The organism is Streptomyces sp. NPDC050617, assembly GCF_040654795.1.
In the GTDB taxonomy this organism is placed as follows: domain Bacteria; phylum Actinomycetota; class Actinomycetes; order Streptomycetales; family Streptomycetaceae; genus Streptomyces.
Genome location: NZ_JBFAIS010000002.1, coordinates 341,974 through 399,644 on the forward strand (window position 1 = coordinate 341,974; position 57,671 = coordinate 399,644).

Annotated in this window: 47 protein-coding genes, 2 tRNA genes and 1 pseudogene (2 of these 50 only partly in view); 29 read left to right on the forward strand and 21 right to left on the reverse strand. The window is 68.9% G+C overall.

All coding sequences use genetic code 11. The features are described 5' to 3' along the window. Positions 1 to 277: the final stretch of an alanine racemase gene (locus AB0I49_RS04085; RefSeq protein WP_363225247.1), read on the forward strand. 755 nt of this gene lie to the left of the window's left edge; only the last 277 of its 1,032 coding nucleotides appear in the window; its start codon lies off the left edge, out of view; its stop codon occupies positions 275 to 277. Positions 278 to 373: 96 nt separating this feature from the next. On the opposite strand, the gene AB0I49_RS04090 is transcribed toward AB0I49_RS04085, so the two are convergent. Both AB0I49_RS04090 and AB0I49_RS04095 read right to left on the reverse strand, forming a co-directional pair. Further along, complete coding sequence (locus AB0I49_RS04090; RefSeq protein WP_363225248.1) at positions 374 to 1,888, reverse strand: glycosyltransferase 87 family protein; 1,515 nt, start codon at positions 1,886 to 1,888, stop codon at positions 374 to 376. A gap of 110 nt (positions 1,889 to 1,998) precedes the next feature. Further along, positions 1,999 to 4,656, reverse strand: a complete 2,658-nt coding sequence (locus AB0I49_RS04095; RefSeq protein WP_363225249.1) for a transglycosylase domain-containing protein — start codon at positions 4,654 to 4,656, stop codon at positions 1,999 to 2,001. A gap of 357 nt (positions 4,657 to 5,013) precedes the next feature. Here AB0I49_RS04095 and AB0I49_RS04100 point away from each other — a divergent pair, with 357 nt between their 5' ends. The 3 genes from AB0I49_RS04100 to AB0I49_RS04110 all read left to right on the forward strand — a co-directional run bounded on the left by AB0I49_RS04100 (position 5,014) and on the right by AB0I49_RS04110 (position 8,200). Continuing rightward, positions 5,014 to 5,688, forward strand: coding sequence for a PadR family transcriptional regulator (locus AB0I49_RS04100; RefSeq protein WP_363225250.1), 675 nt, complete (start codon positions 5,014 to 5,016; stop codon positions 5,686 to 5,688). A 49-nt stretch (positions 5,689 to 5,737) separates the two neighbouring features. Then, positions 5,738 to 6,820 (forward strand): inositol-3-phosphate synthase, encoded by a 1,083-nt coding sequence (locus AB0I49_RS04105; protein ID WP_363225251.1) that lies wholly within the window; start codon positions 5,738 to 5,740, stop codon positions 6,818 to 6,820. Positions 6,821 to 6,919: 99 nt separating this feature from the next. Continuing rightward, positions 6,920 to 8,200: an MFS transporter gene (locus AB0I49_RS04110; protein ID WP_363225252.1), complete on the forward strand. Its 1,281-nt coding sequence runs from the start codon at positions 6,920 to 6,922 to the stop codon at positions 8,198 to 8,200. A gap of 116 nt (positions 8,201 to 8,316) precedes the next feature. Here AB0I49_RS04110 and AB0I49_RS04115 read toward each other — a convergent pair whose 3' ends face one another. Then, on the reverse strand, positions 8,317 to 9,792 hold the full coding sequence (locus AB0I49_RS04115) for a CCA tRNA nucleotidyltransferase (RefSeq protein WP_363225253.1): 1,476 nt from the start codon (positions 9,790 to 9,792) through the stop codon (positions 8,317 to 8,319). Positions 9,793 to 9,962: 170 nt separating this feature from the next. Between AB0I49_RS04115 and AB0I49_RS04120 the strand changes: the two genes are divergently transcribed. The 7 genes from AB0I49_RS04120 (at position 9,963) to trxA (ending at position 19,676) form a co-directional block, all read left to right on the forward strand. After that, positions 9,963 to 12,263 carry a DUF6049 family protein gene (locus tag AB0I49_RS04120; protein ID WP_363225255.1) on the forward strand — a complete coding sequence of 767 codons (2,301 nt, stop codon included), beginning with the start codon at positions 9,963 to 9,965 and terminating at the stop codon, positions 12,261 to 12,263. Positions 12,264 to 12,308: 45 nt separating this feature from the next. Next, positions 12,309 to 14,702 (forward strand): murein biosynthesis integral membrane protein MurJ, encoded by a 2,394-nt coding sequence (murJ, locus tag AB0I49_RS04125; RefSeq protein WP_363225256.1) that lies wholly within the window; start codon positions 12,309 to 12,311, stop codon positions 14,700 to 14,702. A gap of 109 nt (positions 14,703 to 14,811) precedes the next feature. After that, the gene (locus AB0I49_RS04130) at positions 14,812 to 16,542 is read left to right on the forward strand and encodes a protein kinase family protein (RefSeq protein WP_363225257.1); all 1,731 of its coding nucleotides are present in this window, start codon (positions 14,812 to 14,814) and stop codon (positions 16,540 to 16,542) included. 35 nt (positions 16,543 to 16,577) lie between these two features. Then, positions 16,578 to 17,267, forward strand: coding sequence for an RNA polymerase sigma factor SigM (gene sigM, locus AB0I49_RS04135; protein WP_363225258.1), 690 nt, complete (start codon positions 16,578 to 16,580; stop codon positions 17,265 to 17,267). Then, a complete protein-coding gene (locus tag AB0I49_RS04140) occupies positions 17,264 to 18,214 on the forward strand; it encodes a hypothetical protein (RefSeq protein ID WP_363225259.1) in 951 nt (316 codons plus the stop codon). The genes sigM and AB0I49_RS04140 overlap by 4 nt, the downstream gene beginning before the upstream one ends. A 114-nt stretch (positions 18,215 to 18,328) precedes the next feature. Beyond that, complete coding sequence (gene trxB, locus AB0I49_RS04145) at positions 18,329 to 19,297, forward strand: thioredoxin-disulfide reductase (RefSeq protein WP_363225261.1); 969 nt, start codon at positions 18,329 to 18,331, stop codon at positions 19,295 to 19,297. A 49-nt stretch (positions 19,298 to 19,346) separates the two neighbouring features. After that, the gene (gene trxA / locus AB0I49_RS04150; protein WP_030882180.1) at positions 19,347 to 19,676 is read left to right on the forward strand and encodes a thioredoxin; all 330 of its coding nucleotides are present in this window, start codon (positions 19,347 to 19,349) and stop codon (positions 19,674 to 19,676) included. An 85-nt stretch (positions 19,677 to 19,761) separates the two neighbouring features. On the opposite strand, the gene AB0I49_RS04155 is transcribed toward trxA, so the two are convergent. From AB0I49_RS04155 to rpmH, 9 genes and pseudogenes are all read right to left on the reverse strand, one after another. Continuing rightward, positions 19,762 to 20,379: a GNAT family N-acetyltransferase gene (locus AB0I49_RS04155; RefSeq protein ID WP_363225262.1), complete on the reverse strand. Its 618-nt coding sequence runs from the start codon at positions 20,377 to 20,379 to the stop codon at positions 19,762 to 19,764. Between the two features lie 301 nt (positions 20,380 to 20,680). Then, complete coding sequence (locus AB0I49_RS04160) at positions 20,681 to 21,781, reverse strand: ParB/RepB/Spo0J family partition protein (protein ID WP_363225264.1); 1,101 nt, start codon at positions 21,779 to 21,781, stop codon at positions 20,681 to 20,683. Continuing rightward, positions 21,774 to 22,892, reverse strand: coding sequence for a ParA family protein (locus tag AB0I49_RS04165; protein ID WP_363225438.1), 1,119 nt, complete (start codon positions 22,890 to 22,892; stop codon positions 21,774 to 21,776). Before AB0I49_RS04165 ends, AB0I49_RS04160 begins: the two co-directional genes overlap by 8 nt. Before the next feature lie 253 nt (positions 22,893 to 23,145). Beyond that, positions 23,146 to 23,862 (reverse strand): 16S rRNA (guanine(527)-N(7))-methyltransferase RsmG, encoded by a 717-nt coding sequence (rsmG, locus tag AB0I49_RS04170; RefSeq protein WP_363225265.1) that lies wholly within the window; start codon positions 23,860 to 23,862, stop codon positions 23,146 to 23,148. A 120-nt stretch (positions 23,863 to 23,982) separates the two neighbouring features. Continuing rightward, positions 23,983 to 24,504: a R3H domain-containing nucleic acid-binding protein gene (locus tag AB0I49_RS04175; protein ID WP_363225266.1), complete on the reverse strand. Its 522-nt coding sequence runs from the start codon at positions 24,502 to 24,504 to the stop codon at positions 23,983 to 23,985. A gap of 12 nt (positions 24,505 to 24,516) precedes the next feature. After that, entirely contained in the window at positions 24,517 to 25,677 is a 1,161-nt protein-coding gene (yidC, locus tag AB0I49_RS04180; RefSeq protein WP_363225267.1) for a membrane protein insertase YidC, read from the reverse strand. Positions 25,678 to 25,680: 3 nt separating this feature from the next. Further along, the gene (yidD, locus tag AB0I49_RS04185; protein WP_030882169.1) at positions 25,681 to 25,995 is read right to left on the reverse strand and encodes a membrane protein insertion efficiency factor YidD; all 315 of its coding nucleotides are present in this window, start codon (positions 25,993 to 25,995) and stop codon (positions 25,681 to 25,683) included. Positions 25,996 to 26,057: 62 nt separating this feature from the next. Further along, a pseudogene (gene rnpA / locus AB0I49_RS04190) lies at positions 26,058 to 26,426 on the reverse strand (ribonuclease P protein component); the annotation flags it as partial. Between the two features lie 18 nt (positions 26,427 to 26,444). Beyond that, a complete protein-coding gene (gene rpmH / locus AB0I49_RS04195; protein WP_003949374.1) occupies positions 26,445 to 26,582 on the reverse strand; it encodes a 50S ribosomal protein L34 in 138 nt (45 codons plus the stop codon). A gap of 423 nt (positions 26,583 to 27,005) precedes the next feature. Here rpmH and dnaA point away from each other — a divergent pair, with 423 nt between their 5' ends. The 9 genes from dnaA to AB0I49_RS04240 all read left to right on the forward strand — a co-directional run bounded on the left by dnaA (position 27,006) and on the right by AB0I49_RS04240 (position 39,675). Next, a complete protein-coding gene (gene dnaA, locus AB0I49_RS04200) occupies positions 27,006 to 28,934 on the forward strand; it encodes a chromosomal replication initiator protein DnaA (protein ID WP_363225268.1) in 1,929 nt (642 codons plus the stop codon). A gap of 860 nt (positions 28,935 to 29,794) precedes the next feature. Beyond that, the gene (gene dnaN / locus AB0I49_RS04205) at positions 29,795 to 30,925 is read left to right on the forward strand and encodes a DNA polymerase III subunit beta (protein WP_363225269.1); all 1,131 of its coding nucleotides are present in this window, start codon (positions 29,795 to 29,797) and stop codon (positions 30,923 to 30,925) included. Positions 30,926 to 31,095: 170 nt separating this feature from the next. Continuing rightward, positions 31,096 to 31,974, forward strand: coding sequence for a phosphogluconate dehydrogenase (NAD(+)-dependent, decarboxylating) (gene gnd, locus AB0I49_RS04210; RefSeq protein ID WP_030882162.1), 879 nt, complete (start codon positions 31,096 to 31,098; stop codon positions 31,972 to 31,974). 47 nt (positions 31,975 to 32,021) lie between these two features. Next, positions 32,022 to 33,164, forward strand: coding sequence for a DNA replication/repair protein RecF (recF, locus tag AB0I49_RS04215; protein ID WP_363225270.1), 1,143 nt, complete (start codon positions 32,022 to 32,024; stop codon positions 33,162 to 33,164). Further along, positions 33,161 to 33,766 (forward strand): DciA family protein, encoded by a 606-nt coding sequence (locus tag AB0I49_RS04220; RefSeq protein WP_363225272.1) that lies wholly within the window; start codon positions 33,161 to 33,163, stop codon positions 33,764 to 33,766. Before recF ends, AB0I49_RS04220 begins: the two co-directional genes overlap by 4 nt. 287 nt (positions 33,767 to 34,053) lie before the next feature. Beyond that, positions 34,054 to 36,099, forward strand: coding sequence for a DNA topoisomerase (ATP-hydrolyzing) subunit B (gene gyrB, locus AB0I49_RS04225; protein ID WP_363225273.1), 2,046 nt, complete (start codon positions 34,054 to 34,056; stop codon positions 36,097 to 36,099). A 72-nt stretch (positions 36,100 to 36,171) separates the two neighbouring features. Next, a complete protein-coding gene (gyrA, locus tag AB0I49_RS04230) occupies positions 36,172 to 38,793 on the forward strand; it encodes a DNA gyrase subunit A (protein ID WP_363225274.1) in 2,622 nt (873 codons plus the stop codon). A 123-nt stretch (positions 38,794 to 38,916) separates the two neighbouring features. Further along, on the forward strand, positions 38,917 to 39,519 hold the full coding sequence (locus AB0I49_RS04235) for a DUF3566 domain-containing protein (protein ID WP_363225275.1): 603 nt from the start codon (positions 38,917 to 38,919) through the stop codon (positions 39,517 to 39,519). An 82-nt stretch (positions 39,520 to 39,601) separates the two neighbouring features. Next, positions 39,602 to 39,675, forward strand: a tRNA-Ile gene (locus tag AB0I49_RS04240). Between the two features lie 148 nt (positions 39,676 to 39,823). Here AB0I49_RS04240 and AB0I49_RS04245 read toward each other — a convergent pair. The 3 genes from AB0I49_RS04245 to AB0I49_RS04255 all read right to left on the reverse strand — a co-directional run bounded on the left by AB0I49_RS04245 (position 39,824) and on the right by AB0I49_RS04255 (position 41,385). After that, positions 39,824 to 40,219: a peptidase inhibitor family I36 protein gene (locus AB0I49_RS04245; protein ID WP_363225276.1), complete on the reverse strand. Its 396-nt coding sequence runs from the start codon at positions 40,217 to 40,219 to the stop codon at positions 39,824 to 39,826. 249 nt (positions 40,220 to 40,468) lie between these two features. Beyond that, on the reverse strand, positions 40,469 to 40,843 hold the full coding sequence (locus AB0I49_RS04250; RefSeq protein ID WP_363225277.1) for a transcriptional regulator: 375 nt from the start codon (positions 40,841 to 40,843) through the stop codon (positions 40,469 to 40,471). Then, the gene (locus tag AB0I49_RS04255; RefSeq protein WP_363225278.1) at positions 40,840 to 41,385 is read right to left on the reverse strand and encodes a hypothetical protein; all 546 of its coding nucleotides are present in this window, start codon (positions 41,383 to 41,385) and stop codon (positions 40,840 to 40,842) included. The genes AB0I49_RS04250 and AB0I49_RS04255 overlap by 4 nt, the downstream gene beginning before the upstream one ends. 355 nt (positions 41,386 to 41,740) lie before the next feature. On the opposite strand from AB0I49_RS04255, the gene AB0I49_RS04260 reads away from it, so the two are divergent. Continuing rightward, a complete protein-coding gene (locus AB0I49_RS04260) occupies positions 41,741 to 41,875 on the forward strand; it encodes a DLW-39 family protein (RefSeq protein WP_003958712.1) in 135 nt (44 codons plus the stop codon). Between the two features lie 132 nt (positions 41,876 to 42,007). Here the strand turns inward: AB0I49_RS04260 and AB0I49_RS04265 are convergent, their stop codons facing one another. Beyond that, complete coding sequence (locus AB0I49_RS04265; protein WP_363225279.1) at positions 42,008 to 43,213, reverse strand: serine/threonine-protein kinase; 1,206 nt, start codon at positions 43,211 to 43,213, stop codon at positions 42,008 to 42,010. 55 nt (positions 43,214 to 43,268) lie between these two features. Beyond that, positions 43,269 to 43,814 (reverse strand): DNA-binding protein, encoded by a 546-nt coding sequence (locus AB0I49_RS04270; RefSeq protein ID WP_363225280.1) that lies wholly within the window; start codon positions 43,812 to 43,814, stop codon positions 43,269 to 43,271. Between the two features lie 118 nt (positions 43,815 to 43,932). On the opposite strand from AB0I49_RS04270, the gene AB0I49_RS04275 reads away from it, so the two are divergent. The 4 genes from AB0I49_RS04275 (at position 43,933) to AB0I49_RS04290 (ending at position 48,920) form a co-directional block, all read left to right on the forward strand. Continuing rightward, positions 43,933 to 44,005 (forward strand) — tRNA-Ala (locus AB0I49_RS04275). A 245-nt stretch (positions 44,006 to 44,250) separates the two neighbouring features. Continuing rightward, positions 44,251 to 45,159 (forward strand): DNA-processing protein DprA, encoded by a 909-nt coding sequence (locus tag AB0I49_RS04280; RefSeq protein ID WP_363225281.1) that lies wholly within the window; start codon positions 44,251 to 44,253, stop codon positions 45,157 to 45,159. 651 nt (positions 45,160 to 45,810) lie between these two features. After that, complete coding sequence (locus AB0I49_RS04285; protein WP_363225282.1) at positions 45,811 to 46,815, forward strand: hypothetical protein; 1,005 nt, start codon at positions 45,811 to 45,813, stop codon at positions 46,813 to 46,815. A 425-nt stretch (positions 46,816 to 47,240) separates the two neighbouring features. Continuing rightward, positions 47,241 to 48,920 carry a GAF domain-containing protein gene (locus AB0I49_RS04290; protein WP_363225283.1) on the forward strand — a complete coding sequence of 560 codons (1,680 nt, stop codon included), beginning with the start codon at positions 47,241 to 47,243 and terminating at the stop codon, positions 48,918 to 48,920. Positions 48,921 to 48,948: 28 nt separating this feature from the next. Here the strand turns inward: AB0I49_RS04290 and AB0I49_RS04295 are convergent, their stop codons facing one another. Both AB0I49_RS04295 and AB0I49_RS04300 read right to left on the reverse strand, forming a co-directional pair. Continuing rightward, positions 48,949 to 49,797 carry a class II aldolase/adducin family protein gene (locus AB0I49_RS04295; RefSeq protein WP_363225284.1) on the reverse strand — a complete coding sequence of 283 codons (849 nt, stop codon included), beginning with the start codon at positions 49,795 to 49,797 and terminating at the stop codon, positions 48,949 to 48,951. Between the two features lie 165 nt (positions 49,798 to 49,962). Next, entirely contained in the window at positions 49,963 to 51,333 is a 1,371-nt protein-coding gene (locus AB0I49_RS04300) for a cellulose binding domain-containing protein (RefSeq protein ID WP_363225285.1), read from the reverse strand. A gap of 510 nt (positions 51,334 to 51,843) precedes the next feature. On the opposite strand from AB0I49_RS04300, the gene AB0I49_RS04305 reads away from it, so the two are divergent. Continuing rightward, on the forward strand, positions 51,844 to 53,145 hold the full coding sequence (locus tag AB0I49_RS04305) for a glycosyltransferase family 2 protein (protein ID WP_363225286.1): 1,302 nt from the start codon (positions 51,844 to 51,846) through the stop codon (positions 53,143 to 53,145). Between the two features lie 217 nt (positions 53,146 to 53,362). Beyond that, positions 53,363 to 53,548: a hypothetical protein gene (locus AB0I49_RS04310; protein ID WP_363225287.1), complete on the forward strand. Its 186-nt coding sequence runs from the start codon at positions 53,363 to 53,365 to the stop codon at positions 53,546 to 53,548. A gap of 292 nt (positions 53,549 to 53,840) precedes the next feature. Here AB0I49_RS04310 and AB0I49_RS04315 read toward each other — a convergent pair whose 3' ends face one another. Next, entirely contained in the window at positions 53,841 to 55,526 is a 1,686-nt protein-coding gene (locus AB0I49_RS04315) for an FAD-dependent oxidoreductase (RefSeq protein WP_363225288.1), read from the reverse strand. A 50-nt stretch (positions 55,527 to 55,576) separates the two neighbouring features. On the opposite strand from AB0I49_RS04315, the gene AB0I49_RS04320 reads away from it, so the two are divergent. After that, positions 55,577 to 56,299 carry a TetR/AcrR family transcriptional regulator gene (locus AB0I49_RS04320; RefSeq protein ID WP_363225289.1) on the forward strand — a complete coding sequence of 241 codons (723 nt, stop codon included), beginning with the start codon at positions 55,577 to 55,579 and terminating at the stop codon, positions 56,297 to 56,299. 32 nt (positions 56,300 to 56,331) lie between these two features. Here the strand turns inward: AB0I49_RS04320 and AB0I49_RS04325 are convergent, their stop codons facing one another. Continuing rightward, positions 56,332 to 56,898, reverse strand: a complete 567-nt coding sequence (locus tag AB0I49_RS04325; RefSeq protein ID WP_363225290.1) for a hypothetical protein — start codon at positions 56,896 to 56,898, stop codon at positions 56,332 to 56,334. 329 nt (positions 56,899 to 57,227) lie between these two features. Here AB0I49_RS04325 and AB0I49_RS04330 point away from each other — a divergent pair, with 329 nt between their 5' ends. Beyond that, positions 57,228 to 57,671: the start of a DUF4190 domain-containing protein gene (locus AB0I49_RS04330; RefSeq protein WP_363225291.1), read on the forward strand. It continues 741 nt past the right edge of the window; 444 of the gene's 1,185 nt are visible here — the first part of the coding sequence; its start codon is at positions 57,228 to 57,230; its stop codon lies beyond the right edge, outside the window.

Below are 57,671 nucleotides of genomic sequence, written 5' to 3' on the forward strand. Positions count from 1 at the left end.
CGGCACCTCGCACGGCGTCGGCCTTGAGGCGCCGAAGGCGATGCACGGCATGATGCCGCGCGCCAAGGGGGTCGCGCGGGCGGGCCTGGCGACCATGAACCGCAATCTCTCGCCCTTCGTCTGGGCGGGCAAGCAGCGCTGGTTCGCGGAGCCGCCGCACATGCAGGTGTCCATCCTCTTCGTCCCCGGCGATGTCGCGGCCCCGCAGGTCGGCGACGAGTTGGTGGCCCATCTGCGGCACACCACCACCCAGTTCGACCGGCTCGTCGACCGCTGACCGCACCGCGAAAGGGGCCCGAAGCCGCAGCCACGCGCCGCGTCCTCGGGCCCCTTTCGCGTTCACGCCCCGTGCGCCGTCCGCACGGGCGGGCCCTCACTCGATGGGGGAAACCTGCCCGGAATCCGCCCGTCCGGTGCCCCATCGCACGTAGGGACCCTCGAACCGCGCGGGCTCGTGGGGACGGGCCGCGTTGCCGAGCACGAACACATCGGGGGCCTCGTCCAGGACGCCCCCCGACGGGTCGTCCGATCCGTCCCGCCGCACCACGTCCCGCTCCGGCAGCAGCACGTCGCGGACCACCACCGCGCACAGGTACAGCGTCCCCAGCAGATGCAGCACCACCGCCAGCTGGTACCCCTCCACCGGCAGCCCCTGGTGCTTGTCCCCGCCGCTCGTGTACGCCAGGTACATCCAGATCGCCACGAAATACAGGACCTCGCAGCCCTGCCAGATCAGGAAGTCCCGCCACTTCGGGCGGGCCAGGGCGGCGAGCGGGATCAGCCACAGCACGTACTGCGGCGAGTAGACCTTGTTGGTGACCACGAACAGCGCCACGACGAGGAACGCGAGCTGGGCCAGGCGCGGCCTGCGCGGCGCGTACAGGCCGAGCGCCCCTATCGCGAGGCAGCCGATGACCATCAGCAGCGTCCCGTACGTATTGGCGTTCTCCAGCGTGTCGCCGGTGCGCTGCGAGATGAGCAGCCAGATGGACCCGAAGTCGACGGGCCGGTCCTGGCTGAAGGTGTAGAACTGCGCCCAGCCCTCGCGGATGTGGAAGCCGGACGCGTCGTGCGTGAGCATCACCGGCAGGTTCACCACCAGCCACGCCACCACCGCGCCGGCCGCCGCCCGCCCGAAGTCCCGCCAGCGGCCCGCCCGCCAGCACAGGATGAACAGCGGTCCGAGCACCAGCAGCGGATAGAGCTTCGCGGCGGTCGCCAGGCCGATCAGGACGCCGGCGGCGAGCGAACGGCCGCGGGACCACTTCAGCATCGCGGCGGCCAGCAGGGCCGCCGCGAACAGGTCCCAGTTTACGGTGGCGGTCAGCGCCAGGGCCGGTGAGAGGGCCACCAGGAGGGCGTCCCAGGGGCGGCGGCGGTGCGTACGGGCCACACAGATCACCACGACGGCGGCGCAGACCATCAGCATGCCCGCGTTGACGAGCCAGTACAGCTGCTCGCGGTGCTGCGTCGTGCCGCCGCCCGGCGTCAGCCAGGAGGCGACCTCCATGAACAGCCCCGTCAGGACCGGGTACTCCAGATACGGCATGCCGCCGGAGACCGCGTCGGGGACGCGGTCGAAGTAGGGGACGACGCCCATGTCGAAGCCGCGCCCGTTGAAGAGGTGCGGGATATCGGAGTAGCAGGCGTGCGTGTACTGCGAGGTCGCGCCGTAGAACCAGCCGGAGTCGTAGCACGGCAGCTTCTGCACCATGCCGAGCGCGAACATCCCGATGGCCACCAGCGTGATGATCCGCACCGCGGTCCACCAGCCTCCGCCGGACACCGCGCGACGGCCGGCCGGGCCGCCGATGACCTCGCTGCCCGCGGCGGCCACCGTGTCCTCGGCGGTGGGGCGTACGGGCTGGTCCTCTCGCGCGCTCGTCATGCGGGCCATCCTGCCGTACGGGCCTGTGGACAGCGGCGAGGGCCGCCACGCGCGCTGCGTGACGGCCCTCATCGGTCATGGCTGCCGGAACGGCGGCCGGGGGCGGGAGGCTACTCGTAGGTCCCGTCCCAGATGCTGCCCGGTTTGGACGGCGTGATCGTCGGACTGGGACCACCGGTGGGATGACCGCCGGGCCCCGATGTATCGCCGTCGCCGTCACCGTCGCCCTTGCACTTCCAGTCGAGCGGACCGCAGGTATGGGTCGGCGCCGACGGCGTGTGGCTGGGCGTGTGGGTCGGCGCCGTCGGCGTCTGCGTCGGGGTGTGCGACGGAGTCGGGCTGGCGCCGTCACCGAAGATCTTCTTGCCGATCGGCTGCGGCTTGTCGAAGTCCTCGGCCTCCTTGCCCTTGAGCGCCTTGTTCATGTAGTCGGCCCAGATCTCCGCGGGGTACGAGGCGCCGTGGATCGTCTTCTCACCGCCCACGCCGCGCATGGACAGGAACTCCTGCTGCTTCGCGTTGGGGTCGACGCGGAACATGCCGATGGCCGTGGACAGCTGCGGGGTGTAGCCCGCGAACCAGGCCGAGCGGTTCTCATCGGTCGTACCGGTCTTGCCCGCCGCCGGCCGGCCTCCCGAGAGCTTCGCCGAGGTACCGGTGCCGTGCTCGACCACGTTCCGCAGCACATCGGTGACGTTGTTCGCGATGTTGGCGTCGAACGCCTGCTTCGTTTCGTCCTCGTGCTCGTACACGGCCGTGCCGTCCTTCTCGACCTTCTCGACCGAGTACGGATCGGCCTGCTTGCCCTTGGCCGCGAAGGTCCCGTACGCGCCGGCCAGCCGGATCGCGCTCGGCGCCGACGTGCCGAGGGAGAAGGTGGGGGAGAGCGAGGCCATCTGGCTCTTGGCGAGCCCCGCCTTGATCGCCTCCTGCTGGACGACGTCGGTGCCCACGTCCATGCCGAGCTGGATGTACGGCGTGTTCACCGAGAACTGCATCGCGGTTCTGAGACTGATGGGCCCCCTGTTCTCACCGGCGTCGTTCTTCTGGTGCCACTCCGAGCCGTCCTTGTCGTGCCAGACCTGGCCGTTGAAGTCGCGGAGCGTCACCTCGTTGTCGCCGTCGTACATGCTCTCCGGCGAGACCGGGGTGCGATCGTCGTCGCCCTGGTCCGCGGAGAGGCCCGGATTGCGCTTGCCGTGCTCCATGGCCGCCGCCAGAACGAACGGCTTGAAGGTCGAACCGACCTGGACGCCGGTTTCGTCGGCGTTGTTGGTGAAGTGCTTCAGCGCGCTCTCACCGCCGTAGATCGCGATGATCTTGCCTGAGCCCGGCTCCACCGACGCCCCGCCGAACTGCACGTGCTCGTCGACCTTGCGTTCCTTCGGCTTGATGTTCGCCTTCCGGACCGCCTCGACGGACGCCGCCAGCGTATCCACCTTGTCCTTCTGGAACGTCGTGTGGATCTGATAACCGCCCTTGTCCAGCTGGGCCTTGGTGATCTTGCCCTTGCTGTGCGCGACGATGTAGGCGTCGGCGAGGTCCGTGAGATAGCCGATCTGACCGGCCCGGTTCGTCGCCGGCTTCGGCTTCTGCGGCTTCGGGAAGCCCTTCGCCAGCCACTTCTGGCGTTCCTCGGGCTTCATCCGCTTGGTCTCGACCTCGCGCTTGAGCGCGAACTGCCAGCGTTCCGTGGCCCGCTTGGTGTTCTTCTCGGGTGTCGCCGCCGGCCCCTGGCCGCCCCACGGGTCGTACAGGTTCGGGCCGTTCAGCGTCGCGGCGAGAAACGCGCTCTCGGTCGGCGACAGGTCGGAGCAGTCCTTGTTGTAGTACGCGCGCGCCGCGGCCTGGATGCCGTACGCGCCGCGCCCGTAGTAGGCGGTGTTCAGGTACCCGGCGAGGATGTCGTCCTTGCTCGTCTTGATCCCCACCTTGATGGAGATCAGCAGCTCGGTGGCCTTGCGCTGGAGCGTCTGCTCCTGGTTCAGGAACGTGTTCTTCACGAACTGCTGGGTGATGGTCGATCCGCTCTGCGTCTCGCCGCCCTGCGCCATCTTCACGACCGCGCGCGCGATGCCCATCGGGTCGACGCCCGCGTCGGTCTCGAACGAGGCGTTCTCCGCGGCGATCACGGCGTTCTGCATCGAGTGGGGGATCTGCGAGAGCGGCACGATCTGCCGGTTGAGCTCACCGCCGCCCGCGACCACCATCGTCTTGCCGTCGGCCCAGTAGTAGACGTTCTTCTGGACCTTCGACGCGGCCTGCGCCGTCGGGATGTCCACCATCAGCAGCGCTATGCCCACCGCGCCCACCATGAGGCCCATGAAGCCCAGGCACGTGGCCGTGACCAGCTTCCAGGACGGCACCCAACGCCTGAATCCGTATTTGCCCGCGCGCGGGTAGTCGATGAAGCGCTTCTTGACGGGCCCGCTGTCGCCGCCGCGACCGCGCCCCCGGCCGCCGCCGGCCGCGCCACCGCCCCGCCGGCCGCCGCCGCGACCGGAACCGCCGGCGCCCGCGGACTCCGAACCCGATCGTCTGCGGCCGCCGCCGCGCTGTGCCGCGCGCCGGGCGGCGGCGCGCCCGCCGTATGCAGGAGCGTCGCCGCTCGATGCACCGGCCGACGCGTTGCTCGATACGGCGTCGGAACCGGTGGAAGTGTTGCGTGGTGGTGCGGCGCGACGGCCGGACGACTGTCCGGCCCCGCGCCGAGCCGCGGCTCGTCCGCCGCCTTGCGGCTGCGGCGGCTTGCGACGGTGCTCGCTCATGGAACGACTACTCCTCGGGCAGGCGCGATCGCCTGAAAGCGGCAGGTGGCTTCCGGTCCCCCAGAAGTGCGGGCCGGCCCCCTTGAGCGGCCGGGCGCACTGCATTCAGCACGATGACGCCCCACGGCGTCACTTGGTTCCCGGTGTTTTGCATGGCGCACAGACTACGCACGGCCAAAACCCTCCCACTGCGGATCTTCAATCCAATTCCGGCAGCGGGTCACCTGTGAATCCATGATGTGACCTCGTTCACCGTGATCCCCCTTGTCGCACGCGCATGGCCGTTCTATCGTCTGGATGTATCGAGTCGATACATCAGCTCGGCATAAAGGACTCGGCGGACCAGGGAGGCGACGGATGAGCAGACGCTCCGGCATCCTCGAGTTCGCCGTCCTCGGCCTGCTCCGCGAGTCCCCTATGCACGGCTATGAACTGCGGAAGCGCCTCAACACCTCGCTCGGGGTGTTCCGCGCGTTCAGCTACGGCAGCCTCTACCCGTGCCTCAAGACCCTGGTCGCCAACGGATGGTTGATCGAGGAGCCCGGCAGCGCCATGGAGGACGCCCTCGCGGCGTCGCTCGCCGGCCGCCGGGCCAAGATCGTCTACCGCTTGACGGCCCAAGGCAAAGAGCACTTCGAGGAGTTGCTCGGGCAGTCCGGCCCGGACGCATGGGAGGACGAGCACTTCGCCGCCCGCTTCGCCTTCTTCGGACAGACCTCACGGGACGTCAGGATGCGGGTGCTGGAAGGCCGCCGCAGCCGCCTGGAGGAACGCCTGGAGAAGATGCGCGCCTCACTGGCCCGCAGCCGCGAGCGGCTGGACGGCTACACCCTCGAACTCCAGCGCCACGGCATGGAATCGGTGGAGCGCGAGGTCCGCTGGCTGAACGAATTGATCGAGAGCGAGCGGACCGGGCGCGACCAGCGCTCCGGCTCCGGCCGCTCCGAACAGGGCACATCAGGAGATCCGGGCGGCCTGCCCCGGCATCGGGGTGGTTCCCGGCCGGACCCGTCCGACGACACCGCAAAGTAGGCCCAGCAGACCGCTGGGCTTCGTCGAGTACTAACAGGGAGCAACCGGAATGGGTTCGGTTCGCGTAGCCATCGTCGGCGTGGGCAACTGCGCCGCCTCGCTGGTCCAGGGCGTCGAGTACTACAAGGACGCCGACCCGAAGAGCCGCGTGCCGGGTCTGATGCACGTGCAGTTCGGCGACTACCACGTCTCGGACATCGAGTTCGTCGCGGCCTTCGACGTCGACGCCAAGAAGGTCGGCCTCGACCTCTCGGACGCCATCGGCGCCAGCGAGAACAACACCATCAAGATCTGCGACGTGCCGCCCTCCGGCGTCACCGTGCAGCGCGGCCACACCCACGACGGTCTGGGCAAGTACTACCGCCAGACCATCGAGGAGTCCGAGGCGGCCCCCGTCGACGTCGTCCAGGTCCTCAAGGACCAGCAGGTCGACGTCCTCGTCTGCTACCTCCCCGTCGGCTCCGAGGACGCCGCGAAGTACTACGCCCAGTGCGCCATCGACGCCAAGGTCGCCTTCGTCAACGCCCTCCCGGTCTTCATCGCCGGCACCAAGGAGTGGGCGGACAAGTTCACCGAGGCGGGCGTCGCGATCGTCGGCGACGACATCAAGTCGCAGGTCGGCGCCACCATCACGCACCGCGTGATGGCCAAGCTCTTCGAGGACCGGGGCGTCATCCTGGACCGCACGATGCAGCTGAACGTCGGCGGCAACATGGACTTCAAGAACATGCTGGAGCGTGAGCGCCTGGAGTCCAAGAAGATCTCCAAGACGCAGGCCGTCACCTCGCAGATCCGCGACCGCGAGCTGGGCGAGGACAACGTCCACATCGGCCCCTCGGACTACGTGGCCTGGCTCGACGACCGCAAGTGGGCGTACGTCCGCCTGGAGGGCCGCGCGTTCGGCGACGTCCCGCTGAACCTGGAGTACAAGCTCGAGGTCTGGGACTCCCCGAACTCGGCCGGCGTCATCATCGACGCCGTGCGCGCCGCGAAGATCGCCAAGGACCGCGGCATCGGCGGCCCCATCCTCTCCGCGTCCTCGTACTTCATGAAGTCGCCGCCGGTCCAGTACTTCGACGACGAGGCCCACGCCAACGTCGAGAAGTTCATCAACGGCGAGGTCGACCGCTGAACCGGTCCCTGACCGCCGATCGCCGATCGGCCGTCGCTTGATCCGCTGGTCCCCGGGCAATGCGCCCGGGGACCAGCGCATTGTGTGAGGCTGTGCACCATGCCCGTTGTGCGTGACCTGCGCGTACTGCTTCAACTGCGCGACTTCCGCCGCCTGCTCACGGTACGCCTGCTCTCCCAGTCCGCCGACGGCGTCTATCAGGTAGCGCTCGCCACATACGTGGTCTTCTCCCCCGAGAAGCAGACCACACCCGCGGCCATCGCCTCCGCCATGGCCGTACTGCTGCTCCCGTACTCGCTGCTGGGCCCCTTCGCCGGCGTCCTGCTGGACCGCTGGCGCCGCCGCCAGGTGCTGCTCTACGGCAACCTCCTGCGGACCGTCCTCGCGATCGGCACCGCGGTACTGATCATCGCCTCGGTACCCGACTGGCTCTTCTACGCCTCCGCGCTGTCGGTCACCGCCGTCAACCGCTTCGTCCTCGCCGGGCTCTCGGCCGCCCTGCCGCGCGTCGTCGACAGCCGGGAGCGGCTGGTGATGGCCAACTCCCTGTCCCCGACCGCCGGTACGCTCGCGGCCACGGCGGGCGGCGGACTCTCCTTCATCGTGCGGCTCGCGGTTCCCGAGGGCGCGTCCTCCGACGCCGTCGTCGTCCTCCTGGGTGCGGCCCTGTACCTGTGCGCGGGGCTCGCCGCGCTCCGCATGCCGGCCGATCTCCTCGGCCCCGACCCAGCCGAACTCCGCACCCGCGTCCGCACGGCCCTGTCGGAGACGTTCGAGGGCCTCGCCGCGGGCCTGCGCCATCTCATGGAGCGCCGCGTCGCCGCCCGTGCGCTGGCGTCCATGACGCTCATGCGGTTCTGCTACGGGGCCCTGACCGTCATGGTCCTGATGCTGTGCCGGTACGCATGGGCGAAGAGCGAGTCGGACGGGCTCGCCCTGCTCGGCCTCGCCGTGGGCGTCTCCGGCGCCGGCTTCTTCGTGGCGGCCGTATTCACTCCCTGGGCGGCGAGCCGGTTCGGCCGGTTGGGCTGGATGGCCGTATGCGCCGCCTCCGCGGCCGTACTCGAACCGGCACTCGGCCTCACCTTCGAGCCCCTACCGATGCTGATCGCCGCCTTCGTCCTCGGCCTCATCACCCAGGGAGCGAAGATCGCCACCGACACCGTGATCCAGTCCTCGGTCGACGACGCCTTCCGAGGCCGGATCTTCTCCCTCTACGACGTCCTCTTCAACATCGCCTTCGTGGGGGCCGCGGCCGTGGCCGCCCTGATACTGCCGTCGGACGGACGGTCGGCCATGCTGGTCCTCACCGTCGCAGCGATCTACGCGGCGACTGCCCTCGCGATGGCGGCGTCCCAGCGGCACTCCCGGCGACAGTAAGGCCCGGTGGCGTTTCACGATCCATGTTTCACGTGAAACGCCACCGGGCCCCGTGGCTCTCGGCTCTGTTTCACGTGGTTTCACGTGGTTTCACGTGAAACAGAGCAGCCGCGCTCTCAGCTCTGCGCCGCCCACCATTCCTTGAGCGCCGCGACCGCCGCGCCGTGCTCCATCGGCCCATTCTCCAGGCGGAGCTCCAGCAAGTGCTTGTACGCGCGGCCGATCTGGGGGCCCGGTCCCACGCCGAGGATCTCCATGATCTCGTTGCCGTCCAGATCCGGCCGGATCGCGTCCAGCTCCTCCTGCTCCTGCAACTTCGCGATGCGCTCCTCAAGCCCGTCGTACGCGCGCGACAGCGCGTTCGCCTTCCGCTTGTTGCGCGTCGTGCAGTCGGAGCGCGTCAGCTTGTGCAGCCGGCTCAGCATCGGGCCCGCGTCCCGTACGTACCTGCGCACCGCCGAGTCGGTCCACTCGCCCGTGCCATAGCCGTGGAAGCGCAGATGCAGCTCCACCAGCTTCGTGACGTCCCGGACCAGGTCGTTGGAGTACTTGAGCTTCGTCATCCGCGACTTGGTCAGCTTCGCCCCCACCACCTCGTGATGGTGGAAGGAGACCCGGCCGTCCTTCTCGAACCGTCGCGTCTTCGGCTTCCCGATGTCGTGCAGCAGCGCCGCGAGCCGCAGCACGAGATCCGGCCCGTCCTCCTCAAGGTCGATGGCCTGCTCCAGCACGGTCAGGGAGTGCTCGTACACGTCCTTGTGCCGGTGGTGCTCGTCGCTCTCCAGCCGCAGCGCCGGCAGCTCCGGGATCACGCGGTCGGCAAGCCCCGTGTCGACGAGGAGCTTGAGGCCCTTGCGCGGCTTGGGGGAGAGCAGCAGCTTGTTGAACTCGTCCCGGACCCGCTCCGCGGAGACGATGTCGATCCGGTCGGCCATCTCCGTCATCGCCGTGACGACCTCGGGCGCGACCTCGAAGTCGAGCTGCGCGGCGAACCGTGCTGCCCGCATCATGCGCAGCGGGTCGTCGGAGAAGGACTCCTGCGGCGTGCCGGGCGTCCGCAGCACGCGCGCGGCGAGGTCCTCCAGGCCGTTGTGCGGGTCGATGAACTCCTTCTGCGGGAGTGCCACCGCCATCGCGTTCACGGTGAAGTCCCGGCGGACGAGATCCTGCTCGATGGAGTCGCCGTAGGAGACCTCGGGCTTGCGGGAGGTGCGGTCATAGGCTTCCGACCGATAAGTCGTGACCTCGATCTGGAATACCTGATTGTCGCTTCCGCCCCGCTTGTTGCAGCCGACCGTGCCGAAGGCGATCCCGACCTCCCACACCGAGTCCGCCCAGGGCCGGACGATCTTCAGCACGTCGTCGGGGCGGGCGTCCGTCGTGAAGTCCAGGTCGTTGCCGAGCCGTCCCAGCAGCGCGTCCCGGACCGATCCCCCGACCAGGGCAAGGGTGAACCCGGCCTCCTGAAAACGTCGGGCAAGATCATCGGCTACGGGCGACACCCGCAAGAGCTCACTCACGGCACGGCGCTGCACCTGGCTGAGCTCATTGGTCGACTGCGGGTGGTGGCTGTCATTGTTGGCGTTCGGCACAACAGAAGAGGGTACGTGGCCGCACGGCTCGGAGCTTCCCCATAAAAGGGGCACCGACCAGCGTAACGATCTTGTGGAGCAGTCCGCAGCACTTCGCCCCGGCAGGGCTCGTTACCATTCGTGGACGCACATCCGACGACCACTGACGACGACGAGGGACGGGCGAGCGCGTGGCCGATGCGGCAGAGTTCCAGGGGACTACTTCGACTCCTGCCCGTCGGCGGCCCCGACGAACCGCGGCACTGCTCACCGGAATCCTCCTGTTCGTAGCCCTGCTGCAGCTGCCCTCCGCCCCCGCCGCCCACGCGGCCGCCACCGGCTCCCGCACCGTCTCCGTCTCGATCGACTCCCTGACCCCCACCACGCCGAAGAAGAGCGACACCCTGACCGTCACCGGAACCGTCACCAACGACGGAAAATCCACGGTCTCCGGCGCCCACGTCGCCCTGCGGGTCGGCCCCCAGATCAGCGGCCGCAGCGCCATCGACGACGTCGCCAAGCGCACCGGGTACTCGCTCGGCGCCGACGGCACCGAGATCGGCGGCAAGTACGCGAAGAAGATCGACAAGCTGCCGGCCGGCATCAGCCGCGACTTCAGCATCAAGATCCCGGCAAAGGACCTGAACCTCGGCTCGGACGGCATCTACCAGCTCGGGGTCGCCCTCACCGGTCACACCTCCAGCCAGTCGTACGACCAGGTGCTGGGCATCAAGCGGACGCTGCTGCCCTGGCAGCCGTCCGCCGTCAGCGGCAAGAAGACCAAGCTCACCGTCATGTGGCCGCTCGTCTCCACGACCCATCTCACCGCCCGCTCGGCGTCCGACCCGCAGCAGACGCCGGTCTTCCGCAATGACGACCTCGCGGCCGAGATCGCACCGGGCGGACGGCTGCAGCAGCTCGTCGCCCTCGGCAAGAACCTCCCCGTCACCTGGGTCATCGACCCCGACCTGCTCGCCTCCGTCGAGGCCATGACGAAGAACTACACGGTCGAGCAGCCCGACGGGACGACCGCGCCGGGCAAGGGCCAGGCCGTCGCCAAGCAGTGGCTCCACGACCTCCAGGACGCGGTCCCCGGGGACCAGGTGGTGGCGCTGCCCTTCGCCGACCCCGACCTCGCCTCGCTCGCCCACCGCGGCAAGGACGTCACCGGCTCGCTCAGCCACCTCCAGTCGGCCACCGAGCTCGCCGCGACCACCGTCGACACGATCATCGGCGTGAAGCCGCGCACCGACTTCGCCTGGCCCGTGGACGGCGCGATCGACTCCTCCATCGTCGACGTCGCCACCTCCGCCGGCGCCCGCAACGTCATCACCCGCAGCGACAGCCTCCGCGACAGCGACCTCCCCTACGCCCCCACCGCGGCCCGGAAGATCGGCAGCGGCAACACGGCGATCGTCTCCGACGCCCGGCTCTCGACCGCCTTCGAGGGCGACATGGCGAAGGCCGGAAACGCCACGCTCGCCGTCCAGCAGTTCCTCGCCCAGACCCTGATGGTCACCATGCAGGAGCCGCAGAACCAGCGCAGCGTCGTCGTGGCCCCCCAGCGCACCCCCACCGCCAGCCAGGCCCAGGCCATGGCCGCGGCCCTCGGCGCGCTGTCGGACAACCGCTGGACCCAGGCGGTGGACCTGGGCGACGCCGCCAAGGCCAAGCCCGACCCGGACGCCAACCAGCACATCCCCGGAAGCGGCTCGTACAGCGGCTCGCTGCGCAAGCAGGAACTTCGGAACAGCGCCTTCCAGGACATAAAGAAGACCCAGACCACCCTGGACGGCTTCAAGGTCATCCTCACCGCCAAGGACCGCGTCGTCACCCCGTTCGGCAACGCGATCATGCGGGAGATGTCCACCTCGTGGCGGGGCGACCGCCAGGCCGCCGAGAACTTCCGGAACTCCGCCGAGCAGTATCTGAACAATCTGCGGGGGCAGGTCCACCTCATCCAGAAATCGGACGCCACCCTCTCCGGACGCAGCGCCACGGTCCCGGTGACCGTGAAGAACGGCCTGCTCCAGGGCGTCGACGGCCTGCGGCTCGTCCTCACCTCCCAGCAGCCGAACCGCCTCGACGTCGGTGACTCGAAGCCCATCACGGTCGAAGGCGGGCACAGCCAGTCCGTAAAGTTCGAGACCCGCGCCAACGCGAACGGTCCCGTTAAGGTGACAGCACAACTCCTCACCGAAGACGGGCAGCCGTACGGCGGCCCGATGCACTTCACCGTGCAGGTCACCTCCATCACCCCGATGGTGCTGCTGGTCATCGCCGTCGGCGTGCTCCTCCTCGTCCTGGCAGGACTCCGGATCTACCTCAAGCGCAAGCGGCGCGCCCGCGACGCGGCGGACGGAGAACACCACGACGGCGACGAGGACAACGGCGCGGACAACGAGGAACCCGAGCAGCCGGGTGACCCGGCACCGGACACCGGATCACAAAGCACAGACCCATCCGGATCGGGTGAGAAAGTGGACCGTTGAGGAGCAGTAGGGCCGGTCGGCCGCGGACGATGAGGTGGGGTAGCGATGAACGCGCCGTACGACGGTGACCGCGACCGAGGCAACGGCGGCGATCCGGAACACCAGTACCCGCCGACGCCCCCGCCTGCCCCGGACCCGTACCTCCAGGACGCCTACACCGCGAACCCGTACCCCTCGCAGGACCCCGCCGCGCAGGACCCGGTGACCGAGGCGCTCTACGACCGCGCCGCGCACCCCCCGCCGCCGGCCGGTTCCTACCAGCACCAGCAGCCGCTCTACCCGCAGCCGGCCGCCCCCCAGTACGACACCCCCGACCCGAATCTGTGGGCGCCGGCCCCGCCGCCCCGGCCCGAGACCCCCTCCCGTCACCTCCCTTACGGCGACGACGCCACCCAGCAGTTCGTCGGCGTCGACGACCGCTCCGCCCAGGCCGCGGATGAAGGCCCCCAGCAGGACGCCTTCGCGCACCTCTTCCGGGACCAGCAGCCGTACGAACCGCGCCCCCAGCAACAACAGCAGTCGTACGAACCGAGCCCGCAACAGCAGCAGCCCTACCAGCCGGCCTACCAGTACCCGCCGGAGCAGCCGCACGACCCGCGATACCCCGACCCGCGGCGCCAGAACCCGCCACATCACGACCCCCGGCACCAGGCCCCGCCCGTGCCCCCGCCGTCCGGGCCGACACCGGACCCGGCGCTGGACACCGCGCCCTCACCAGTGCCGCAGCAGACCCCGCAAGCCCCGCAGAGCACGGAGACGGAGGAGGCCCCGGAGACCCCGGCCAAGGCTTCCTCCGGCGGCGGCAAGGTCGGCAGCATCATGAAGTCCAGCGCCGTCATGGCCGCCGGCACCCTCGTCTCCCGGCTGACCGGCTTCGTCCGCCAGCTGGTGATCACCGCGGCGCTCGGCGCGGCGCTCCTCGGCGACACCTACGCCATCGCCATGACCCTGCCGACGATGATCTACATCCTCACCATCGGCGGCGGACTCAACTCCGTCTTCGTCCCGCAGCTCGTCCGCGCGATGAAGGAGGACGACGACGGAGGAGAGGCATACGCCAACCGCCTCCTGACCCTCGTCATGGTCATCCTCGGCGCCCTCGTCGTCATCTGCGTCTTCGCGGCGCCGCTGCTGATCCGCGTCATGTCCGTGAAGATCGCCGACGACCCGGCGGCCAACGGCGTAGCGGTCACCTTCGCCCGCTACTGCCTGCCCACCATCTTCTTCATGGGCGTCCACGTCGTCATGGGCCAGATCCTCAACGCACGCGGCCGATTCGGCGCCATGATGTGGACCCCCGTCCTGAACAACGTCGTCGTCATCTTCACCTTCGGCATGTTCATCTGGGTGTACGGCACCCACAGCAGCTCCCACCTGACGGAATCGACGATCACGCCGGAGGGCCTGCGCCTCCTCGGCATCGGCACGCTCCTCGGACTCACCGTCCAGTCCCTGGCGATGCTCCCCTACCTGCGCGATGCCGGATTCAAGTTCCGCCCGCGCTTCGACTGGCGCGGCCACGGTCTCGGCAAGGCCGCCAAGCTCGCCAAGTGGACGTTCCTCTTCGTCCTCGCCAACCAGGCCGGGCTCCTCGTCGTCACCCAGCTCGCCACCTGGGCGGGCGACGACGCCGCCAAGGCCGGCTTCCCCGGCACCGGCATCCTCGGCTACAACAACGCCCTGCTCATCTGGCAGATGCCGCAGGCCATCATCACGGTCTCCGTCATGGCCGCCCTGCTGCCCCGCATCTCCCGCTCCGCCCACGACGGCGACCCCGGCGCCGTCCGCGACGACATCTCGCAGGGCCTGCGCACCTCCGCCGTGGCCATCGTGCCGATCGCCTTCGGCTTCCTCGCCCTCGGCGTGCCCATGTGCACGCTGATGTTCTCGTCGTCCGGCGCGGATGGCGCCCGGTCCATGGGGTTCATCCTCATGGCCTTCGGACTCGGCCTCATCCCGTTCTCCGTGCAGTACGTCGTCCTTCGCGGCTTCTACGCCTACGAAGACACCCGCACGCCCTTCTACAACACGGTGATCGTCGCCTCGTCCAACGCCCTGGCTTCGGGCATCTGCTTCCTCGTCCTCCCCTCCCGCTGGGCCGTCGTCGGCATGGCGGCCTCCTACGGCCTGGCCTACGCCATCGGCGTCGGGGTCGCCTGGAACCGCCTGCGCAACCGGCTGGGCGGCGACTTGGACGGAGCACACGTCATCCGTACGTACGCACGCCTGGCAGGCGCCAGCATTCCCGCCGCCCTCCTCGCGGGCGGCGCCGGATACGGAATCACTCAGACACTGGGCGGCGGCGCCCTCGGATCACTCGTAGCCTTGCTGGGCGGCGGACTCGTACTCATCGCCGTCTTCTACGCCGCCGCGAAGCGGATGCGCATCCAAGAACTGACCGCGATGGTCGGCATGGTCCGCGGCCGGCTGGGCCGATGACCCGAACACAACCATCACCCACTACCGCGTGTCGTGCATAGCACCGGACTGTGGGCACAATTGTCCTGGCTGTGGAGAGCGTGCAACGGATGGGGAGGCAGGAACGACGGTGGCTGAACGGAGCACGGCTGCCGTCGACGTGACCAAAGACAGCGGCGAAAAGTCGCTGACCGCCAAGGCGGACAAGGTCACGGCCGACGGGGCGAAGGCCAAGAACAAGGCCGACGCGCACAAAGACACAGAGCGCGCAGAGAACAAGGACGCCGCGCCCGAAGCACAATCCCCCGAGCTGCACAGCGGCCATAAACTCGCCAGACGCTACCGCCTCGAGGAGTGCGTCACCCGTCTGGACGGATTCAGCAGCTGGCGTGCGGTCGACGAGAAACTGCGCCGCGCCGTCGGCGTGCACCTGCTGCCCGCAGACCACCCGAGAGCCCGTCCGGTCCTCGCCGCCGCACGCTCGGCCGCCCTCCTCGGCGACCCGCGCTTCGTCCAGGTCCTCGACGCCGTCGAGGAGAACGACCTCGTCTACGTCGTCCACGAGTGGCTGCCGGACGCCACCGAGCTCACAGCCCTCCTGGCCGCCCGGCCCCTGGAACCGCACGACGCCTACCAGCTCGTCAGCCAGGTCTCCCAGGCGATGACCGCCGCCCACCGCGAGGGCCTGGCACACCTGCGCCTGCACCCCGGCTCCGTGCTGCGCACCGAGTCCGGCCAGTACCGCATCCGCGGACTCGCGGTCATGGCCGCCCTGCGCGGCATCACCTCCGAAGACCCCCAGCGCACGGACACCGAGGCGATCGGCGCGCTCCTCTACGCCGCTCTCACCCAGCGCTGGCCCTACGAGAACGACGCCCATGGGCTCTCCGGGCTCCCCAAGGGCGTCGGCCTCATCGCCCCCGACCAGGTCCGCGCGGGCATCCACCGCGGCCTGTCCGAGCTCACGATGCGCGCCCTGGTCAACGACGGCGCCACCGCCTCGCGCCAGGAACAGCCCTGCACCACCCCGGAGGAGCTCGCCAAGGCGGTCGCCGCGATGCCCCGCATCCGGCCGCCGGAGCCCAGCTTCGCCACCCCTCCGTCGTACCAGCGGACCACCTACCAGCAGGGTGCGTACGGCCAGCCGCCCCGTGCCGGCCAGCCCGCGGCACGCCCCGCACCGACGCCGCCGCCCCCGCCACCGCCGCTCCAGGGCCGCACCGGCAAGACCCTCAAGTGGGCCGTCTCGGCGCTGCTCATCGCAGCACTGGGCCTGGGCAGCTGGCAGCTCGCCGACACGCTCCTCAAGAAGGAGCACGACAAGGACAACCCGCCCAGCTCCCAGTCGGAGCACAACAACACCGACAAGAAGCCCGTCGTCAAACCGCTGCCCATCAGCGGTGCCACGGAGTTCTCTCCGTTGACCGGCCCCACAGGCAAGAACCCACAGAACGCCGTCGACGGAGACCCCGGCACAGCCTGGATCACAGGGCAATTCCTCGGGTATCCGAAGTTCGGCAACTACTCGACTCGCGAGGACGGCAGCGGCATCGTCGTGGATCTCGGGAGCGTGAAGAACGTCTCCGATGTCCACGTCGACATGTACCGCCCGGGCCAGACATCAGAGATCCTGGCGGCCGACCCGTCCACGTCGAGCAGTCCCAGCACGCTCTCCGGCTTCCCCCAGCGCGTCAGCAAGTCGGAGAAGGCGGGATCCTCGCTGGACGTGACGCTCAAGAAGCCGGTCCGCACCCGGTACCTGCTGATCCACGTCACCGAGCTTCCGCCCGACGGGACGGGTTCGGGAAATCAGACGGGTTACCGCGGCGGAATCGCGGAGATCAAAGTGAAGGGCAGCTGACCGAAGCGGTCGGCACCAAGGGGAGGGGCTCGACGTTGGACGACGTCAGACGCGACGCCACAAGCGACGCCGAGCTCCTCGCCTTGCATATCAAGGGTGACCCCGACGCCTTCGGCGAGATCGTCAGACGCCATCGCGACAGACTCTGGGCGGTGGCCCTGCGCACCCTGGGCGACCGGGAAGAGGCAGCAGACGCCGTCCAGGACGCCTTGGTCTCCGCCTACCGGGCCGCGCACAGCTTCCGCGGCCAGTCAGCCGTCACCACATGGCTGCACCGCATCACCGTCAACGCGTGCCTCGACCGGGCCCGCAAAGCGGCCTCCCGCCGCACCTCGCCGGTGGCCGACACCGAGCGGCTGGAGCAACTGCTGGAGCCCGAGGAGTCGGCCGCCGTGCCCGCGGAGCGCAGCGACCTCCACCGCGAACTCCTCGGGGCACTCGCCACTCTTCCCCCCGATCAGCGCGCCGCCCTCGTCCTCGTCGACATGCAGGGATACCCCGTGGCTGAGGCCGCCGAAGTGCTGGACGTGCCGGTCGGCACGGTGAAGAGCCGGTGCGCGCGGGGACGCGCACGCCTGCTCCCGATGGTCACCCATCTGCACCCGAGTAGCAGGGATAGCGCGCCCCCGGGTGGGGGAAGGAACCGGACGCAGGGGACAGCCGTCCCACCACCGGCAGGGCCGAACGATGCTGATCCCGTGAAGGGCGGAGGTGGGCGAGCGTGACATCCACGACCGACACGGACGAGCACCCGGAGGTCGCTGAGATCTCCGCGCTCAGCGAAGGAATCCTGCCACCGGACCGCACGGCCGACGTACGGCAGCACCTCGCGGACTGCGAACTGTGCGAAGACGTCCGGGCCTCTCTGGACGAAATCCGCAACCTGCTCGGCACCTTGCCCGGCCCGGTGCGCATGCCCGATGACGTCGCCGGCCGCATCGATGCGGCGCTCGCCGCCGAGGCGCTCCTCGACGCCAGGGCCCCCTCCGAGAGCCCCTCTGTTTCACGTGAAACCACATCGGCGTGTGAAATCACGCCTTCCGCCTCGTCGGCTGCCGACCATGTTTCACGTGAAACCGTGCACGCTCCGTCGGTGGCCACGGGCCGCCCGGCCGGTCACTCCCGGGGAGCGACCGGCCCCGGGCGGCAGGGCCAGAAGGCCGGTACCGACCGTCGCACGCGCAGGCGGCGCTGGCCGAAGGCGCTTCTCGGCACCGCGTGCGCTGCGGCCGTCCTCACCGTGGGCGGTCTGCTGATTCAGTCCGGGCTCAGCGACGACACGGGCGGTCAGGCCCATAACTCCGTGAAGAAGGGCCAGGGCGACAGCTCCGGTCTCTCCTCCGCCACTCTTGAGTCGCGCGTGCAGGATCTGCTGGCGTCCCGGAAGCCTGCCGAGTCTCGCAGCATGAGCGCTCAGAGCTCTCCCCAGACCACTCTGCAGGACAACGGCACCACCGCGCCGTCCTGCGTACGGGAGGGGACCGGCCGTTCCGACGCGCCGCTCGCGGCACACCAGGAGACTTACGAGGGCCAGGACGTCTATCTCATCGTGCTGCCGCATGAGGGCGACGATCAGCGCGTCGACGCCTACATCGTCGCGTCCTCCTGTACTGGAGCCCCCTCCCCGACACCGGGAGAGGTCCTGCTGAACCGCACATACGCTCGCGGCTGAGCACACCATCGTGCGCTGTCGTCTCCAGGGAATGCTCGCGCCGTAGTATCCGTTGGGTGGGGTGAGACCCAACAGGGCCCCAGACAGCAGTCGGCAGAGACAAGGAAGACACCCGTGAGCGACGTCCGCAACGTGATCATCATCGGCTCCGGGCCTGCGGGCTATACGGCCGCGCTCTACACCGCCCGCGCCTCTCTGAAGCCGCTGGTCTTCGAGGGCGCCGTGACCGCCGGCGGTGCGCTGATGAACACCACCGACGTGGAGAACTTCCCCGGCTTCCGCGACGGGATCATGGGCCCGGACCTCATGGACAACATGCGCGCCCAGGCCGAGCGGTTCGGTGCCGAGCTGGTCCCGGACGACGTGATCGCCGTCGACCTCAGCGATGAGATCAAGACGGTCACCGACTCCGCGGGCACCGTGCACCGTGCCAAGACCGTCATCGTCACCACCGGCTCCCAGCACCGCAAGCTGGGACTGCCCCGTGAGGACGAGCTGTCCGGCCGCGGCGTCTCCTGGTGCGCCACCTGCGACGGGTTCTTCTTCAAGGACCAGGACATCGCCGTGATCGGCGGCGGCGACACCGCGATGGAGGAGGCAACCTTCCTCTCGCGCTTCGCCAAGTCCGTCACCATCGTGCACCGCCGTGACACGCTGCGCGCCAGCAAGGCCATGCAGGAGCGCGCCTTCGCCGACCCGAAGATCAAGTTCGTCTGGGACAGCGAGGTCGCCGAGATCCACGGTGAGAACAAGCTCTCTCACCTGACCCTGCGCAACCTCAAGTCCGGCGAGACCTCCGAGCTCCCCGTGACCGGCCTGTTCATCGCCATCGGCCACGACCCGCGCACCGAGCTCTTCAAGGGCCAGCTCAAGCTGGACGACGAGGGGTACCTCATGGTGGACGCGCCCTCCACGCACACGAACCTCACCGGTGTCTTCGCCGCGGGCGACGTTGTGGACCACACGTACCGCCAGGCCATCACCGCCGCCGGCACCGGCTGCTCCGCTGCACTGGACGCCGAGCGCCACCTCGCCGCCCTGAGCGACAGCGAGAGCGTGCCGGAGCCCGAGAAGACCGCCTGACACCGTCCAGCCCTCAGACCCCACTGCCTCACCACCTAAGGAGATCGCCATGGCCGGCGCCCTCAAGTCCGTAACCGATGCCACCTTCGAAGAGGACGTCCTGAAGAACGACAAGCCCGTGCTCGTCGACTTCTGGGCAGCCTGGTGCGGCCCGTGCCGCCAGATCGCCCCCTCCCTTGAGGCGATCGCGGCCGAGCACGGCGACAAGATCGAGATCGTCAAGCTGAACATCGACGAGAACCCCGGCACGGCCGCCAAGTACGGCGTCATGTCGATCCCGACCCTGAACGTCTACCAGGGCGGCGAGGTCGCCAAGACCATCGTCGGCGCCAAGCCGAAGGCCGCGATCGAGCGCGACCTGTCCGAGTTCATCGCCTGACACCCCTCGCTGTTTCACGTGAAACAGCAGCACATGCGCGTGGGCCCGCCCCTGTTTAGGGGCGGGCCCACGCGCATGTGCACCTCTACAGTGGCCGCAGCGCCGGTTCCTTCTGGACCGCACCGAGCAGACGGTCCAGAGCCATCTCGACGTCTTCCTTCCAGGAGATCGTCGTCCGCAGCTCCAGCCTCAGCCGTGGATAACGCGGGTGCGGGCGTACGGTCTTGAAGCCGACCGCGAGCAGATGGTCGGCAGGCAGCACACAGGCCGGTTCCTTCCAGCTCGCGTCGCCGAACGCCTCGATCGCCTTCACCCCGCGTCGGATCAGGTCCTTGGCGACGGTCTGCACCATCACTCGGCCCAGCCCCTGACTCTGGTAGCCCGGCATCAGCCACGCCGTCATCAGCTGCACGGCATCGGCGGACACGGGACTGGTGGGAAAGGCGGTGGAGCGCGGCACGTACGCCGGTGGAGCGTAGAGCACAAAGCCGACCGGCACGTCATCGACGTAGACGACCCGCCCGCACGAACCCCACTCCAGCAGGACAGCGGAGATCCATGCTTCCTTCTCCAGCTCCGGACGGCCGGCCTTTACCGCGGCTTCGCCGCTGACGGGGTCCAGCTCCCAGAAGACACAGGCGCGGCAGCGCTTGGGAAGGTCCGGGAGGTTGTCGAGTGTGAGCGGTACAAGCCGACGCCCCATGAAGCCAGTTCCTCACTTCCGTCGCGTGCCACACCGCGAGCGGCGCTCAGGGCGCTCCGCTCCCTGATGAGGCTGCCGACGAAACCGCCGACTGCCCCCAGGCTCAGTCCTGTCGCCACCAGCCCGGTCCGGCTCACCGATCGCATGGCCCCGCCCCTCCGTGAACTGCGTCCAACGTGGATGTGCCATACCCTTTCGCATCGTATCCGCGCCGCGTTGGGACGGGTAGCGCGGCAAGGCAAAGGGCGGCCCGTGTCCCGTTGACCGGCGACACGGACCGCCCTCGGCGGCAAGCCCTCGACTAGGACTCTTCCGTCTTCTCCTCGGACAGCTTCTGCTCCAGCACCCGGCCCTCCCCCGGAGCCAGCTCGCCCAGAATCCGTTCGAGATCGTCTATCGAGGCGAACTCAACGACGATCTTTCCCTTCTTCTGGCCCAGGTCCACCTTCACCCGTGTCTCGAAGCGGTCCGACAGCCGCGTGGCCAGGTCGGTCAGAGCGGGGGAGACCCGGGTGCCCGCCCGAGGCCCCTTGGCCTTGGTCGAGCTCGACGGCCGCGAGCCCAAGTCCTTCACGATCTCCTCGATCGACCGCACCGAAAGCCCCTCGGCCACGATGCGCTTCGCGAGGCGCTGCTGCTCCTCCGGGTCCTCCACGGCCAGCAGCGCCCGAGCGTGCCCCGAGGAGAGCACCCCCGCGGCGACTCGGCTCTGCACGGACGGCGGCAGCTTCAGCAGCCGCAGCGTGTTGGAGACCTGAGGGCGGGAGCGCCCGATCCGGTCGGCCAGTTCGTCGTGGGTGCAGCTGAAGTCCTTCAGCAACTGGTCGTACGCGGCGGCCTCTTCGAGCGGATTCAGCTGGGCGCGGTGCAGGTTCTCCAGCAGTGCGTCGAGCAGCAGCTTCTCGTCGTCGGTCGCCCGGATGATGGCAGGGATCTTCTCCATCCCGGCCTCACTGCACGCCTTGTACCGGCGCTCGCCCATGATGAGCTCATACTTGCCCGGCGACACCTGCCGGACCACGACGGGCTGGAGCAGCCCCACCTCGCGCACGGAGGTGACCAGCTCGGCGAGGGCCTCCTCATTGAAATCGCTCCGCGGCTGCCGCGGGTTCGGGGCGATGTCCTCCAGCGGCAGCTCGGCGAAGGTCGCTCCCGCGACCTCCCCGGCCGTAGGCACGGCAGGCGTCTTCTCCACGGGCGGTGGCTCTTCCGTTTCACGTGAAACGCTGCGCTTGGCGAGCTTCGCCACCTTGGCCGCGGCCACTCCCCGCTCCTGCGTCAGAATCGGCACCGCCGACGGTGACGTCGCTCCGGCCCCCACCGCCGGGCTGTCCGACGCCGTGGGCGCCGGCGGGATCAGTGCACCGAGCCCGCGGCCCAGTCCCCTACGTCGATCACTCACTGAACCCCTCCGACACACTTTGCTGGTCTTGCTGATGGTGACGGCCCTTGGCATGGGCCTTACTGCTGTCGTAATACACGCCGACGCCCCGCAAAGCGATCTCGCGCGCCGCCTCCAGATAGGAGAGCGAACCGCTGGACCCCGGGTCGTAAGTCAATACCGTCTGCCCGTAGCTGGGTGCCTCGGAGATGCGCACCGAGCGCGGAATGCTGGTTCGCAGCACCTCATTGCCGAAGTGCGTACGGACCTCGTCAGCAACCTGCGAGGCCAGTCGCGTCCGGCCGTCGTACATGGTGAGCAGAATCGTCGAAACGTGAAGCTTGGGGTTGAGGTGGCCGCGCACCAGGTCGACATTGCGCAGCAGCTGCCCAAGCCCCTCCAGTGCGTAGTACTCGCACTGAATCGGGATGAGCACTTCAGCACCCGCGACCAGTGCGTTGACGGTCAGCAGCCCGAGCGAGGGCGGGCAGTCGATGAGGATGTAGTCCAGGGGCTGCTCGTACGCCTGGATCGCGCGGTCCAGGCGGCTCTCCCGTGCCACCAGAGAGACCAGTTCGATCTCCGCGCCGGCCAGGTCGATGGTGGCCGGGGCGCAGAAGAGCCCTTCCACATCGACGACCGGCTGGACCACCTCGGACAGCGGCCTGCTGTCGACGAGCACGTCGTAGATGGACGGGACCTCGGCGTGATGGTCGATCCCCAGAGCAGTGGAGGCGTTGCCCTGCGGGTCGAGGTCGACGACCAGCACCCGAGCGCCATGAAGCGCGAGGGAGGCTGCCAGGTTCACGGTCGTCGTGGTCTTGCCCACCCCGCCCTTCTGGTTGGCGACCACCATGACGCGGGTCTGGTCCGGCCTGGGCAGGGCCTCTCCCGCACGGCCCAGCGCTTCCACCGCCAGCTGGGCGGCTCGACCGATGGGGGTGTCATCCATGGGAGGCGGCGTTTCACGTGAAACGTCCTCCCCGTTCGGAGGCCCCGGAACAGCCCCCAGCTCGGACTCAGCAGAACGGGGACCGGGGACCGGGTCGGCCATCGGCCCCGCGATGTTGGCGTCGGACCGCAAGGATTCACTCTCCTCGACATCAGGCTCGCAATGAACAGAGCCTGCCATGCCTTCGGGGTCATGAACCAGCGGGGCCCGCTCTCCTGTGGATGAATGGCTGCCTGTGGACAACTCCATGCCACTAACGGGCCTACGACCACGCGGCGCGGCAGCCGCGCGACCGCGGCTGATGATTCCATGCAGCAAGGAACGTCGTTTCACGTGAAACACGATGCATGGCCGACCGCGCTACGCGTCCACGACACTCCGTAATGCGTAGTTTTGGCAGCTTGTATGGAGCATTGCCCCTACGAAACCCGATTCAGCGACGGCGACGCGACCGGCTGACCCGTGCCGCCTTCGCCCGCTTGGCGGCGAACCTCACGCCGCCGGGACTCTCCCCGACCTCGGCGCGGACCACCGTCGAGAGCGGGTCCACCACTCCCTCGCCCACCTGAAGCACCGAGGTCTTCACCACGCCGAGCTTGCTCAGCGCCGCACGGGCGCCCTTCAGCTCCTCCTCGGCGGTATCGCCCTTGAGGGCCAGCATCTCTCCGTACGGACGCAGCAGCGGAACGCCCCAGCCGGCCAGCCGATCCAGCGGAGCCACCGCGCGGGCCGTCACCACGTGCACCGGCTGAAGGGTCCCCAGGACCTCCTCTGCGCGCCCCCGCACCACCGTGACGTGGTCCAGGCCCAACAGCTCGACGACCTCCTGGAGGAACGTCGTACGGCGCAGCAGCGGCTCCAGCAGCGTGATGTGGAGGTCCTCCCGCACCAGCGCCAGCGGGATGCCCGGCAGCCCCGCGCCGGACCCCACGTCGCACACGGACACGCCCTCGGGGACAGCCTCCGAGAGCACCGCGCAGTTCAGCAGGTGCCGCTCCCACAGCCGGGGGACCTCACGCGGACCGATCAGTCCCCGCCGCACGCCCGCATCCGCGAGCAGCTCCGCGTACCGGACAGCCTCCGGAAAGCGCTCGCCGAATACCTCGCGCGCCGCCTCCGGCGCCGGGGGAAGCTCTCCTGCCTCCGTCACGGGGGACCGTCCTTCCGTACCACGTTGTCGATACCACGATGTCGAACGTTGAGTCAGGCTGACAAGATTCGGCCCCGCCTGCGAGCAGACGGGGCCGTGCACACGGTGAAGTCCGGGTCGTCAGGCCGGGAGTACGACCACGCGGCGCTCGGGCTCCTCGCCCTCGGACTCGCTGCGCAGCCCCGCGGCCGCCACCGCGTCATGGACGACCTTCCGCTCGAAGGGCGTCATCGGCTTCAGCTTCACCGGCTCACCGCTGCCCTTCGCCTCCTCGGCCGCCTTGGCGCCCAGCACCGCCAGCTCCTCGCGCTTGCGCGCACGGAACCCGCCGATGTCCAGCATCAGCCGGCTGCGGTCGCCCGTCTCACGGTGCACCGCCAGCCGCGTCAGCTCCTGGAGCGCCTCCAGCACCTCACCGTCACGCCCCACCAGCTTCTGCAGGTCCCGGCTGGTCGAGTCGCTGATGATCGATACGGCGGCCCGGTCGGCCTCCACATCCATATCGATGTCGCCGTCGAGGTCGGCGATGTCCAGCAGCCCCTCGAGGTAGTCGGCCGCGATCTCGCCTTCCTGCTCAAGGCGGGAGAGGGTGTCGGTTCCCTCGGCGGCGGCCCCAGCCGACTGACTCTGTGTGTCCGTCACTGTGGACTCCTTCTACTTCTTGGACGGGTGCTTGGGACGCTGCGGGCCCTTGCGCTGCCCGGACTTGGCATTACGGGAAGAAGAGCCACCGGCCGACTTGGGCTTGTCGTCCTCCGGCTGCTTCTTGTCGAGCGACGGCTTGGCATCCGTCGTGCCGCCCGTCTTGCCGGCCTTGCTGCGCTCACCCGTCGGCGCGGCATTCTCGGAACCCGTGGCCTTGGCCCCGCCCTGGACAGCGGTCGTACCGGCCTGGCGCTTCGCCTTCGGCTGCCGCTTGGGCTGCTGCCGGTTCGCGCGAGCGGCCTCGACCGCCTTCTTCGCCTCGACCTCCTCCGGGTCCTCCTTCAGCTTGCCCTTCGCCCGCAGCCGCTCCTGGCGCTGCTTGAAGGCGAGGCTGCCGGGGGTCGGGTTACGGCGGATGACGAACATCTGCTGACCCATGGTCCACACGTTGGTGGTCAGCCAGTAGACGAGAACACCGACGGGGAAGTTGATGCCGAACACGGCGAACATGATCGGGAAGACGTACATCAGCATCTTCTGCTGCTGCATGAACGGCGTCTTCACCGTGAGGTCGACGTTCTTCGTCATCAGCTGGCGCTGCGTGTAGAACTGCGACGCCGACATCAGCACGATCATGATGATCGTCACGACGCGCACATCGGTCAGCGTGGCGCCGAGCGCCTCGACCTTGGACGCGCTGTCCATGAACTTCACGGACAGCGGGGCGCCGAAGATGTGCGCCTCACGGGCGCTCTCCAGCAGCGGCTTGTCGATGACGCCGACGACCCTGCCCTGCGCGATGTGGTTCAGGACCTGGTACAGCGAGATGAAGAACGGGGACTGCGCCAGAATCGGGAGGCAGCTCGAGAGCGGGTTGGTGCCCGACTCCTTGTAGAGCTTCATCATCTCTTCGGACTGGCGCTGCTTGTCGCTCTTGTAACGCTCCTGGATCGCCTTCATCTTCGGCTGGAGCACCTGCATGTTCCGCGTCGCCTTGATCTGCTTCACAAAAAGCGGGATCAGGCAGATACGGATCAGGACCACCAGCGAGACGATGGACAGACCCCAGGCCCAGCCACTGTTCTTGTCGAAGATCAAGCTGTAGAACGAGTGGAACTGGACGATGATCCAGGAAACTGCTTTATAAAGAGGACCGAGGATCGTGTCCACGAATCAGGCTCCTTGGGCGTTGGGCTGAGTCTCGGGCTGTGCGGCGGGCTCGGCAGAACTCCCACCCAGGCGGCTCCTCAGCCGCTGATGCCAGACCGGATGCTTCCGGGGAGGTACGTGGTCGACGCCGCCGAGCGACCACGGATTGCAGCGCAGGATGCGCCACGCCGTCAGCACCGTTCCTTTGACCGCGCCGTGCACGTTGATAGCCGTGTAGCCATAGTGCGAGCAGGACGGGTAGTACTTGCAGACCGGCCCAAGGAGAGGGCTGATGGTCCACTGATACAGCTTGATCAACCAGAGCAGCGGATACTTCACTGTGCGCTCCCTCCCGGGTCTCGGCCGGGGCTCCGGGGGTCGCCTCCCGGGGGATTGCAGCGTCGCGGCGCGCCGTTCATCAGCCGCTGGATCGCGGCGTCGAGATCACGGGCCAGCTGACCGTGGTCGGCCTCGCCCGCGCCGGGCAGCGCCCGTACGACAACCAGGCTACCGGCGGGAAAAAACTCCAGCCGGTCGCGCATGAGGTGACGCAGTCTCCGCTTCACCAGGTTGCGTACGACAGCACCACCCACGGCCTTGCTGACGACGAAACCCGCACGCACCGGAGGAGCGGTCTCCCCAGGTGGGTGCGGGTCCGTTGGACCACTGCGGAAGTGGACGACGAGGAGCGGGCGCCCGGCCCTGCGTCCTCGGCGTACCGCGGTCGCAAAGTCCTCGCGCCGCCTCAGCCGAGACTCGGTAGGCAGCACGTCATGACCTATGCGAGATCAGGCGGAAAGGCGGGCGCGACCCTTGCCACGGCGGGACGCGAGAATCGCGCGGCCGGCACGGGTGCGCATACGCAGCCGGAAGCCGTGGGTCTTCGCGCGGCGGCGGTTGTTCGGCTGGAAGGTGCGCTTGCTCACTCGGGGGCTCCAGAAATGAATCGTGTGATGGCGGGACATCGCCTGGCTGTCACCGTGCGCCCACGAGAAGCTCGCAATACGCCCGAGTGCACCGCTTCAGAACCACGGTCCAGAGACCGTGATCTTTGCCCATCGGAGGCAGGCGGCAGCAGCCATCGACAACTCGACCTGCTCACGGTACGCACGGCTACGCCATCCGGTCAAACCGGCGGCGCACCATGAAGAACCGTAACCCTACGCGAGCCCACCGCGACGCCCGGCCGTCCCCCGTGGCACATTTGTGCACACCCCTGTGGACAACGACTTGAACCCCGCACCTCGGCCTGACTACCTTGGCTGAACTCCGCATCCTTCCCGCCCGTCCCGAGAACCACACATTCGTGGGACACCCGGGTGCCCCCAGTGACTGAGAGAGCGTGCCCTGTGGCCGACCTGCCCGCCGATCTTGCCGCAGTGTGGCCACGCGTACTGGAGCAGCTCCTCGGCGAAGGGAGGGGCCAAGGAGTCGAGGCCAAGGACGAGCGCTGGATCACCCGCTGCCAGCCCCTGGCGCTGGTCGCCGACACCGCGCTGCTCGCCGTGCCCAACGAATTCGCCAAGGGCGTACTCGAAGGCCGCCTGGCGCCGATCGTCAGCGAGACCCTCAGCCGCGAGTGCGGCCGCCCCATCCGGATCGCGATCACCGTCGACTCCTCCGCCGGCGAGCCGCCCGCGCCCCAGCCCCCGGCCCCCCCGCACCAGCAGCAGCACCAGGAGCGGCCTCAGCAGCAGCACTACGAGGAACCGCCCCGCGACGCGTACGACGGCTACGACAACCGCGACAGCTACGGACGCCCGGCCCCCGCCGACGACCAGCTCCCGACCGCGCGCCCCGCGTACCCCGAGTACCAGCAGCGCCCCGACCCCGGCGCCTGGCCGCGTCCGCACGACAACTACGGCTGGCAGCAGCCGCGCCTGGGCGGATTCCCGGAGAACGACCCGTACGCGCAGCACGGTCAGCACGGCCAGCAGCACCCGCCCCAGCAGTACGAGCAGCAATACGACCAGTCGCAGTACGAGCCGTCCCCGTACGAGCAGTCGCAGTACGAGCACCAGCAGCCGTCCTCGGACTACCGGTCCGCGGCGCCCGAGCGCCTGCCGTACGACCAGCAGCAGCGCCGCGACCTCCACGACGGCCCGCCCGGACACCTGCGCGGCGGCGGCCAGGGCGTCGGTCAGGGGAGCCACGGCGGCGGCAATGGGAGCGCTCTGCCCGCGCCCACCGGCGCGCCCGGCCCGCTCGCGGCGCAGCCGGCCCCGGCGCCCGCCCCCGGCGAGCCCCACGCCCGCCTCAACCCGAAGTACCTCTTCGACACCTTCGTCATCGGGGCGTCCAACCGCTTCGCCCACGCGGCGGCTGTCGCGGTCGCCGAGGCGCCGGCCAAGGCGTACAACCCCCTCTTCATCTACGGGGAGTCGGGGCTCGGCAAGACCCACCTGCTGCACGCCATCGGGCACTACGCGCGGAGCCTCTACCCCGGCACCCGGGTGCGCTATGTGAGCTCGGAGGAGTTCACCAACGAGTTCATCAACTCGATCCGCGACGGCAAGGGCGACACCTTCCGCAAGCGGTACCGGGATGTGGACATCCTGCTGGTCGACGACATCCAGTTCCTCGCGAGCAAGGAGTCGACGCAGGAGGAGTTCTTCCACACGTTCAATACGCTGCACAACGCCAACAAGCAGATCGTGCTGTCCTCGGACCGGCCGCCCAAGCAGCTCGTGACCCTGGAGGACCGGCTCCGCAACCGCTTCGAGTGGGGGCTGACCACCGATGTGCAGCCGCCGGAGCTGGAGACGCGGATCGCGATCCTCCGTAAGAAGGCGGTCCAGGAGCAGCTGAACGCGCCCCCCGAGGTGCTGGAATTCATCGCCTCCCGCATCTCGCGCAATATCCGCGAGCTGGAGGGCGCGCTGATCAGGGTGACGGCGTTCGCGAGCCTGAACCGGCAGCCCGTGGATCTCGGGCTGACCGAGATCGTGCTCAAGGACCTGATCCCCGGCGGCGAGGACGCCTCGCCGGAGATCACCGCGCCCGCCATCATGGCGGCGACCGCGGACTACTTCGGGCACACCGTCGAGGACCTCTGCGGGGCCTCGCGCAGCCGGGTGCTGGTCACGGCGCGCCAGATCGCGATGTATCTGTGCCGGGAGCTGACGGACCTGTCGCTGCCGAAGATCGGCGCGCAGTTCGGCAACCGGGACCATACGACGGTGATGCACGCCGACCGCAAGATCCGGGCGCTGATGGCCGAGCGCCGGTCCATCTACAACCAGGTGACCGAGCTGACGAACCGCATCAAGAACAGCTGACCCGCGGCGCCCAGGCGCTCCAGGAGCACTCCTGGAGCGCCTTTTCGTCGTTCCAGAGGCTGTGGAGGGCGCGGCGGGAGGCGCCGGAGGGGCTGCACAGGCTGTGCACGGTCGCCGGGGCTGTTCGATTTCGGGTCGGCCGGGTCCGCTTCTCCACAGATGAGGGGACAATCTCCCGTCCACACCCTGGGGACCGCGAAGTTGTCCAGACTGCGTCCACAAGGCATGCCGCTGATGCAGTATCAGGGGAGGTCAGCGGCTTGGGGATTTGTGACTAACGCTCATCCACAGGGTGTGGATGAAAGATCGGCACACAAGAGGGCCGGTCCGTCGTCCACCGGCCGCCCACAGGGATGCCCGCCTTGTGCACAGCCTTTCCACACGTCTGTCCACTGTTCGGCAACGCAACACCCGTGGTCACCGTGGCGAGTGAAAGGCGTCACACCAAGGAGGTTGGTTGGGCTGTGGGGAACGTGGGTATTTCTGGGGACGGCGCTGGGGAGAAGTACCCCCTCCCTGTGCATCGGGTGTGCAGAACTTTCGGCAGTCCACAGAGACACCGGTTTATCCACGGGTGCCGCCCACAGGACCGGTGGACAAAAAACGCGCTCTGACCTGCGCAAAACAGGTTGTCCACGGTTTCCACAGGACCTACTACTACGACCACTTAGATGTAGCTGGGAACTCGCTTGGAAGTGGGCCCTGTGCACAACTCGGCACCGGACCGCCCGACACCTCCCGCCCCGACTTGACCCCGAGCCGCACCGACTGTCGGTGCCGTGCGTCAGACTGGTCTCCGGCAAATCAGCCGACGACGAAGGCCAGCAGGGCGAGCCAGCAACAGCAGGAGGCGGTTTCCGGTGAAGATCCGGGTGGAGCGCGATGTACTCGCGGAGGCAGTGGCCTGGGCGGCCAAGAGCCTCCCGGCCCGTCCGCCGGTGCCCGTCCTCGCGGGCCTGCTGCTGAAGGCAGAAGAGGGCGCACTGAGCCTGTCGGGCTTCGACTACGAGGTCTCGGCCCGCGTCTCCGTCGAGGCGGACGTGGAAGAGGGCGGCACGGTTCTCGTCTCCGGCAGGCTGCTGGCCGACATCTGCCGGGCGCTGCCCAACCGCCCCGTGGAGATTTCCACCGACGGTGTACGAGTGACCGTCGTCTGCGGCTCGTCCCGGTTCACGCTCCACACACTCCCTGTGGAGGAGTACCCGGCGCTGCCGCAGATGCCGACCGCCACCGGCACTGTCCCCGGTGAGGTCTTCGCCGCGGCCGCCGCCCAGGTCGCCATCGCCGCCGGCCGCGACGACACGCTGCCCGTACTGACCGGTGTGCGGATCGAGATCGAGGGCGACACCGTCACCCTCGCCTCCACCGACCGCTACCGCTTCGCCGTCCGCGAATTCATGTGGAAGCCGGAGACCCCGGACATCTCCGCGGTCGCCCTGGTGCCCGCCAAGACGCTCCTGGACACCGCCAAGTCGCTCAGCGGCGGCGACACGGTGTCGCTGGCGCTGTCCGGCTCCGGCGCCGGAGAGGGGCTGATCGGCTTCGAGGGCGCCGGCCGCCGTACGACGACCCGGCTGCTCGAAGGCGACCTGCCGAAGTACCGCACGCTCTTCCCGACGGAGTTCAACTCCATCGCCGTGATCGAGACCGCGCCGTTCGTCGAGGCCGTCAAGCGTGTGGCGCTGGTGGCCGAGCGGAACACCCCGGTGCGGCTCAGCTTCGAGCAGGGCGTGCTGATCCTGGAGGCCGGCTCCAGCGACGACGCACAGGCTGTGGAGCGCGTCGACGCCCAGCTCGACGGCGACGACATCTCGATCGCCTTCAATCCGGGCTTCCTGCTGGAGGGGCTGTCGGCGATCGACTCGCCCGTCGCCCAGCTCTCCTTCACGACCTCCACGAAGCCCGCGCTGCTCAGCGGCCGGCCGGCCGTGGACGCCGAGGCGGACGAGGCGTACAAGTACCTGATCATGCCGGTGCGGCTGTCCGGCTGACGCTCATGACAACGGGTGGGCGGGTCGGAGACGGGGGTTGCGCCCCTGCTCCGGCCGCCCCCGCCGCCGGTCGGCCGATGAGCGGCTGAGCCCACAGGTGTGCACGCACCCACGGGCGTAGGCTCGGCCTCAGGTACGAATCGCAACGACTACGGCATAGAGGATCACTGATGGAGCTCGGTCTCGTCGGTCTCGGCAAGATGGGCGGCAACATGCGCGAGCGCATCCGCCGCGCAGGCCACACCGTCATCGGATACGACCGCAATCCGGACCTCGCGGATGTCCAGAGCCTCAATGAGCTCGTGGACTCGCTCAAGGGTCCGCGCGTGGTGTGGGTCATGGTTCCCGCGGGCGCGGCGACCCAGTCCACCGTCGACGAGCTCTCCGAGCTGCTCTCGCCCGGCGACGTCCTCGTGGACGGCGGCAACTCCCGCTGGACGGACGACGAGAAGCACGCGGAGGAGCTGGCCGCCAAGGGCATCGGCTTCGTCGACTGCGGCGTCTCGGGCGGCGTCTGGGGGCTGGAGAACGGCTACGCGCTGATGTACGGCGGCGCGACCGAGGACGTCGCGAAGGTGCAGCCGATCTTCGACGCGCTCAAGCCGGAGGGCGAGTACGGCTCGGTCCACGCGGGCAAGGTCGGGGCCGGTCACTTCGCCAAGATGGTCCACAACGGCATCGAGTACGCGATGATGCAGGCGTACGCCGAGGGCTGGGAGCTCCTGGAGAAGGTCGACTCCGTCACCGACGTCCGCGAGGTCTTCCGCAGCTGGCAGGAGGGCACGGTCATCCGTTCCTGGCTGCTCGACCTGGCCGTCAACGCGCTCGACGACGACGAGCACCTGGAGAAGCTGCGCGGGTTCGCGGCGGACTCGGGCGAGGGCCGTTGGACGGTGGAGGCCGCGATCGACAACGCGGTGCCGCTGCCGGCGATCACCGCGTCGTTGTTCGCGCGGTTCGCGTCCCGGCAGGACGACTCCCCGCAGATGAAGATGATCGCCGCGCTGCGCAACCAGTTCGGTGGCCACGCGGTCGAGAACAAGAAGTAAGCAGCTCAGCTCCGCAGTAAGCAGCCGGGGGAGGTCGGCGCGCACCCATGCACGTATCGCATTTGTCGCTGGCCGACTTCCGCTCGTACGCCCGGGTCGAGGTTCCGCTCGATCCGGGCGTGACGGCTTTCGTGGGGCCCAATGGGCAGGGAAAGACCAATCTCGTCGAGGCGGTCGGCTATCTGGCGACCCTCGGCAGCCACCGGGTCTCCTCCGACGCGCCGCTGGTGCGGATGGGGGCGGAGCGGGCGATCGTCCGGGCCCAGGTGGTGCAGGGCGAGCGGCAGCAGCTGGTGGAGCTGGAGCTGAATCCGGGGCGCGCGAACCGCGCTCGTATCAACCGGTCGTCGCAGGTCAGGCCGCGGGATGTGCTGGGCATCGTGCGGACGGTGCTGTTCGCGCCGGAGGATCTGGCGCTGGTCAAGGGCGATCCGGGCGAGCGGCGCCGCTTCCTGGACGAGCTGATCACGGCCCGGTCGCCGCGGATGGCGGGGGTGCGCTCGGATTACGACCGGGTGCTCAAGCAGCGCAATACGTTGCTGAAGACCGCGGCGATGGCGCGGCGGCACGGCGGGCGGCAGCTGGATCTGTCGACGCTGGACGTGTGGGACCAGCATCTGGCGCGGGCGGCGGCGGAGCTGCTGGCGGCGCGGTTGGACCTGGTGGCGACGTTGCAGCCGCTGGCGGACAAGGCGTACGAGCAGCTGGCGCCGGGCGGCGGTCCGGTGGGGCTGGGGTACCGGGGTTCGGTGGGCGAGGCGCTCCCCGAGACGCCCGCGGGGGCGCCGGGCCGGGAGGAGTTGTTCGCTCTGGTGCTCGCGGCGCTGGAGGGGGCGCGCAAGCAGGAGATCGAGCGCGGCGTGACGCTGGTGGGCCCGCACCGGGACGATCTGCTGCTGAATCTGGGCCGGCTGCCCGCGAAGGGGTATGCGAGCCACGGCGAGTCCTGGTCGTACGCGCTGGCGCTGCGGCTGGCCTCGTACGAGCTGCTGCGGGCCGAGGGCGGCGAGCCGGTGCTGGTGCTGGACGATGTCTTCGCGGAGCTGGACGTGCGTCGGCGGGAGCGGCTGGCGGAGCTGGTCGCGCCGGGTGAGCAGGTGCTGGTGACGGCGGCGGTGGGCGACGATGTGCCGGGTGTGCTGACGGGGGCGCGGTTCGCGGTGTCGGAGGGCGTGGTCGAGCGCGTATGAGCGAGCAGCCGCGGGGTTCGTCTTCGCAGCCCCGTACGCCGTCGGATCCGTCGTCCCCCTCTTCGGGGCAGCCGTCGGCCGCCGAGCAGCCTTCGGGGGCGCCGGAGCCGTCCGGGGTGGATCTGGCGCGGGTGGCGCTGCGCGCGGCGAAGGAGCAGGCGCGGGCGCGGGGCAACGCGGCGCAGCAGAAGCGGCAGGCCCGGCGTGGGGGCGTGCGCTCCGGAGCGCGTGCGGACGGGCGTGATCCGCTGCCGCTGGGTGCGGCGATCAACCGTCTGATCACTGAGCGTGGCTGGGAGGCGCCGGCGGCGGTGGGCGGTGTGATGGGGCGCTGGTCGCAGATGGTGGGGCCGGAGGTGGCGCAGCACTGTGAGCCGCAGCGGTACGACGAGGACGCGCGGGTGCTGACGGTGCTGTGCGACTCGACCGCCTGGGCGACTCAACTCCGTTTGCTGGCACCGCAGTTGGTGGCCCGGCTGAACGCGGATCTGGGGCAGGGCACGGTCCGTCTGATCAAGGTGTCGGGGCCCGGCGGTCCTGGTCGGCGGTACGGGCCGCTGCGGGCGCCGGGGAGCCGCGGTCCGGGCGATACGTACGGGTGAGACCGGGGTGGGGGCTGAGCCCCCGCTCTCGGTAGCGGGCGGTTGACAGCTCGAAGCGCTGAGTGCCGCCGTGAGCCTCTTGAGGGCCTGGGTCACATATAGGGAGTCGGCGGTTGGCGGCTCAGGGCGGCACATGAGGACTCAGGTACCGCCAAACCCCCATTCATGTCAGCGCTACCGGTAGACTGGTAGCAATCCCGCCGACTCGCGGAACATGTCGAACGACGCAGCCGCTCCTGCCTGCCCCGGAACGGGGATTCCCCGCCGCAAGCAGGGAACGACGGCTTGTGCTGTGCCAGAAAGGGCGCTTCGTGGCCGATTCCGGCAACCCCAACGAGAACATCACCGCTCCCCAGACAGAAGGGGCTCCTTCGGGCGCCGTCGACGGCGAGCCGTCATACGACGCCAGTGCGATCACGGTCCTTGAGGGTCTGGACGCGGTCCGCAAGCGTCCCGGTATGTACATCGGCTCGACCGGTGAGCGGGGCCTGCACCACCTGGTGCAGGAGGTCGTCGACAACTCCGTCGACGAGGCCATGGCCGGCCACGCGGACAAGATCGACGTCACGATCCTGCCGGACGGCGGCGTGCGCGTGATCGACAACGGCCGCGGCATCCCGGTGGGCATCGTCCCCTCCGAGGGCAAGCCGGCCGTCGAGGTCGTGCTGACGGTGCTGCACGCGGGCGGCAAGTTCGGCGGCGGCGGCTACGCCGTCTCCGGCGGTCTGCACGGCGTCGGCGTGTCGGTCGTCAACGCGCTGTCGACCAAGGTGGCGGTCGAGGTGAAGACGGACGGCTACCGCTGGACCCAGGACTACAAGCTCGGCACGCCGACGGCTCCGCTGCAGCGCAACGAGGAGACGGAGGAGACGGGCACGACCGTCACCTTCTGGGCCGACGGCGACATCTTCGAGACCACGGAGTACTCCTTCGAGACGCTGGCGCGGCGTTTCCAGGAGATGGCGTTCCTGAACAAGGGACTGAACATCTCGCTGACGGACGAGCGCGCCGATCACGTCGACGAGGAGGGCAAACCGCTCGCGGTCCGGTACCACTACGAGGGCGGCATCGTCGACTTCGTGAAGTACCTGAATTCCCGCAAGGGTGAGCTGATTCACCCGACGGTGATCGACATCGAGGCCGAGGACAAGGAGCGGATGCTCTCCCTTGAGGTCGCGATGCAGTGGAACAGCCAGTTCAGCGAGGGTGTATACAGCTTCGCGAACACGATCCACACGCATGAGGGCGGTACGCACGAAGAGGGTTTCCGTGCGGCGATGACCGGGCTGGTCAACCGTTACGCGCGGGAGAAGAAGTTCCTCCGGGAGAAGGACGACAACCTCACCGGCGAGGACATCCGCGAGGGTCTGACGGCGATCATCTCGATCAAACTCGGCGAGCCGCAGTTCGAGGGCCAGACGAAGACGAAGCTGGGCAACACGGAGGCGAAGACCTTTGTGCAGCGGGTGGTGCACGAGCACCTGACGGACTGGTTCGACCGTAATCCCAATGAGGCCGCGGACATCATCCGCAAGGCGATCACGGCGGCCACGGCGCGGGTCGCGGCGCGAAAGGCGCGGGATCTCACGCGGCGCAAGGGGCTGCTGGAGAGCGCCTCTCTGCCCGGAAAGCTGAGCGACTGCCAGTCGAACGACCCGACGAAGTGCGAGATCTTCATCGTCGAGGGCGACTCGGCCGGCGGCTCCGCGAAGTCGGGCCGTAATCCGCAGTACCAGGCGATTCTCCCGATTCGAGGCAAGATCCTCAATGTGGAGAAGGCCCGGATCGACAAGATCCTTCAGAACACCGAGGTGCAGGCGCTGATCTCGGCGTTCGGCACGGGTGTGCACGAGGACTTCGAGATCGAGAAGCTCCGCTATCACAAGATCATTCTGATGGCAGACGCCGACGTCGACGGCCAGCACATCAACACCCTGCTGCTCACCTTCCTCTTCCGCTTTATGCGGCCGCTGGTCGAGGCGGGTCACGTCTATCTCTCGCGCCCCCCGCTCTACAAGATCAAGTGGGGTCGGGACGACTTCGAGTACGCGTATTCGGACCGCGAGCGGGACGCGCTGATCCAGCTCGGCCGGGAGAACGGGAAGCGGATCAAGGACGATTCGGTCCAGCGCTTCAAGGGCCTCGGCGAGATGAACGCCGAGGAGCTGCGTATCACCACCATGGACGTCGACCACCGCGTGCTGGGCCAGGTCTCCCTGGACGACGCGGCGCAGGCGGACGACCTGTTCTCGGTGCTGATGGGCGAGGACGTCGAGGCTCGGCGCTCGTTCATCCAGCGCAATGCCAAGGACGTCCGTTTCCTCGACATCTGAGCCCTGCCGGCAGCTCCCCGGCGATTCGCCGCGGGGTTTTCCAGCCGCAGCTCGAAAGGACTTTGAACAGCAATGGCCGACGAGACACCTGACATTCCCGTGGGTTCCGTGACCCCGGAAGGCGAGCCTGCCGCGGTGGAAGGCGTGGGAATGCGCGTCGAGCCCGTCGGGCTCGAGACGGAGATGCAGCGCTCGTATCTCGACTACGCGATGAGCGTGATCGTCTCGCGTGCGCTGCCCGATGTGCGCGATGGCCTCAAGCCCGTGCACCGGCGCGTTCTGTACGCGATGTACGACGGCGGTTACCGGCCCGAGAAGGGCTTCTACAAGTGCGCCCGCGTCGTCGGCGACGTGATGGGCACGTACCACCCGCACGGCGACTCCTCGATCTACGACGCGCTGGTCCGCCTGGCGCAGCACTGGTCGATGCGGATGCCGCTGGTGGATTCCAACGGCAACTTCGGTTCCCCGGGCAATGACCCGGCCGCCGCCATGCGGTACACCGAGTGCAAGATGATGCCGCTGGCCATGGAGATGCTCCGGGACATCGACGAGGAGACCGTCGAATTCCAGGACAACTACGACGGCCGCAATCAGGAGCCGACCGTACTTCCGGCGCGGTTCCCGAATCTGCTGATCAACGGCTCGGCGGGCATCGCGGTCGGTATGGCGACCAATATCCCGCCGCACAATCTCCGCGAGGTCGCGGAGGGCGCCCAGTGGTATCTGGCGAATCCGGAGGCGACCCCGGAGGAACTGCTCGAGGCGCTCATCGACCGCATCAAGGGCCCGGACTTCCCGACCGGCGCGCTGGTCGTCGGCCGCAAGGGCATCGAGGAGGCGTACCGCACGGGTCGCGGCTCGATCACGATGCGCGCGGTGGTGGCGGTCGAGGAGATCCAGAACCGGCAGTGCCTGGTGGTCACCGAGCTGCCGTACCAGGTGAACCCCGACAACCTCGCCCAGAAGATCGCCGACCTGGTGAAGGACGGCAGGGTCGGCGGCATCGCGGACGTACGGGACGAGACCTCCTCGCGCACGGGCCAGCGGCTGGTGGTCGTCCTCAAGCGGGACGCCGTCGCCAAGGTCGTGCTGAACAACCTGTACAAGCACACCGACCTGCAGACGAACTTCGGCGCGAACATGCTGGCGCTGGTCGACGGGGTGCCGCGCACGCTGTCGATCGACGCGTTCATCCGCAACTGGGTCACGCACCAGGTCGAGGTCATCGTCCGGCGGACGCGGTTCCGGCTGCGCAAGGCCGAGGAGCGCGCGCACATCCTGCGCGGCCTGCTGAAGGCCCTGGACGCCATCGACGAGGTCATCGCGCTGATCCGGCGCAGTGAGACCGTCGACGTCGCGCGTGAGGGCCTGATGGGGCTGCTGACGATCGACGAGATCCAGGCGAACGCGATCCTGGAGATGCAGCTGCGGCGCCTCGCCGCGCTGGAGCACCGGAAGATCACCGCCGAGCACGACGAACTCCAGGCGAAGATCAACGAGTACAACGCGATCCTCGCCTCGCCGGAGCGGCAGCGGCAGATCATCAGCGAGGAGCTGCAGGCGATCGTCGACAAGTTCGGCGACGACCGGCGCTCGAAGCTGGTGCCCTTCGACGGCGACATGTCCATCGAGGACCTGATCGCCGAGGAGGACATCGTCGTCACCATCACCAAGGGCGGCTATGTCAAGCGGACCAAGAGCGAGGACTACCGCTCGCAGAAGCGCGGCGGCAAGGGCGTGCGGGGCACGAAGCTGAAGCAGGACGACATCGTCGACCACTTCTTCGTCTCCACGACCCACCACTGGCTGCTGTTCTTCACCAACAAGGGCCGGGTGTACCGGGCGAAGGCGTACGAGCTGCCGGACGCCGGCCGGGACGCGCGGGGCCAGCACGTGGCCAACCTGCTCGCTTTCCAGCCGGACGAGCAGATCGCGCAGATCCTGGCGATCCGGGACTACGAGGCGGTTCCGTACCTGGTCCTGGCGACGAAGTCGGGCCTGGTGAAGAAGACTTCGCTCAAGGACTACGATTCCCCGCGTTCGGGTGGTGTCATCGCGATCAACCTCCGTGAGGCGGAGGACGGGACCGAGGACGAGCTGATCGGTGCGGAGTTGGTCTCCTCCGAAGATGATCTACTTCTGATCAGCAAGAAGGCGCAATCGATCCGGTTCACCGCCACGGACGAAGCTCTGCGTCCCATGGGGCGCGCCACCTCGGGCGTCAAGGGGATGAGTTTCAGGGAGGGGGACGAGCTCCTCTCGATGAATGTCGTGCGTGCCGGTACGTTCGTCTTCACTGCTACGGATGGTGGGTACGCGAAGCGCACGAATGTCGATGAGTACCGCGTCCAGGGTCGGGGCGGGCTGGGCATCAAGGCCGCCAAGATCGTGGAGGACCGCGGCTCGCTGGTCGGCGCACTGGTGGTGGAGGAGAGCGATGAGATCCTCGCCATCACGCTGAGCGGCGGTGTGATCCGTACGCGGGTCAGCGAGGTCAGGGAGACGGGCCGTGACACCATGGGCGTCCAACTGATCAACCTGGGTAAGCGCGATGCCGTTGTGGGCATCGCCAGGAACGCCGAGGCCGGTCGCGAGGCTGAAGAGGTCGTTGAGTTGGCCGACGCAGCCGCGGATGACGGGCCCGAGGCGGCCGAGGGCGAAGCGCCTTCGGCCGAGGAGACCGAGGAGTAAGTCTTGAGTGGAGCCACGGGCGCCGCGGCGGGCGGCGCGGGTGCCAAGGGGCGAAAGCCTGGCGGGCCCGCGACCGATACGGCCGGCGCCCGGGGTGCTGCCGCAGACTCCCAGGGGGGAACCGTGACGGACACCCGAGGGTCGCAGCCGTACGACGCGTACGCGTCGGGGCCGCTGCCCGGCGAGCGTCGGGGGCAGCAGCAGCCCGCGCAGCCGTACCACCCGCCGCAGGCGTACGCGCCGCCGGCGGAGCGTACGGGCGGTGGTGCCGGAGGGGGTACGGGCGGTGGCGCCGCGGGCGGATCGGAACAGCACGGCGTACGGAAGCCGAGGACCGGTATTCATACGGAACCGCGTACGCGCAAGGCCCGGCTGCGGGTGGCGAAAGCCGACCCGTGGTCGGTGATGAAGGTCAGTTTCCTGCTGTCGATCGCGCTGGGCGTGTGCACGATCGTGGCGGCGTCGGTGCTGTGGATGGTGATGGACGCCATGGGCGTCTTCTCCACGGTCGGCGGAACGATCAGTGAGGCGACGGACGCCAACAACGGCGGCGGATTCGACCTCCAGTCGTTCCTGTCGCTGCCGCGAGTGCTGCTGTTCACGTCGATCATCGCGGTGATCGACGTGGTGCTGGCGACGGCGCTGGCGACGCTCGGAGCCTTCATCTACAACCTGTCGGCCGGGTTCGTCGGGGGCGTGGAGCTCACGCTCGCCGAGGACGAATAGGGCCGACGGCCGGCCGCGGGCGGGCCGGCGGTTATCGATTTTGGGACTTGGCCCTGGGTGCGCTAATCTTTCGGTGCAGCGCGGGGCTATAGCTCAGACGGTTAGAGCGCTTCCCTGATAAGGAAGAGGCCACAGGTTCAAGTCCTGTTAGCCCCACCGCGTGAAAGGGCCCCAGCCAGAGATGGCTGGGGCCCTTTGACTTGCTCGCGGCGGGTCGGGCTTCGGCTGGGGCGCGGGGTTTCGGCGGCGGCTTCGCCCGCACCGGAGTCAGGCGGCGGCTGTCAGGGAGTCCGTCCGATGGCTGTCAGGGAGTTCGTCCGATGCAGACCATGTCGACCTTGTCATTGCGGTGGTCCCCGGAGCCGACCGACCACTTCTGACCGACCTGTACGTCGTCCAGCCAGGTCCAGGTGCCGGTCCAGTTGTACATGTGGACCACGTTGCCGCCCCGGTTCCACACCGAGCTGATGCGGTCGTTGAACGGGGGGTTCATGGTGCCGAGGTTGAAACACGCGGAGCTGGGCGCTCGCCACATGTCGCCGTTGCCGTTGGCATTGGAGAAGTAACACGAAGAACCGCTCGGGCAGCGGTCGTAGCCGCTGGCGGCCGTCGCGGCCGGGGCGCTGGTGGCGGTCGCGCCGAGGGCGAGGGCCGTTGCCGCGAAGGCTAAGACCGCTCTTCGTCTGGCTTTCGAGTTCACCGGATGCTCCTTCTGCTGATCGGGCAGCGGACGCTGTCGCGTCCTCCGATGTGGATATTCCGACGTAGATATGACGCCATCCAGTGGTTGAACATGCAAGCTTGTTTTCCGCCGTTGCTGGAGGACGGCAGGCACGACCCGGCACGGCACGGCATCGGCGGTCTGGCGGGTTCGCCGCGTCGTGTGCTGGACGAGTACCGCGATGCCGGGTCAGCGGTTGTGTGGCTGTGGCTGTGGCTGTGGCTGTGGCTACGGCTGTGGTTGCGGCTCGGCCGGTGGCGTTCGTACGGTCGCGCTGGCCTCCTGGGCGGCGGAGACGATCTCCTGGAGGGCCGTGACGTGCCGCGTCAGTGAGCGGTGTCCGTCAGCGGTGAGGGAGAGCCAGGTGCGCGGTCGCTTGCCGACGTAGCCTTTGCGGATCTCCGCGTACCCGGCGGCTTCCAGCACCGAAGCGGCCTTGCTCAGCACCGAGTCGGACACCTGGCAGTGGTCGCGTACCACCGCGAACTCGGCTTCGGCGCAAGCGGACAGGAACGCCGCCACGGCCAGCCGCGTGGGGTTGTGCAGCGTCTCGTCGAGGCCGGCCGCCTGCGGTCTCCGAGCTCTCGGCGGGTCGGCGGTCATGCCGAACCCCGCATGTCCCGCAGCCGGCGGTCGATCGCGGTGTTGTGCCGGGCGAATCCGGCCCAGAAACCGAGCCCCAGGGCGACGGCCAGGACGGTGACGGCGACGTGCGCGCTGCCGCCGAGGGCCGCGCACGCGCCTCCCGCCAGGCAGGCGACGAGGAGGGCGGGGAACAGGATGGTGAGCGTCCGTTTCGTGCGCTCGGCCCTGGCGGCTTCGGAGTCGGGCGGCACCACGCCCCTCCTTCGCCGTGCGATCCGCCTGAGCGCGAGGGCCGCCAGCCCGGCCAGCGGCAAGGCGACCCACAGCTGGACGGCCGCGTTGCCGGATTCCAGAAACCGCTGCGCGACGATGACGTAGATCGCGAGCACGGCGCCGGCTGCCGGCCCGTACCAGCCGGGCACGGTACGGGCCTGGAATCGCGCTCGCGCTTGGGCGTCCTCGACATCGCGCAGGGCGCGCGTCGCGGCCTCGGGTGACAGGGGCGGCGCGGGCGGCGGAGCCGTGCCGTCGCGCTCTTCGCCGGTGGTGTGCTGCTCCATCACGTGCTCCCGAGTCCGCCGGCGGAGTCTCCGCCGGTCGGCTTTTTCCAGCATGACATCTATTTTCCATCGTGGAAAGTGATTGGCTATGGTGAGCGTCGACACATGCGGGACGCGGGTCGATTTGGCATGCGCATTTTCAATTGCACTCGCTTGGGGAGCGGGCGGGAGCGGGCTCGCGGCCCGCCGGCCCCCAACCGCCCTGACCGGCCCGTACGGGAATTCCCCGGCCCGGCCGATTCATTTCGCGCGGGTGCGCAGTTGACGAAGGACGCAGGTCACCGATCGATATCGGGTGGTGTGTATCATCGGCCACCAGAAGGTCCCCTACGTCAATGAAAGACGAGGTCGCGCGGTGAAGAAGCTTCTCCTGGTCGCCCTGGCCGCCATCGGCGGTCTCCTCGTGTACCGCCAGATCCAGGCGGATCGCGCCGAGCAGGATCTGTGGACGGAGGCGACCGACTCCGTGCCCGCAGGTTCGGGTGTGTGAGACGACTACCCCGGACGGGGCCCTGATCGCTGAGGCGGTCGGGGCCCCGTTTCCGTTGTCGGGGGAGGCCGTTCCGTGGGGTGCTCACCCCAGAGTGTTTGCTCTCGCGAATTGAATCGTTGCTGGTGTGAATCAGCTGACGGAGAGCGCGTAGATGCCCACGGCCAAACAGATCAGCGCCACGATCACCACCGGGATCGCGACCTTCGGGGGCGGTCCCGGTTGGCGTGTGCGGGCGGCCGCGTGGCGGTACGGGGCGGCCGCGTGGCGGTACGGGGCGGCGGCGGGGCGCGACGAGGGGTACGGGGGCGTGGGGGGATAGGCGGGCGGCAGGGGGGCTTGGGGAGTGTGGGGAGCCTGGGGGATGTGGGGCAGGCGCTGTGGGGAAGGGGGCGTCTGCGGTGACGGCGCGGCGCCGCCCGCCGGCCTCGCCGCTGCCCCGCCTTTCGCCGCCGGCCGCTCCGGCCCGTTCGGTCCGAACCCCTCGGGCAGCGGCCCGAGCTGGTCGAAGACCTCGATCACTTCCTCGTCGAAGCCGGGTTCCGGCAGCAGTTCCACCGCCGCGGTCAGCGCCTTCCGCGCGCCCGTGGCCGTACGGAACCGGATGTACGGGTCCGGCTGCAGCAGATTGGCTATGACCTGCCACAGCGGTTCCGGCACCTCTTCCGGGGCGTTGGGTATGCCGTGGTCGAGGAAGAGCTGGACGAGGGCCTCCGCGTCCGGTTTGCGGCCGGTGAGCAGGTAGAGGGCGACGAGGCCGACGGCGAAGAGGTCGGCGGGGAAGTCCGGTTCCTCGCCCATCATCTGCTCCGGCGCGAAATAACCGGGCGTGCCCATGACGAAGTTGGTGTCCGTGAGGCGCGGTTCGCCCTTGCGCATCGCGATGCCGAAGTCGGAGAGCCGCAGGTGCGGGCGGCCGGTGCCGGTCGCCTCCAGCAGGATGTTGGCGGGCTTGATGTCGCGGTGCACGACACCCTCGTCGTGGACGGCCGTCAGCCCCGACAGCAGCTGGTCGAGCAGCGTGCACACGAAGGACGGCGGCAACGGGCCGTAGTCCCCGATGAGATGGGACAGCGAGCCGCCGCGCACCACGTCCATGGTGAACAGCACCTTGTCGTCGTCGGCCGCCCAGCTCATCGGCGCGAGCACATGCGGATGATCGATCCGCAGCGCCTGTTCCCGTACGAATCTCAGCAGGGTGTGCGCGTCGCTCTGCTGCAGTACCTTCGCTGCCACATAACGCCGTCGCCGCTGGTCCCAGGCGCGCCAGACGGCGCCGACGCCGCCGCGCCCGATCGGGTCGACCAGCTCGTACCGGCCGGCGAAGACCTCACCCATCGCGCTGTGCCCACCCCCACGTCGGCCCGGTCAGCTCCCGGCCGGCTTCCGGTCGTCAGCTCTGGTGCGCCTCGTAGTGTGCGACCGCCTCCGCGGTCCGCCCCGCGCCGTACACCCGCAGGAACTCGGCCAGTTCGGGGTGGGAGGCGCTCAGGGTGTCCGCCGCATCGATGATGTCGCCGGCCGCGGCCACGGAGCGCAGCAGCGACTGGATCTCCCGCACCACGCGCCGTACGGTCGGGGCGCCGCTGCTCGCGGTGGTCTGGGTGGTGTTGAGCACGGAGCCGCCCGAGGTCTTCTTGACCTCCTCCATGCGGTCCGCGGCCTCGGCGGCGCTGACGCTGCCGTCCGCGACCTGGCTCGACAACTCCTGGAGCGCCTGCACGCGTTGGACCACAGCCGGGTTGCCGATCTTCGCGCGCTGGCCGCTCATGAGCTGGGACAGCATCGGGGCGGAGAGGCCGAGTACGGACGCGAGGCGGGCCTGGTTGAGACCGAGATCGTCGATGAGACGGCGGAAGAGCGCCCCGAGCGGCTCCCCGTACCAGCTTCGCTGTAGCTCTCGTGCGCGGGCGGTGGCTTCCTGCTGTGCTGCGTCCATCTCGCTCTCCCCTTCGCTTCGCTGCCGCGAATCTTGCGGTGCATCCTACGGAGCGCGGTACGCGCGAGCGATACCCGGTCGGGGATGACGTCCGGTACCCGGTACCCTGGTCGGGAACGGGGCCTTAGCTCAGTTGGTAGAGCGCTGTCTTTGCATGGCAGATGTCAGGGGTTCGACTCCCCTAGGCTCCACATATATGCACCCCTCTGATCTGCGGAAACGCGATTAGGGGGGTGTTTTTGTCCCGATTTCCCGCGCTGATGTGTCAGCACGGTGGTGCTGACACGCGGTATGTGTGGCCTTTGTTCATGGGGCCCGGGGCGGTTGTTTCTCCCCTGTCGGGCCCCCGTCTTTGCGCAGGGTGGCAAGGGGCGGCCTGAGAGGGCTGCGGTCCGTTTCGGGGTTGCTGTCGTGGGTGGGCGGTATCGTCGGGCGTATGCAGGAGCGCTGGGAGGACGAGCGGGCGGCGATGGTCGTGCTGCTTCGGCGCGCCCATACGGAGCGGCAGGAGCGCGAGGCCGTGGCGCGGGTGATGGAGGCCGGTAGCGCCTCTCGACTCCTCGATGAGGAGCAGCAGTCGCTCTTCGGCGGTCCTGTTCAGGAGGAGCTGCCCGCTGCGCGGGCCGAGTTGGAGCGTTGGGCGGCGCAGGGGATCGGGGTGCGTGCGCTGACCGAGGCGGACTATCCGCACCAGCTGAGCAGTGCTTTCGACGCCCCTGGGCTCGTCTTCACTCGTGGAGAAGCGCGTTCCGGGGATGCCGGGGTGGCCGTGGTCGGCTCGCGCAGCGCCGCGCAGCGTGATCTTGCTCGGGCGGCCGCTCTTGCCGGTGGTCTCGTTGCGCGCGGACTGAGTGTGGTGTCCGGGTTGGCGGCGGGGATCGATACGGCTGCGACCGAGACTGCGCTGGATGCGGGTGGGCGGGCGGTCGGTGTGATCGGTACTGGCGTGTATCACGCCTATCCGCCGGAGAATCTTGCCCTGCACCGCAGGGTTGTGTCTTCGGGATTGGTGTTGTCGCCGTTCTGGCCGGAGACTCCGCCGTCGAAGACGACGTTTCCACGGCGGAACGGCACGATGTCGGCGTATTGCCTGGCCACGGTCATCATGGCGGCGGGGCCGCGCAGCGGTACGCGTATCCAGGCGCGTAAGGCGGTCGAGCACGGCCGCCCGGTGATTTTGCTGCGTTCGGCGCTTGAGGGGAACGACTGGGCGCATGAGCTGCTGGACCGGCCCGATGTCCACGTCGCTGACGGGGTCGATGAGGCCCTGGCGGTACTGGATGAGATCGTGCGTCGCCCGGCGGACATGGACCGGCTGCTGCGGGACCTCGTCGACCTGCCGTGACGCGGCATTCGGGAGACGGCAGGGCTGCTCGGTCTGCCGAGATCATCGCCCGTACTCGATTCACCGATCATTTCCTGGCACCTGTCCGCGCTGCCCGCGGCATCTGTGCGGTGTGCGCGGGTCCTCTGGCTGATGGCGGGGCGCTGTGTTCCGCATGTGCGGCTCATCGCCGTCAGGCGCAGGCGCTTGGTGCGGAGACGGCGGACAGGGCCGTCTTCGTCGCGTACTCCGCCGCGGGCAGCCAGTCCGACTGGGACATGCACCGCTACAAGGCCGCCTCGCCGGGCCCGGCCAATCCCTCGTGGATGCGGACGGCGGGGCAGGCACGTCGGGTGAGGGCAGTCCCCGTAGGCGCTGATGCCATCGGCTGAAACCCCTCACATTCGCCGAGCGGCTCTATCCCGCCCGCACCGGCGGGCGAAGCCTCGTGCAGAAGAGGGGAGTTGGTTCACCTCGCCGGGATTGTGGGTTGTCGTGGCAAGTGGCTGGTGGCTAGCCTGAGCGTAGGCAGGGAGCTCGGGATAGGACCTGAGCCACCGCTGATCTCTTCGAGGCACGGAGCGTCGGCACGGGCCGTCGCCACCGCTTCCTTCCGTATCCAACTCCTTGGTTGCCGGGATCGCTGTGTCCCGGTGGCCGGAAGGTGGCCGCATGACCATCTACTGTCAGCACGCCAACCGCGGGAAGACGCAGATCCTGGCCGTATACCGGAACGGCTGCGGTGTCGAGTCGTCGACGGTGACAAGCCTCGACAGCATCGACCTCGCGGCTCCGGTCGTTGAGGCGCTCAACCGGATCTCTGCTCTCGCCACCGTCCCGGTAAGCATCTTCGATATGCGTGAGCGGCGTGTAGCCAGTTACCCCACGGAACATCTGGCGGCGCTCACCGATCGGAGTGCACGTGCTGATCTCCTCGGGGGAGCGCACAGCCTGTGGTACGAGTCGGTCTGCCTGGAACTTCATCAGGCGCTGGCTGATCTGGATGATGCACTTGCCGCCGTACCGCAGCCGGTCCGGGTCGCGGTCGAGGCGGAGCTCGAGACGGAAGCGCGCGAGCTGCGCGACACACTTGCCGAATCCACGGAGGCAATCCCTGCACCGGAAGGAAACCGGCGCAGCTGGGACCACGAGCAGCCGTTCGTTCCCTATGGAGGCGGATCGCCGCTGCTGAGCACCACGGCACGCGAGCAGCTGGACCGCGAAGAGGAGGGCCTCACCGCTGAGCAGCGCGCGGATGCCGTGGCGAATCTGCGGGTACTGGTCACTGCCTTCGAACAGAGCTCAACCGCGGAGGCCGGCTCGGGGTTCTTCTCAGTCGAGTACCCGGAGATCTTCGCTGAGCCGCATGACGCGAACCACCTCTTCCTGACCATCCGTGTTCCGGAGCCGGACGGGGAGGACGCGGGAGCCTGGAGCATCGAGATCTGCCGTTGGGAGCCCGACGACCCGGCTGAGGAGGGAGAAGACGAGTACAGCAGTGCCACAGGAGAACCCGTCCTGGAGTGCAGGCTCACCAACGCGCCGCGTCCTGATGACATCACCGACCTGCTCTCCCGGCTCGCCGCAGAGCCTGGGCTGCTTCCCCAGTGGGCTGAGACGGAGGTAGGAGCTCCACTCGCGGGGACGAAATTCTTCGTCACCAAAGTGAGCCGATAGCACGTCGCTGACCTGCCTGAAGTGCGTTCGCAACGACCCTGGCAGCCGTGCTGACGTGTCAGCACGGGACTGGGGCGAGGAGGATCGAGCGGGATTCAGAGGGATGGAAACGGTGGTGTCTGCCCCGGCTTCCCGGTGAAACCGCAGGCCAAGAGGGTAATAATTTCGGGTTCGACTCCCCTGGGCTCCACGTCATAGATCCCCTTTGAACTGCGGAAACGTGGTTCGGAGGGGATTTTTCGCGTGCTGGCGTGTCAGCGCGACGGTGTTGGCGCCTGGCGTGATGGTGCTGGCGCCTCCGCGTGCTGGTGCCGACGCCTCGGCGTGATGGTGGTGGCGAGAGGGTGCGGCGGGCGGAGGCTGTGCGGTGCGCAGGGGGCCATGGTGCCGCTATCTGCATCTTGTGTTGTATCTATCATGAATGCATGGGTGGATCATGGGTTGAGCTGCTGCTCGCCGGGGCGTCGTTGACGGACCTCGATCGGTATCGCGACGAGTTGCTCGGCGTGGGCACGTCACCCGAGGACGTGGAGCGGGAGGCGGGGGCCGCTCTGCGGGTCAAGGTGCTTCTCGACGAGGGGCGTCGGCGGGCGGCCGAGCAGGCCCTTCTGAACGACGCCGCCGAGGGGCTCGCGGGCGCGCGGAGCACGGATGAGCTGCTGCCCGCGGTGACCGGATGGGCGCGGCGGCTGCTGGACGCCGACCTGGCGTATGTGGGGCTCGCGCACGACGGCGGGTTCGTGATGGCGGCCGCCCAGGGCGCGCGCACCGGTCGGCTTCAGGGACTGCGGCTGCCCGCCGCGGCCGGGTTCACCGGCACCGTCGTCGCCGGGGGGCACCCTGTCGGCCTGCGCAGTTACGCGACGGAGGACGGCTTCCCCCATCATCCCGCCGCCGACACCGCGGCCATGGAGGAGGACATCCACGCCCTGCTCGGCGTGCCGCTGGCCCGGCACGGCCGCATGCTCGGCGCGCTCTTCGTCAGCAGGCGGCGGGAGCACCGGTTCACGGACCGGGAAGTGGGGCTGCTGTCGGCCCTCGCGGCACACGCGGCCGCCGCGCTCGACCACGCCGAGCTGGAGCTGGCCGTACGCCGGAACGAGCGGCTGACCCAGGCGCTGCTGAGCGGCGGCGGCCTCGACGCTCTCCTGCGGGAGATCGGCCAGGATGCCTCCGGGCAGGTGCTGTTCGCGGACGCCGGTGACGCGGAGCTCGTCGAACGGGCCGCGTGCGTCCGGGCCGTCTCCGCGGCCGGCTCCGTATGCGGCGCCCTCGTGGCCCTCGGCAGCCGGGACGTCCGCGCGGACGCGGCCCTGCTGGAGCGGGCCGCCCCGTTCGTCGCGCTCGCCGTCACCGCGGAGACGGCCGTGGCCGACGCGACCCGGCTCCCCCGGGACGCGCTCCTGCTCGATCTGCTGACGCGGCCCGCCTCCGGCCCCCTCACCCCGCGTCAGCGCATGCGCAACGCGGGCCTGGACCCGTCCGCCTCGTACTGCGTACTGGTCGCCGAACCGGACGGTGATCCTCGGCAGGCACGGCGGGAGTTCGCCGCCTGCGGACTTCCGCCGGGCACCGTTCTCGCACAGGGCGGTACGCGCCTGGTCGCGCTGGTGCCCGGCACAACCCCCGACGACCTCCTGGAGCATTGGGAAGGCCGCGGCGTTCCCGCCGCGACCATCGGCGTCGCCGGTCCCGCGACCGCCCCCGAACACCTCGCCCGCTGCCACCACGACGCGGAGCTGACCCTGGGCGCCCTGCTCACCCTGGGGCGCCGGGGCCAAGCAGCCTCCGCCGACCGGCTCGGCCTCTACCGGGTGCTGCTCAGCCACACCGGACGCCGGGAGCTGCGGGCCCAGTACGAGCAGCTGCTCGGCCCCGTCCTGCGCGAGCAGCGCCGACGTGGGCTTCCCCTCGTCGAAACCCTCCAGGCCTGTCTCGACCACGGCTGCCGGGCCACCCCTGCCGCCCGTGCCCTCCATATCCACGTCAACACGCTCTACCAGCGGCTCGCCGTCCTGGACGAGCTTCTGGGACCCGACTGGCGTGAGCCGCCGCGCTCGGTGGACCTGCAACTGCTGCTGCGGGTCCACTCCGAGCGCGGCTAGCGATCGGATCAAAATCGCGCAGATCGGATCACTCGCACAGATCGGGCTGCTCGGCCACGATCTGGTCCCACAGCGGGCGGAAGTTCAGCCAGCCCGCGTAGTGGCCGCCGACCTCCTTGGCGGTGAACTCGGCGGTCTCCTCGTCCATGCAGATGGGGTGACCGGCCGCCATCGCCGTCAGCTGCGCCTGGCAGGACCGCTCCATGGTGATGAACCACCAGGCGGCCTCGCCGACGCTGTGGCCGACGGTGATCAGACCGTGGTTCTGCAGCACGGCGGCCTTGTGCGGGCCGACCGCCTGCGCGATGCGCTGGCCCTCCTCGTGGTAGCCGGCCGGGCCGCCGTAACCGGCGTACAGACCGTGGTCGTTGTAGAACGACGCGGCGTCCTGGGTGATGGGCAGGAGCTTCATGCCGAGCGAGGCGAGGGTCTTGCCGTACAGCGAGTGGGTGTGTGCGGCCGCGACGACGTCGGGGCGGGCCTCGTGCACGGCCGAGTGGATGTAGAAGCCGGCCAGGTTGACCGCGCCCTTGCCCTCGACGACCTCGCCCTGCTCGTTGACGAGGATCAGGTCGGACGCCTTGATCCGGCTGAAGCTCATCGCGAACGGGTTGACCCAGAAGTGGTCGTGCCGCTCCGGGTCGCGGGCGGTCATGTGACCGGCCACGCCCTCGGAGAAGCCGAACCGGGCGAACAGCCGGAAGGACGCGGCCAGTTCACGCTTGCGCAGCTGCCGCTCCTCCTCGATCGACAGGTCCTGTGCCGGGGCGGGGATGTCCGCACCGGGAAGGAAGACGTTCACCTCGCCGAACTTGCCCCGGTTCTCGATGGATTCCTGGTTCACGTCCCCCTTGGGGGAGTTCTTGGTGGTGTTCATGCATTCGACGCTATGGCGGTTTCCCGGCGGCGGATACGTGCGTTCCGCCCATTCCTTTCGGGGAGAGGTGGGCGAAGCGCACACGATCACCGATGGGGCCCGCAGTGCCCCCCGCTCCCCCGCGAGCTCCGGGAAGGCGGTTCCAGGCCATTTCCTCGTGTCGGCTCAGTGCTTGCGCACCGTGTTCACGTGGTTGGTGCCGGCGGCGTAGAAGCCGTCGACGGCCTTGTCGACCTCGGGGAGGGAGAGGGTGCGGTCGGCCTGGTAGTAGAGCCAGTTGACGCGCATGTCCCAGGTTCGCGGGCCCTTGAAGGGGAGGTCGATGAACCAGGCGTTGAAGTGGACGTTCATGCGTTCCCGCGGGAAGAACTTGCCCTTGTGGGTGAACAGCTTCTGGCCGTCCACGGAGTAGGTGACCTTTCCGTCCATGGCGGTGACCATCATGGTGTGCCAGCCCGTGAGGTCCTTGATCTGGGTCTTCGTGGTGCGGTCTTGCGGCTTGCCGCTGCCGCTGATCCAGCTTGTGGTGTCGATGCGGGGGCCGGGCGCTCCCCATCCGCCGTGCGGCATGTACTCGTAGTCGAGCTCGCTGTACTTCTTCGACTTCTCCGCGGGGGAGATCGTGAAGAAGGACTCGTTGAGGTGATCGCCGTTGGGGCCCTTTACGGGCTTGTCGCTGAAGTAGACCCGGGCGGCGAGGGTGCCGGTGAAGAAGTCGGGTTTGACGCTCCGGAGTTCGGACTGCCGGGTGCCCTTCTTCGTGCCGTCGGTGGCGGCCCGGAGCTGGAGCACCTGGCCGCCCTTGGCGGACGACTCGGCCGGGAAGGTGACGCCGTCGGCCGACCAGGTGTTGTGGATGCCGGGGCCGCCCGCGTCGCTTCGGGCCTGCCAGCCGTTGGCGGTGAAGGCGGGGTCGTCGGGGCCGGTGTAGTGGAAGTTGTCGAAGACGACTCCTGCCGGCGGTGCGGCGGGGGACGAGGGCGGGTTCTTGGCCGCGTCGGCCGTGCCGCTCGGTTCGTCGCCCCAGGCCAGGGCGCCCCGGACGTAGCCCGTGACCAGCTTCGACGGCGCGTAGTGGGTCACCTTGGCGTTGAACGAGCGGTCGTTCGCCTGGTTCAGCTTCTTGTGGTCCAGGCGGTAGCGCTGGAGGCCGATCGCCTCGCTGGTTCCCCCGGGTTTCAATTCCCCGGCGCCCGCGCCGAATCCGACCTCGACGTAGTGGGTGGCGCCGGCGTCGTCGCCACCGCTGAGCGTGCCCAGCTTCTGGGTGACGTTGCCGCATCCCCGGCTCGTCTGGACGCAATTGAATCCGTAGGCGGAGTCGTCCCCGGCGAAGTAGTAGCGGAGGGTCACATCGCTGAGCGGGATGGTCTTCTTGGAATTGTTGACGACTTCCAGCCAGGGCTTGGCCGCTGCCGCGACAGTCGGTCCGTCGGTGCGATATCGGACCGTGAGTTCACCGGTCCCCGAATCGTCGCTTCCGCCAGGGCCCCATTTGACATAGGCCGCTGCGCCGGCGGCTATGAGTATGGCCATGACAAGCACTATTTTGATCGCGCCGCCCCCGCCTCGGCGGCGGGGGCTACGACGAGGGCGACCCATTGAAGCTCCTTGATGTGCTGCGAGGAGCGGCGCCGCCTGCGGGCCTTCACATCGCATTCACTACTGACTCACATTCCGCGTCATCGTAACCGCGATCTACGGGAGTATTTAGGCAACAAGGCTGCATAGGCTTATGTCCGCTTCATGCCGTATTAAGCTTGTATAGCCTGTTTATTTCACCTTGGTAGTACATCTCGGCGTCAACTGGGTCGAGAACGCGCGATGCTGAGTGATCTTGATCACCCCTCCGCGCCTCCTTGTGGCGGCGGTATGTGCGTTTTGGGACTTTTATCCGGGCTAAGATGTCGTAATTCGCCGAGTGTGCACCTGCGGGGCGCTGCCGACCTGCCCCGAACGGGAAGTAGGCGTTCAAATACCTGGGTTATCTTCTCGCTGTGCTTTCACAGGATCATCACAAGATGCGGGTCGTGTGAGTTGAGTTGAGTGGGGGGAACCTTGTCGGGCACTACTGCGCGCCGCGCACGGGACAAAGCCGCGCGTTCGTCGCGCGGCCAGCGCCGCAAGGGGCGTGTCCCGGACCAGCGCGTTGAAACGGCCGGCGGCGGGCGCCGCAAGGGCCGTGTCACGGACCAGCGTGCCGAAGCGGCCGGCAGCCGGCATCGCAGGGGGCGCGGATCGTTCGCCGAGCAAGGTGATACGGCCGTATACGACACCGTCATCCTTGTTCCGGCGCGTAACGAGGAAGTCGGAGTCTTCACCTCCCTGAAGACCCTGGCCGCTCAGAGTCGACGCCCCGACCTGATCGTCGTGGTGGTCAACAACTCGACCGACCGCACCGAGGAGTTCGCGCAGCAATTCGCGGACGATGAGTCCACGCCGCTCACGGTCGTACTGAATCTGCCGAACAACCCGCATAAAAAGGCCGGTGCTCTCAATTACGGCCTGCAATGGCTGAGGGAGTCCGTCGGGGGGCGGCTCACCAGCAAGGTGCGGCACGTCCTGGTCATGGACGCCGACACCGAACTGCACCCGAGGTTCATCGAACGCGCCCGCAACGTCCTCGCCTCCGACCCGGAGCTGGGAGGCGTCAGCGCCGCATGCCTCGGCCGCACCGGACTGTGGCGCAACCCCTGGCAGCGGTTCCTGCTCGGCATGCAGATCATCGAGTACGGCAGGGCGGCCAACATCCGCTACCGCCAGGACGTGCACACCATGTCGGGCGCCGGCTCCTTCTATCGGAGCGAAGCGCTCCAAGGGCTCCTCGACTGGCGCGGGCAGGTCTTCTGGGAGGACCACCGCAACCTGGTCGAGGACTACGAGACCACGCTGGCGCTCAAGGAATCCGGCTGGAAGATCACGGCCAACCAGCTGTGCATCGCCTACACCGACCTCATGCCCACCCTGCGCGAGCTGATCCAGCAGCGTGAACGGTGGAGCCGCGGCACGGTGGACACGCTGCGCCGCCGCGGCTGGACCAAGTTCACCTGGCACTCGATCAGCACCATGTTCCTGGGCCTCTTCGGGGCCGCCTACATCCTGGGCTGGGGCTCGTCCCAGCTCGTACGGACCGCGCAGCGCGGCTTCGACAACTACCCGGTGTTCCTCCTGCTGATGCTCGGCTTCTGGATCGTCTATCCGGCCCTCCGCGTGCGGAACCTCGGCTGGAAGGCGATGCTCGTCGAGGCGCTGCTGCTTCCCGAACTGGTCTACACGGTGGTGCGGACGTACTGGCTCGTCTCTTCCATCGTGAAGTCGTACTTGACCCGGGTCTCCGCGTGGAAATGACCGCGGCAGGGCTCTCAGCAACCGCGGCGATCTCAGTAACCGCGGCAGCCATCTCAGCAACCGCGGCGGCTTCGGTAGCCGCGGCACGAATTCCAGCGACCGCGGCGGCTTCAGCGACCGCGGCGCCAATCTCAACCGCGGCAGCCTCAGCGACCGCGTTAACCGCAGCTACCGCAGCGACCGCATAGTCGACTGCAGAGAAGAACCAAGGAGAGCAATGAACTCCCTCAAGGGCCTGGGGGTCTGCGCGGTGCTCGCGGGCATCGCTTACGCGCTGACCCGGGTGACGGACACCGACACCTTGATGCTCTGGGCCACCGTCGTCATCATCAGCGTGTCGCTGGTGACCTTTGCGGCGTCCATCAGGCGTCGTCGGCGGGATCATCGCATCGCGGGGGAGTGAGACCTGGCGGGCGGGGGAGTGAGACCTGGTCGGCGGGTGAGTGAGCTCTGGCCGGCGGGTGAGTGAGCTCTGGCCGCGGGTGAGTGGGCCCTGGAGAAACCGTCTTGAGTTCGCCACGTCACGGATGGAGCGCGGAAGGCAGCGCCGGTAGGGCCCGCAGGATGGCTCCGAGCGCTCTTCAGCCACTGACCGCGGTCTCCGGGGCCGCGCCCCGTCGGCGTCTGGCTCTCTCAGTACCAGGTGAGCGGCGCTGCCCCAGCGGTCATCCCGCTGTCGACCGCGACGGTCACGGTCACGACGAAGGCGGCCCGGCCCACCGCCGCAAGGCGGCTTCCAGGCCGTCGGCAGCAGTGGCGTCGGTGGAGTCGGCGGAGTCGGTGGCCCAGGCGACCACGCCGTCCGGGCGTACGAGCACCGCCGCCGGTGTCGCGTGGGTGTCGTCGGGCACGGTGTTGACCCGGTCGTCCCAGGGCTTCGCGAGGCGGGTGAAGGAGCCGTCCGGGGTGCGGTCGAGGAGGAGGAATCCGCCGCCGTGGCCGTGGTCGGTGAGGCGGGAGCCGTCGCTCAGCCACAGGTCGGGGGCGTACCGGCCGGTCAGACGGTGGTCGCCGGGGAGGTCGACGCGCTGTGTGACGCCGAGGATCTTCTTGACCGCGTGGGTCGCGCCGTCCCGCGTGTGCAGCAGGTCGATCAGGAGCTCCCGCAGCGCGGCCGACTTGGCGTCCCCGCGCAACACCCCGATCTGGGCGCGCGTCCAGTCCAGCACCCAGGCGCCGACGGGGCGGCGCTCGGCGTCGTACGTGTCGAGCAGCTCTTCCGGCGCCCGGCCGGCGACGACGGCGCCGAGTTTCCAGCCGAGGTTCATGGCGTCGCCGAAACCGAGGTTGAGCCCCTGGCCGCCGAACGGCGAGTGCACGTGTGCGGAGTCGCCGGCCAGCAGCACCCGGCCCGAACGGTAGGTCGCCGCCTGGCGGGCGTTGTCGCTCCAGCGCGTCGCGTCGCCGCGCAGTCCCGTCAGCGTGACGTCGGTGCCCGAGACCCGCCGCAGGCTGGCCTGGAGCTCCTCCAGGGTGACGGGCGCCGAACGGTCGGCGGGCGGGGGGACGAACTCCACGGCGACCACCAGTCCGGGCTGGGGGCCGTAGCGGTACACGCCGTGCGGCGACCATCCCCACCCTTCCGCGAGCACCGAGGGGTCGGCGATGTCGGCGAGCGCCCTGTAGCCGGTGAGTTCGGGGTCGGTGCCGGGGAAGTCGATGCCCGCGAGGCGGCGTACGGTGCTGTGCCCGCCGTCGCACCCGACCAGCCACCCGGTGCGTACCGTGCCCGAGGCCCCGGCGGTGCTCGTGTCGATGAGCACGCCGTCGCCGGTGTCCTCGAACGAGGTGACCTCCACCCCGCGCCGCACCGGCACGCCCAGCGCCGCGAGGTGCTCGGCCAGCAGCGCCTCCAGCTCACGCTGCGGGACCATCCGCGCGCCGTCGACCGAGGCGTGCGCGGCGAGGTCGGGATCGGTCCAGTTCACGAGGTCGGCGTCCAGGACGATCCCCGCGAAATGCCCGGTCAGCCGCCTGCCGCCGGGCTGCTGGTCGTCTTCGCCCCGCCGACCGCCGTCGGGCCCATCGCCTTCGGACCGCCGCTTGCCGGGCACGGGAGCGGGCGGCCCCAGCCGCTCCAGCAGCTCCCGCTGCACCTTCTCGGCGGCGGGCAGCAGGCCGCGGCGGTCGAGCGCCTCCGCCGTCGACACGTTGATCCCGCCCGCCTTCATCTCGACGGCGGGCAGCAGGCCGCGGCGGTCGAGCGCCTCCGCCGTCGACACGTTGATCCCGCCCGCCTTCATCTCGACGGCCGGTTCGGCCAGCCGCTCCAGTACTTGCACCGTCGCCCCGGAGAGCGCCAGTTCCGCGGCGAGCATGAGGCCCACCGGCCCGGCTCCGACCACGGTCACGTCCGTGTCCAGATGTGCGTCGTTCGTCATGAACACCGTTCTACGTACGAACGGCGTTCGTGTCAAGTTATGATGGACGCGTGAACCCGAGAGAGCGACGCGCGGCCCGCCACCAGCCGCCGAACCCCGAGGCCGAATCCGCCCCCAAGCCCCGGCGCCGCAAGGTCCCGATCACGGTGGAGCAGGTCGTCGATACCGCGTTGAACGTCATCGCCACCGAGGGTTACGAGGCGCTGACCATGCGCCGACTCGCCGGCGCGCTCGACACCGGGCCCGCCTCGCTCTACGCCCACGTGGTCAACAAGGCCGACCTCGACGAACTGCTCATCGGGCGGCTGTGCGCCGGGCTCGCACTGCCGGCACCCGACCCCGCGGCCTGGCGGGAGCAGATCCGCGGCGTGTGCGTCCAGATGCGCGATCAATACTTGAAATACCCCGGGATCTCCCGCGCCGCGCTGGCCATGGCCCCCACCGACCTGGAGATCGTGCGGGTCAGCGAGGGGATGCTGGCGATCCTGCTCGCCGGCGGCGTCGCCCCGCAGACCGCCGCGTGGGCCATCGACGCCCTCTTCCTGTACGTGGCCGCCTACTGCCTGGAGCTGTCCATCGCGCGCCAGCGGGCGGCGGACGACGACATCGCCTGGGTACGCGACCGGGGAGAACTGCTGCGCCGGTTCGCCGCCCTGCCCGCCGAGACCTTTCCCCACACCACTCGGCATGCCGCCGAACTCACCGCGGGCGAGGGCCACGACCGCTTCGACTTCACCCTCGCCTTGATGATCGACGGCCTGGCACACCGCTGACCCGGCGCGGCGACGGGTGCGCGACGACCGCGTCAGTGCTCGTACTCGTCCTCGTCCTCGTCGTCTTCCTCGTCCGCCTCCGGCAGGACTTCCGCGATCATGCGGACGGCGAAGTCGGGGTCCTCGGTGATGCGGTTGATGTGCTCCGCGAGCAGGAAGGCGGTGACTTCCAGCGGAGTCATCTCGTCCTTCGTCCAGTAACCGTATTGCTTGCGCCACAAGTTGGGGCTCAGCCCGGTGCCCGCGGCGACGACCAGCCCGGTCATGGTGGGGATGACCTCGGGGCGTACGCTCCTGGGCATCATGCGCATCGTGGCCACCAGGTTGGGCACCACATACTCGATGACGTCCCGGTCGTGGTCCTCGTAGGCCATCCGCAGCCACTTCATGAACATGAAGATGAGCGTGCACGCGCCGTTCAGCACGGCATCGGCGCCCCGAGGCCCCAGCGACGCGGTGAACTGGTCCATCAGCGCCCGCTGTTCGGGGGCGATCTCCGACTTGCCTTCGTGTACGACCTTGAGCCGCGAGTCGATCATCATGAGCGCCGCGCCCACATCGCCGGCGGGAGCGTGCTGGGGGTCGCAGGGCGATGACACAGGGTTCCTCCTCAGGCGACCGCGGAGGGTGGCGCGGCGCGTCCGTACCGTAGTCCGCGCGTACGGCCGGAGCCCGCCGAATCCTTGAAACGCACAGCTACTCGCGTGTTCCCGTCACCGACCGCCATGAGAGATCAAGTTGAGCCCTTGTTCGGAGACTTCGGCTCGCCGCACCGGACATCGCCGGACATGGGCATCCCGGACACGGCCGCGGGCGTCGACCGGCCCGGAAGCGGCCTCCGCCGAGGAGTCACCGGGCAGTCAGGAAACGGTAAAAGCTACTGGTAAGGTCATCGACCCGCCAATTCGCCCTGCATGAAGGATTTTTCGTGACCATTCCCGCACCTCCCGGCGATCAGAGACCCGGCGATCAGAGACCCGGCGACCCAAGACCCGGCGACCAGATACCTGCCGGGCAGGAGCCCCCCGCCCAGGACCCGAAGAGCCAGGAGCCGGAGAGCAAGGAGCCGGCGAGCAAGGAGCCGGAGAGCCAGGAGCCGACCGGCCAAGAGCCCCTCGCTCAGGGCCAGGCCGCACAAGATCAGACCGCTCAGGACCCGGCGAGTCAGGAGCCCGTCGCCCAGGAGCAGGCCGGCCAGGAGCCCGCCGCCCAGGAGCAGGCCGGCCAAGCCCCCTGGGGTCCCCCGCCTCCCGGATCGGCGCCCGCGCCCTGGCCGCAGTACCCGCCACCGCCCCCGTCCCCATCCTCCTCCCCGTACGCGCACCCGTACCCCTACCCGGTGCCGCCACCGCCGGACCGTAACGCCATGGGC

What these genes read in the sequence shown, in the direction of transcription:
- AB0I49_RS04110 (WP_363225252.1), top strand. Translation starts at nt 6,920, where the DNA reads ATGCCCGTTGTGCGTGACCTGCGCGTACTGCTTCAACTGCGCGACTTC.
- AB0I49_RS04285 (WP_363225282.1), top strand. Translation starts at nt 45,811, where the DNA reads ATGACCATCTACTGTCAGCACGCCAACCGCGGGAAGACGCAGATCCTG.
- AB0I49_RS04155 (WP_363225262.1), bottom strand. Translation starts at nt 20,379, where the DNA reads ATGGGGCGTCGGCTTGTACCGCTCACACTCGACAACCTCCCGGACCTT.
- AB0I49_RS04310 (WP_363225287.1), top strand. Translation starts at nt 53,363, where the DNA reads ATGAACTCCCTCAAGGGCCTGGGGGTCTGCGCGGTGCTCGCGGGCATC.
- AB0I49_RS04220 (WP_363225272.1), top strand. Translation starts at nt 33,161, where the DNA reads ATGAGCGAGCAGCCGCGGGGTTCGTCTTCGCAGCCCCGTACGCCGTCG.
- AB0I49_RS04295 (WP_363225284.1), bottom strand. Translation starts at nt 49,797, where the DNA reads ATGAACACCACCAAGAACTCCCCCAAGGGGGACGTGAACCAGGAATCC.
- murJ (WP_363225256.1), top strand. Translation starts at nt 12,309, where the DNA reads ATGAACGCGCCGTACGACGGTGACCGCGACCGAGGCAACGGCGGCGAT.
- AB0I49_RS04105 (WP_363225251.1), top strand. Translation starts at nt 5,738, where the DNA reads ATGGGTTCGGTTCGCGTAGCCATCGTCGGCGTGGGCAACTGCGCCGCC.
- AB0I49_RS04265 (WP_363225279.1), bottom strand. Translation starts at nt 43,213, where the DNA reads ATGGGTGAGGTCTTCGCCGGCCGGTACGAGCTGGTCGACCCGATCGGG.
- AB0I49_RS04290 (WP_363225283.1), top strand. Translation starts at nt 47,241, where the DNA reads ATGGGTGGATCATGGGTTGAGCTGCTGCTCGCCGGGGCGTCGTTGACG.
- AB0I49_RS04300 (WP_363225285.1), bottom strand. Translation starts at nt 51,333, where the DNA reads ATGGCCATACTCATAGCCGCCGGCGCAGCGGCCTATGTCAAATGGGGC.
- AB0I49_RS04250 (WP_363225277.1), bottom strand. Translation starts at nt 40,843, where the DNA reads ATGACCGCCGACCCGCCGAGAGCTCGGAGACCGCAGGCGGCCGGCCTC.
- recF (WP_363225270.1), top strand. Translation starts at nt 32,022, where the DNA reads ATGCACGTATCGCATTTGTCGCTGGCCGACTTCCGCTCGTACGCCCGG.
- gnd (WP_030882162.1), top strand. Translation starts at nt 31,096, where the DNA reads ATGGAGCTCGGTCTCGTCGGTCTCGGCAAGATGGGCGGCAACATGCGC.
- AB0I49_RS04255 (WP_363225278.1), bottom strand. Translation starts at nt 41,385, where the DNA reads ATGGAGCAGCACACCACCGGCGAAGAGCGCGACGGCACGGCTCCGCCG.
- gyrA (WP_363225274.1), top strand. Translation starts at nt 36,172, where the DNA reads ATGGCCGACGAGACACCTGACATTCCCGTGGGTTCCGTGACCCCGGAA.
- trxA (WP_030882180.1), top strand. Translation starts at nt 19,347, where the DNA reads ATGGCCGGCGCCCTCAAGTCCGTAACCGATGCCACCTTCGAAGAGGAC.
- AB0I49_RS04095 (WP_363225249.1), bottom strand. Translation starts at nt 4,656, where the DNA reads ATGAGCGAGCACCGTCGCAAGCCGCCGCAGCCGCAAGGCGGCGGACGA.
- AB0I49_RS04090 (WP_363225248.1), bottom strand. Translation starts at nt 1,888, where the DNA reads ATGACGAGCGCGCGAGAGGACCAGCCCGTACGCCCCACCGCCGAGGAC.
- AB0I49_RS04100 (WP_363225250.1), top strand. Translation starts at nt 5,014, where the DNA reads ATGAGCAGACGCTCCGGCATCCTCGAGTTCGCCGTCCTCGGCCTGCTC.
- AB0I49_RS04270 (WP_363225280.1), bottom strand. Translation starts at nt 43,814, where the DNA reads ATGGACGCAGCACAGCAGGAAGCCACCGCCCGCGCACGAGAGCTACAG.
- AB0I49_RS04315 (WP_363225288.1), bottom strand. Translation starts at nt 55,526, where the DNA reads ATGACGAACGACGCACATCTGGACACGGACGTGACCGTGGTCGGAGCC.
- AB0I49_RS04280 (WP_363225281.1), top strand. Translation starts at nt 44,251, where the DNA reads ATGCAGGAGCGCTGGGAGGACGAGCGGGCGGCGATGGTCGTGCTGCTT.
- AB0I49_RS04165 (WP_363225438.1), bottom strand. Translation starts at nt 22,892, where the DNA reads ATGGCAGGCTCTGTTCATTGCGAGCCTGATGTCGAGGAGAGTGAATCC.